Here is a 56,331-nt window from a genome sequence, read left to right as displayed (position 1 = left end):
GACGCCGTCGTGCGGCGGTCTCCGGCTCCAACACGGTAACCCGGAAGATTCATCCCATCAAACGACGAGGTCACACGCGGTCGGCGTCGCGCAGCGCGGCCTCGAGGCCCACGCGCGACCGCTTGCGGGAGTACCCGAAGTAGATCCCGAAGCCGATCACGAGCCACACGAGGAACCGCAGCCACGTCTCCACGGGCAGGTTGAGCATGAGGTACAGGCACACGGCCGCGGACACGGCGGGCAGCCACGGCACCCACGGCACCCGGAAGGATCGCGGCAGGTCCGGACGCGTCCGTCGCAGGACGATCACCCCGACGCTGACCAGCACGAACGCCGAGAGCGTCCCGATGTTGACCATCTCCTCGAGCACGCCCACCGGCGTGAACCCGGCGACGAGCGCGCACACGCCGGTGACGACGGCCGTGATGACCCACGGCGTGCGGTAGCGCGAGTGCACCTTGGCGAGCCGCGGCGGCAGGAGGTGGTCCCGGCTCATCGCGAACATCACGCGCGACGCGCCGATCATGAGCGTGAGCACCACGGTCGTGAGGCCGGCGACCGCTCCGGCCGAGATCACCGTGGCCATCCAGTCCTGGCCGTGCACCTCGAACGCGTTGGCCAGCGCGGCGGCCGGGTCGAGCTCGTCGTAGCTGACCATCCCGGTCACGACGAGCGCGACCGCGCAGTACAGGACGGTGCAGATGATGAGCGAGCCGATGATCCCGATCGGCAGGTCGCGCTTCGGGTTCTTGGTCTCCTCGGCGGTGGTCGCGACCACGTCGAACCCGATGTAGGCGAAGAACACCAGCGACGCCCCGGCGAAGATGCCCGTCACCCCGAACGCCGACGGCTCGATCCCGGCGAGCGCCTGCAGCAGAGGCTGCGTCATGCCCGACTTCGCCTCCGTGACCTGCTGCGCCGGGATGAAGGGGTCGTAGTTCGCGGCGGAGATGAACTGGATGCCCGCGACGATCACGAACAGGACGATGAACAGCTTGATCCCGACGAGCACCAGGTTGACGCGCATCGACTCCTTGATGCCCAACGAGATCAGCACACCGAGGAACACGATCAGCAGGACGGCCGGCAGGTCGATGACACCGCCGTACGCGATCGACTCCGGCAGGACCCAGCCGATGTTCTCCAGGAACGTCCCGAGGTACGCGCTCCACCCCTGGGCGACGACGCTCGCGCCGAGGAACATCTCGAGCAGCAGGTCCCACCCGACGATCCACGCGATCAGCTCGCCCATGCTCGCGTAGCTGAACGTGTACGCGGACCCCGAGACAGGCACGGTCGAGGCGAACTCCGCGTAGCACATGGCCGCGAGCGCGCAGCAGAACGCCGCGACGACGAAGGACAGGACGATCGCGGGTCCGGCGACCTCGTGCGCCGCGCGCCCGGTCAGCGTGAAGATCCCCGCGCCGATCACGACGCCGACCCCGAAGACCACGAGGTCGAGCGCCGACAGCGACTTCTTGAGCTGGTACTCCGGCTCGTCGGCGTCGGCCAGGGACTGCTCGATCGTCTTGGTCCGCAGCACGCTCATGCCTGGTCCTCCCGCCGCCACACCCGAATGGTGCGAGTGTTCCGGAACTCGCCTGGTCACGCGCGTCGCAGCCGGGCGGGCGTATCAACGGGCGAGACGGTTCGTGTCGGTCTACAGGCAGCCGACGAGGCCGGCACGGGCCGTTCGTCGCAGAAGAGGCCCGACGAGGGCGCGCGGGCGAGGCTCAGCGGGTCGAGCGATCCTCCGCGATGTAGGCGAGGCGCCGCAGGGTCTCGACGTTGCGCGGGACGAGTGCCGCCGAGCGCAGCGGTCGGGGCACGAGCGTGCCGACCCCCCGGACCGCGTCCTCGACCATGCGCACCCACGTGCCGCCGTCCGGGTGCGGACGCACCTCGAGCAGGATCTGCGCCTCCCCCGCGGGCCAGGCCCGTGCGCGCAGCTCGAGGCGTCCCGCCGGGTCCCAGGACACGACGCTCGTCGTGTCGTCGAGCAGGGCGGGCCACAGGCCCACGGAGTGCGCGATGCGCGAACCGGGCGCGGGCCACTCGTCGTCGACCGAGCGGATCCGGGCGGTGCCGACCACCCACGCGGCGTAGCTCCAGCCGTCGGCGAGCACCTCGAGCACGTCGTGCGGCTCGCAGCGCATCCGACGCGTGACGGTCGCCATCGCCCACCTCCCCGGGGCCGCCGCGCGGCGGCTTGGCAAGCATCGTGCGCCCTGCGCCACGACGACGCGAGCGGGCCGCGCGACCCCTCGGCCGCCTACCCGCTCGCCGCGCGCGATGCCCGCGCGCCGGGTAGGAAGGATCGCCATGACCACGATCGGGTTCCACCACTCGCACGAGCAGGTCCACCCTGCGGGCCTCCTCGCGGCGGCGCAGCGCGCGGCCGAGGTCGGTTTCGACGCGGGCATGTGCTCCGACCACTTCGCGCCGTGGAGTGCCGCGCAGGGGCACTCCGGGTTCGCGTGGTCGTGGCTGGGTGCGGCGCTCGCGACGACGAGCCTGCCGTTCGGCGTGGTCAACGCGCCGGGCCAGCGGTACCACCCGGCGATCGTCGCTCAGGCGGCCGCGACGCTCGCCGCGATGTTCCCGGGCAGGTTCTGGGTCGCGCTGGGCTCGGGCGAGAACGTCAACGAGCACATCACGGGCGACGGCTGGCCACCCAAGCACGTGCGCGACGCGCGCCTGCGCGAGTCCGTCGCGATCATCCGCGCGCTGCTCGCGGGCGAGGAGGTCACGCACGACGGCCTCGTGCGGGTCGACCGCGCCAAGCTGTGGACGTTGCCCGACGCGCCGCCCGCCCTGATCGGGCCCGCGGTGACCCCCGCGACCGCGGCCGCGCACGCCGACTGGGCCGACGGACTGGTCACCGTCAACCAGCATCCCGACCGCCTGCGCGACGTGCTCGCCGCGTACCGCGACGCCGGCGGCCGCGGCACCGCCGCGCTCCAGGTCCACGTCGCGTGGGCACCCGATCCCGACGAGGCGATGGCGGTGGCCCGCGAGCAGTGGGGCGTGCAGGTGTTCGGCCCGCCCGTGGCGTGGGACCTGGACCTGCCCGAGTCGTTCGACTCGCTCGCCCCACATGTGTCCGACGAGGCCGTGCGTCGGGCGGTGCTCGTCGAGCACGACCCGTCGCGCCTGCGTGACCGGCTCGCGGCGCTCGTCGGCCTGGGCTTCGACGCGGTGTACGTCCACCAGGTGGCGACCGACCCCCGCGCGTCGGACGACAAGCACCCCAGCGCGGACCCGACGGCGACGCCGCGGTCCGCGACGCTCGACCGGTTCCTCGACATGGCGGGCGAGCACCTGCTGCCCGGGCTGCGGGAGGTGGCGGCATGAGGCTGCGCGAGACGAGCGACCTGTGGTGGAAGACGGCGGTCGTCTACTGCCTGGACGTGGAGACGTTCATGGACTGGGACGACGACGGCGTCGGGGACCTGCAGGGCCTCACGCAGCGCATCGACCACCTCGCGGACCTCGGCGTCACGTGCCTGTGGCTCATGCCCTTCTACCCGACGGCCGACCGCGACGACGGCTACGACATCACCGACTTCCTCGGCGTCGACCCTCGGCTGGGCGACGTCGGCGACCTGGTGCGACTGATCCGCACCGCCCGGGACCGCGGGATCCGGGTCATCGCGGACCTCGTCGTGAACCACACGAGCGACCGGCACCCGTGGTTCCGCTCTGCCCGGCGCAGCAAGGACTCGCCCTACCGCGACTACTACGTGTGGAGCGCGACGAAGCCGCCGGACACGAGCGACCAGGTGGTGTTCCCCGATCAGGAGACCGGCATCTGGACGCGCGACGACGCGACGGGCGAGTACTACCGCCACCGCTTCTACCGCCACCAGCCGGACCTGAACACCGCCAACCCGAAGGTGCGGGACGAGATCGCGAAGGTCGTCGGCTACTGGACCGAGCTCGGACTGTCGGGGTTCCGCGTCGACGCCGTGCCGTTCTTCCTCGCGGACACCGCCAAGGGCCCGGACGACGACCTCGAGGACCCCCACGACTACCTGCGCGACCTGCGGTCGTTCCTCACGAGGCGATCGGGTGACGCGGTCCTCATGGGCGAGGTGAACCTGCCGTACGACCAGCAGCGCCAGTTCTTCGGCGACGACGACGGCGACGGCACCTCCGACGGCACGGAGCTCACGCTGCAGTTCGACTTCGTCGGGATGCAACAGCTGTACCTGTCCCTCGCGCGGCACGACGCACGCCCGCTCGCCGCGACCCTCGCCGCGCGTCCGACGATCCCGCGGGATGCGCAGTGGGCGACGTTCGTGCGCAACCACGACGAGCTCACGCTCGACAAGCTGTCCGACGACGAGCGCGCTGAGGTCTTCGCCGCGTTCGGGCCCGACGAGGACATGCAGCTGTACGGGCGCGGTCTGCGCCGTCGCCTGCCGACCATGCTCGACGGCGACCCGCGCCACATCCGGATGGTCTACTCGCTGCTGTTCTCGCTGCCCGGCACCCCCGTGCTGTTCTACGGCGAGGAGATCGGCATGGGCGAGAACCTCGCGGCCGAGGGCCGCATGGCGGTGCGCACCCCGATGCAGTGGACCGCCGAGCGCAACGGCGGCTTCAGCCGGGCCGCACCGTCCCGCCTGCCCGGCCCGGTGGTCGAGGACGGCTACGGTCCCCGGCACGTCAACGTGGCCGAGCAGCGGCTCGACCCGGACTCGCTCCTGGCGTTCATGCGGCTCCTGGCCCGGCGCTACCGCGAGAGCCCCGAGCTGGGCTGGGCGCGCGAGGTCGAGATCCTCGACCAGCCGCATGCCGCCGTGCTCGCGCACCGCTCGACCTGGGACGACGGCTCGATGGTCGCGCTGCACAACCTCGCCCCCGAGCCGGTCAGCGTTCCGCTCGAGCTGAGCGACTGCTCGAGCGAGGGTGCACCGGTCCGGCTCGTCGACCTGCTCCAGCCCGGCGAGGCCGCGCTGGACGCGCGTGGCCGCACCACCCTGGAGCTGCCGGGCTACGGTTACCGCTGGCTACGCGTGGTGCACGCGACGGAACGCCGCCTGATCTGACCACCCTGGCACGGACACAGGCGCGCCCACCGGCCGGACGTTCGTCCGTCTGCGACGATCCCCGCGTGCTCATCGACGCGCAGGAGATCACGCTCCCCGTCCCGCTGCAGCTGCCGTCCGGGCGGCTCAACCCCGACGCCGTCGGCTGGAGCCGCACCCCCCTGCACGACACCGACCGCGTCGGCCGCTGGGCACGACGCTGGGGCCGGGCCAAGCGGTGGGAGTACTGGGCGGTCCTGACCCCCACGCACGTCGTCGGAGTGACGATCTCGTCGCTCGACTACGCGGGCCTGGCGCAGGTGTGGGTCCTGGACCGGGCCACGCGCGACGAGGTCGACGCCGTCGCGATCGCACCGTTCGCCCGCGGGACCTCCCTTCCCGGCACGCTGGGGACCGGACCCGCGAGCGTCACCACGCGCGCCGTCAAGGCCCAGTTCGACGACGACGAGCACGGCACGCGCCTGCGTGCCCGCACCGGCCGGGTCCGGCTCGACGTCACCGCCGCGCTGCCGCCCGGCCACGAGCGCCTCGGCGTCGTGGTGCCGTGGGACTCGCGCACGTTCCAGTACACCGTGAAGGACGTCGCGCGGCCGGTCGTCGGGCGGCTCGAGGTCGACGGCCGGACGTTCGACGTGCCGCTCGGCTCGTTCGCGGTGCTCGACCACGGCCGCGGGTACTGGCCGCGTGAGCTGTCGTGGAACTGGGGCTTCGGCGCGGGCGTCGTCGACGGCCGCACGGTCGGGCTGCAGCTCGGCGGCCGGTGGACCGACGGGACCGGCTCGACCGAGAACGCGGTCGTCGTCGACGGGCGCCTGCACAAGCTCCGCGAGGACCTGACCTGGACCTGGACCGACGGGCGTTGGACCGACCCGTGGACTGTCCGCGGCGCGTGCGCCGACCTCACGTTCACGCCGTTCCACGACCGCGTCTCGCACACCGACCTGCGCGTCGTGCGCTCGTCCACCCATCAGTGCTTCGGCCACTGGTCCGGCTGGGTCACGCTCGACGACGGCACGCGGCTCGAGATCGAGGACCTCCTGGGCTCGGCGGAGGACGTCAACCAGCTCTGGTGAGCGGCACCGGCCGCATGCCCAGCCTGTGACCGGCGAGACACGGGACCGTGGCGCGAGCGGGGATATAGTGAACAGCGTGTCCATGAAATCGGAGGGCGCGCCGCGCGGGCGTCCGCGGTCGGTCGAGCGCCGGCAGGCGGTGCTCGACGCCGCCGCTGAGCTCGCGCTCGGCAGCGAGACCTTGCCGACGATGGACGCGATCGCCACGCGCGCGGGCGTCTCGCGGACGACGCTCTACAAGTGGTGGCCCTCGTCGGCCGCCGTCCTGCTCGAAGGACTGCTCGACCGCTTCCACGCGAGCATCGAGTTCGACGACGACCTCCCGGTGCGCACCGCACTCACCGCCCAGGTCGACGCGCTCGTCCACCTGCTGCGCGACACCCCCGCCGGACGGCTCCTGCGCCAGCTGATGTCCGCGTCGATCACCGACGCGGCGACAGCGACCGCGCTGCTGGACCAGTGGATGGAACCCCGCCGTCACGCAGCGATCGGCCACCTCGAGCGCGGCATCGCCACCGGTGAGGTGCGCGCCGGAACCGACCCCGCGCTCGTCGTCGACGCGCTGTTCGCGCCCGCGTACCACAGGCTGATCTGGGGGCACGCCCCGCTCGACGACGACCTCGCCGAGCACGTGTGCGCCCTCGTCTGGCCCGCGATCACGACCTGACCTCGAGCTCCACCCGCGCGGCACACCCCGCCGCACCACCCCACCCACATCAGGGAGACCACGCATGACCACCGTCGCCAAGAACATGGTCGACACGCTCGTCGCCGCGGGCGTCAAGCGCGTCTACGGCATCCCCGGGGACTCGCTCAACGGGTTCACGGACTCGCTGCGCGGCTCCGGGATCGACTGGGTGCACGTGCGCCACGAGGAAGCAGCGGCGTTCGCCGCGGGCGCCGAGGCCGCACTGACCGGCGAGATCGCGGTCTGCGTGGGCTCGTGCGGACCGGGCAACCTGCACCTCATCAACGGCCTGTTCGACGCGCAGCGCTCGGGCGTGCCGGTGCTCGCGATCGCCGCGCACATCCCCACCTCCGAGATCGGCTCGGGCTACTTCCAGGAGACCCACCCGCAGGAGCTGTTCCGCGAGTGCTCGGTGTACGTCGAGTACGCGGCGTCCCCGGTCCAGATGCCGCGGGTCATGCAGAACGCGATGCGGGCCGCGATCGAGCAGAAGGGGGTCGCCGTCGTCGTGATCCCCGGCGACGTCGCGCTCGCCGAGGCCGACGACGCCACCGTCACGCCCATCCGCGCCACCAAGCCGCGGGTCGTGCCGTCCGACGACGAGCTCGCGGCGGCCGCCGGGCTCCTGAACGACGCGAAGCGCGTGACGATCCTCGCCGGTGCAGGTGTCGAGGGCGCGCACGCCGAGCTGCTCGCACTCGCCGACACCCTCGGCGCGCCGATCGTGCACACGCTGCGGTCGAAGCAGTTCGTCGAGCACGACAACCCGTTCGACGTCGGCATGACCGGCCTGCTGGGGTTCGCGTCCGGGTACAAGGCCATGGAGTCGTGCGACACGCTGCTGATGCTCGGCACCGACTTCCCGTACCGCCCGTTCCTGCCCGAGAAGGCGAAGGTCATCCAGGTCGACATCCGCGGCGAGCGCCTGGGCCGCCGCACGCCGCTCGAGCTCGGGCTCGTCGGCGACGTCCGCGAGACCCTGCTGGGCCTGCTGCCGCGGCTGTCGCGCCAGTCCGACCGCTCGCACCTGGACGACGCGCTGGCGCACTACGCCAAGACCCGCACCAAGCTCGACGACCTCGCGACGCCGCGCAAGGGCTCGCAGCCGCTGCACCCGCAGTACGTCGCGAAGCTGATCGACGAGATCGCGTCCGACGACGCCGTGTTCATCCCGGACGTCGGCTCGCCCGTCATCTGGGCCGCTCGCTACCTGACGATGAACGGGCGTCGCAAGCTCATCGGCTCGTTCATCCACGGCTCGATGGCCAACGCGCTCCCCCAGGCCGCGGGCGCAGCAGCCGCGTTCCCGGGCCGTCAGGTGGTCGCGATGTCCGGCGACGGCGGCGTCGCGATGCTGCTCGGCGAGCTCCTGACGTTCACGCAGAACAAGCTGCCCGTCAAGATCGTCGTCTTCAACAACTCGTCGCTCAACTTCGTCGAGCTCGAGATGAAGGCCGCGGGCTTCGTCACCAGCGCGACCGACCTCGAGAACCCGTCGCTCGCCGCGATCGCCGAGGCCGCCGGGCTCAAGGCGTTCCGGGTCGAGAAGTCCTCGGACCTGCGCGGCGCGCTCGAGCAGGCGTTCGCGTACGACGGTCCGGCGTTCGTCGACGTGGTCACCGAGCGCCAGGAGCTGACCATCCCGCCGTCGGTCAAGCTCGACCAGGCCAAGGGCTTCGCGCTCTACGCGCTGCGCACGCTCCTGTCCGGTCGGGGCGACGAGCTGCTCGACCTGACCCGCGCCAACCTCCGCCAGGTCTTCTGACCTCGGGGCTCCGGCGCCCGTTCGGCGGGCCGCACGCGGCTGCCGAGGGTCGCTCGTCGTCCCGGTCCGCGACGAGCGACCTTCGGCAGCCGGGCGGCGACCGATTCCTCCCGGAAGCGGCCCGTCTGTCGGTGACGAGACCGGTCCCGGCACCCGTCACGCGAGACAGATGCCGCGGTGACCTGCGGCTTCGGTACGCTACGCGCTCGCCCCGACGCTCGTGGCCCGGGGCCCCTCCCGACGAACAGGAGCCCGCGTGTCCTCGGAGTACCCCGGCGCACCGACGCCCGAGAACCAGCCGCAGCAGCCGACGCCGGGCACGCCGCCCGCCTACGGTGCCCCGCAGCCCCCGCAGTACCCCGCCGCACCCGCCTACGGGGCCCCGGCCTATGGCGCTCCCGCCTTCGGTGGACCGGGCGCGACCTACCCGGGCGCTCCCGTCGAGTCCGACAAGTCGTTCATCGCGACGTGGCTGCTGGCGTACTTCCTGGGCATCTTCGGGGTCGACCGCTTCTACCTGGGCAAGGTCGGCACCGGCCTGGCCAAGCTCTTCACGCTCGGCGGCTGCGGGATCTGGGCGCTCATCGACCTGATCCTGGTGCTCGCCGGGCAGCAGAAGGACAAGTACGGCCGACCCCTCGCGGGCTACGACCAGCACAAGAAGCTGGCATGGATCGTGACGGCTGTGCTCGTGGTCGCCTCGTCCATCGGCTCGGCGCTCAACCCGCCGGACTTCAGCCAGTTCTCGAGTGACGCGTCCGCGTCAGTGGTCCAGGTCCGCCACTGACGAGTCCCACCTACGTCCGGCTCGACGCCGGGCGGCACGACCGACGAGAGGGCCGGTTCCGCGACGTGCGGGACCGGCCCTCACGTCGGTGGTGAGGGACACCCGGCGTCGACGACAAGACGACCTGGTGCGGTCAGTGCCCCGAGGCCGTTCCGGGCTCCGCGTCAGGCATGGCGTGGCGACGGCGTCACCAGGTCCTCGAGGTTGTCCACAACCGGGAGCCGCCTCGCCCCCGAGGGTTCCGATTCGGGTAGTTTGCCCGGCATGCGTCATCACGGGGGCACCACACGCGCGCTCGCAGCCGCGGCAGTCGTCGGGATCGGCCTGGCGCTCGCGGCCTGCTCCGGGAGCGGGGGCGCGGGCCCGACCTCCCCGCCAGCCGTCACGGCGTCGTCGACCCCGCAGGTCACGGCCACACCGAGCCCGACCCCCGAGCCGTCGCCCACGCCGACCGCCGCACTGGCCGACGTCACCGTCGCCCCCACCCCGCCCGCCGCTCTCGACGGTCCCGCCACCGAGGAGAACGCGGCCGCCGTGGCCGAGTACTTCATGTCGCTCTTCCCGTACATGTACGCGACCGGAGACACCGCGGAGTGGGAACGCCTGACCGGTGAGAACTGCGGCTACTGCTCCGGGACCCTGGTGGACCTGCAGAAGAAGCTCGCGTCGGGCAGGCACGCGCAAGGAGGTAGCTTCGAGGTCGAGGCCAGCGGCTCGTCCACGTTTGACGGCCACGAGTTCTTCGCGTGGGTCGTGTTCATCCAGCACCCGTCACGCGCCGTGGACGAGGCGGGCACCGTTGTCGAGGACTTCCCGGACACCACCCGGGTCCGGGCACAGGTCACGGTGGTCTGGAGCGGCTCGGGCTGGGCTGTGGACGGGGTTGATCCACGAGAGCTCGAGACACTGTGACGGCCGCCCGGCCGGCGAGGGTGCCGACCGTCCGGCTGATCCTCACGACCGCCTTCGTCGTGGCGGCGACGGTGCTCGGTGCGGTTTCACCGGTCCGAGCCGACGACGTCGTCGTCACCGCCCCCGGTGACGACAGACTCCACGCGCTTGCGTTCAAGGCGTCGCAGGCGGAGAGGGCGTGGCGGGCCGCTGGCGTCTCCGAGGCGGAGAGGCTGGACGAGTACAAGCGTGCGGCGCGGTGCGACGACGACACCGACGTCGAGGAGCCGGGGATCGACCAGCGGTGCTACATCCCGCCCGGGATCGAGATCACAGGCCCGACGTGCGAGGACGGTCCGGCGATCGCTCCGCTGTGGTTCCGGTTCCGGGTCAGCCCTCAGGCGGCGTGGTCGGACTGGGAGATGCTCGTCGGCTGGTCGTGCCCCGAGCACCTGCTGCCACCGGTCAGCATCGAGGACCTCCGCGTGCTGCACATCGCACCGCCCGACGTCGCGGTGCAGCCGGCCGACGAGCTGCTCGTGAACAAGCCGGCGATCCTCCACACCCTCGCCGACGCGCAGGCGTTCGACACCGAGATCGCCGGGTTCGACGTCGAGATCGTCGCGGAACCCTTCGCCTGGGACTGGGCGTTCGACGACGGTGAGCGGTTCTCCACCGACGTCCCCGGTGAGCCCTACCCGTCGTTCGAGGTCACCCACACGTTCGTCACCCCGGACCAGGGCAGCGTCGTCCGGCTGACGACGTCCTGGCGCGGCCGCTACCGAGTCGCGGCCGACCCGCTGCACAAGTGGCGCACGATCGACGGCAGAGCCACCACCGAGTCCAGCAGCGAGCCGTTCGACGTCATCGAGCTCCGGACCCGTCTCACCGACTGAGCGCACCCCGGACCCCGTCGGAGCCGCGCGATCACGGGCGGCGCGCGCACGACCCGATGGCGGCAGCGCGGGGAGCCGACCTACGCTGCGCGCAGACACACGTGAGCGACCGACGAGCGTGAGGGGTGGACGTGACGGAGACGGGCGCACCGGTCGAGGTGGACGATGCTGGGCCGTTCTTCCACGGCACCAAGGCCGACCTGCGGCCCGGCGACCTGCTCGAACCCGGGCGGAGCTCCAACTACGGCTCCCGGCGCACGGCGAGCTTCGTCTACCTCACGGCGACGATGGACGCCGCGATCTGGGGCGCCGAGCTCGCGCAGGGCGAGGGACGCGGACGGATCTACCGTGTCGAGCCCGTCGGTCGGATCGAGAACGACCCCAACCTCACCGACAAGCGGTTCCCCGGGAACCCGACTCGCTCGTACCGCACCCGCGAGCCGCTGCGCGTCGTCGCCGAGGTCACCCCGTGGCAGCCCCACCCGCCGGACGTGCTGCAGGCGATGCTCGACCACCTGCGGGCACTCGAGGACGAGGGCATCGAAGCCATCGACGAGTGACCCGCCGCCACGTCCGCGCCACCTGCGGTCTCACTGCGCGGGAAGCTGGGCGATGGACCTTGCGCTGTCGCACCACGCGCCTAGCATCCGGCCGACGGTCCGACGAGGAGAGGAACCACCGTGGCAGCCGAGACCCTGGACGCCGTGCCGGCCGCGCCCGATCGAGCGGTCCACGTCCTGGACAACCCTGCGTGGCACTCGCTCACGGGCCGGCACGCGGCGTTGTCCGAGGGCAACGAGATCGCGCGGCGCTACCTGCCCGAGGTCTCGCCGTTCGCGGCCGTCCGCTCGTGGGACGACCCGGACGTGTGGGACGCGGTCCTCGACCTCGTCGGGCCGGGCCAGCTCTTCCCGGTCTCCGGCAGCGACCCGGCGCTGCCGGCCGGCTGGGAGGTCGTCGCACGGGGTGCAGGGGTGCAGCTCGTCGAGACGGACGCGCTCCGGCCACGGCCCGACGACGAAGCCGTGCTCCTCGGCGCCGACGACGTGCCCGAGATGCTCGCGCTCGTCGAGCGGACGCAGCCCGGTCCGTTCGCACCGCGCACGCACGAGCTCGGTCGCTATGTCGGCCTGCGACGGGACGGACGACTCGTGGCGATGGCCGGCGAGCGTCTGCAGCCCGGCGGCTGGACCGAGATCTCCGCGGTCTGCACTGACGCCTCTTTCCAGCGCCAGGGCCTGGCCACGCGCCTCGTGCTCGACGTCGCGCACCACATCCACGAACGGGGCGACCGGGCGCTGCTGCACGCGGCCGAGGCGAACACGCGCGCGATCGCGATCTACGAACGGCTCGGCTTCCAGCTCCGGCGCCGCACGGTGTTCGGCACGGTGCGCACACCGTCGCGCTGACCGGGCGTCAGACCGCGCACTCGCAGACGAGGTTGTACTCGACGACCTGCTCGTCGGGCTGCGCCCACGCCTCGGCCTGCTCGCGGGACTCGAACGTCCGACCGGCGAGGCGTCCGTCGGCCATGAGCACGCTGAACTCGATCTGCTCGCGGGGGTCGGTCCACCCGAGCGTCTGCGACATCGTCCCTCCCTCCTCGTCGGGCTCCCTGGTCGAGCCCTCGTGCGCACCACCTGCGCTCACGTCCAGGTCAACCACACCCGGCTCCGATTCATGCCCCCTCACCCCGCAGGAGCAGGTCGTCCGCACACTGGGCGCCGGCCGTACGACGCGCGAGGCCGCCGCCGCGCCGTGCCTCAGCCCCACGACGATCGAGGACCACCTGCGCAACGTCTACGCGAAGCACGGCGTCCGCTCCCGCACGGACGTGGCAGCAGTAGCCCTGGCCGAGCGGGGCTGAGCGCTGGATGATGGCCGTGCAGACCGCGAGCGAGGAGTCCCGATGACCGCACGAGGCAAGGACAGCAAGCGGCAGGCCGGCGTCAAGGACGTCGTGCGAGCGATCGGCGTCGCTCTCGCCGTCGCGGCCGTCGTCAAGGAGCTGCGCAAGCCGAGCGACGAGCGCACGTGGCACGGTGTGGTCGCCGGCTTCGTGCCCTACGAGCTGCGCCCGCCCACCATCGCGCGCTTCCGCGAGCGCCTCTGGGACCCCGACGCCGAGCACGTCCTCGGCCCGCGGGTCTTCGGGGTCGGCTGGACGCTCAACCTCGGCCGCGTCTACGCGCTGGTCCGCCAGGCCGCGTCGTCGTCCGACTGACCCGCGCGTCCGCCCTCATACCTCGCGCGGGACCCGGCCCGTCAGCGTGAAGAGCCGGCACATCACGCGGTGACTGCGGTCCGACGGGCGCCCGAACATGAGCGGGCAACCGCCGTCGATCACGGTCAGACCGTTCTCGCGGCCGAGCCGGGTGGCGTCGTCGTCGACGCTGCCCTTGTCCACCGACCGGTGCATCCACACCTGCGTGATGCCGAGGTCGATCGCCTCCTGCACGGTCGATCCCGCGTGCTGCGGGCTCGTCGCGACCACGACCGCCTCGACACCACCCGGGATCGCCGCGAGGTTCGCGTAGGCGGGGTCGCCCTCGACGGATTCGGCGTGGGGGTTGACCGCGAACACCTCGTAGCCCACGTCCCGCAGGCGGGTGTAGACGACGTTCGCGCCGTGACTCCCTGGCGTGCGCGAGACCCCCGTGACCGCGATCCTGCGCGAGTCGAGGAACGTTGCTGCGGCTTCCTTGGTGCTGGTCATGATCCGCTCCACATCGAGTCGTCATCACGACGCTAGTGACGCGGCCCCGGCGCCGAGAGGGACCAAAGGACCGACCGACGCGGCGGGACGTCAGGGCACGTTCGCGCCCCCGTTGACGTTGATGACCTCGCCGACGACGAAGCTCGACTCGGGCGAGGCGAGGAACACGTACGCCGGCGCCTGCTCGACCGGCTGGCTCGTGCGCCCCAACCAGGACGACTCGCCGAAGCCGTCGAGCTTCTCGCTCGGCTGCCCGTCCGAGACCTGCAGCGGCGTCCAGACCGGGCCGGGCGCGACCGCGTTCACGCGGATGCCGCGCGGAGCCAGGTCGGCCGCGAGCGCCTTGGTGAAGCCGATGATCGCGAACTTGGTCGACGCGTAGTTGATGATCATCGGCGACGGGTTGTACCCCTGCACCGACGTGCTGTTGATGATCGTCGCCCCGGGGCCCAGGTGCGGCAGCGCGTCGCGCGTGATCCAGAACATCGCGTACAGGTTCGTCTGAATGGTGCGGTCGAGATCGGCCTCGTCGAGCTCGTCGAACGTCTGGTGGTACACCTGGTGCGCCGCGTTGTTCACCAGGATGTCCAGCCCGCCGAGCCCCGCGACCGCGTCGGCGACGAGGGTGCGGCAGAACTCGCGGTCGCGGATGTCGCCGGGCAGCAGGACGACCTTGCGGCCGGCCGCGCGCACGTGCTCCGCGATCGCCTCGGCGTCGACCTGCTCCTCGGGCAGGTAGCTCAGCGCGACGTCGGCGCCCTCACGCGCGAACGCGATGGCCACGGCCGCGCCGATCCCCGAGTCGCCGCCGGTGATGAGCGCCTTGCGCCCGGGCAGCCGACCCGTGCCGCGGTACGAGGTCTCGCCGTGGTCGGCCTTCGGGTCGAGCTTCGCGTCGAGGCCCGGCAGCGGCTGCCACGAGGCGTGCGGCTTGATGTGCGAGTGCCGCTCGACCGGGTTGTCGAACGTGAGCTGATCCGACGCCATCGTCATCTCCTTCGCGGAAGCGGGCAGAGGCCCGGTGCACCCGGGCTCCTGCCCGAGACGATAACGACGATCGCGCCGACGTGGCCTCTGTGCCCGCGCCGTGCGGCGTCAGCGAGCAGCGCGTGTGGAGGCCGTCACGGTGAACTTCGGGTCGCGGGCGACCTGCCGGGTGGGCCCGACGACGCGCTCGAGGGTCGACCGGTAGCGCAGGTGCGAGTTCCACACCGCCCACAGCTCCCCGCCCGGGCGCAGCACCCGCGCGGCCTCGGCGAACATGGCGTGCGCGGCTCCGGCGTGCACCGCGGCGCCGACGTGGAACGGCGGGTTCAGCACGACGAGGTCGACGCTGGCATCCGGCACCCCGTCCGCGCCGTCTGCGCGCACGACGGCGATGCGATCCTGCAGACCGTTCGCCGTGACAGTCGCGCGAGCGGAGGCGACCGCGGCGGCCGACTCGTCGGTCGCCGTGACGGTGAGCCCGTCGTTCGCCCTCGCCAGGAGGACAGCCAGTACCCCGGTCCCGCAGCCGAGGTCGAGCGCCGACGTCGCGTCCATGGGCATCGCGTCGACGTGCTGGAGCAGCGCGCGCGTACCGATGTCGATCCCCGACCCGGCGAAGACGCCTCCGTGGGCGCAGACCGTCACGCCCAGGTCCGGGTGATCCTCGCTCCGAGGCCACGTCGACGCCGGCCGCTCGTCGGCGGGACGCGGCCGTGAGGCGACCAGCACCCGTGACTTCTGCCGGGCCAGACTCGCCTGCACGTCGCCGAGGTGCCGCCGCAGGACGTCGTTCATCGCCGTCGTCATGTGCTTGACGCGCCCACCCGCGACGACCAGCACCTCGGGGTCGGCGTGCGCGGCGACCAGCCCGGCGATCTCGTCGAGCGCGTCCAGCGAGCGTGGGAGCTGGAGCAGGACGAGCCGCGCCCCGTCGACGAGCTCAGGCGTCAGCTCCACCTGGGTGAAGCCGCCGACTCCCAACCGTGCGGCGTTCGCGCGCAGCGCCCGCTCGCCCAGGAGCCGGTCCTGGTGCGTGCGGACCCCGGCCAGCCCGTGCCGTGCGATCGCGCCGAGAGTCAGCGCGCCGTGGTGGTCGCCGATCACGACGACGTGCGCCCCGTTCTCGGCGTCCAGCGCCGACGACGCCTCGTCGAGGATCAGCCGGTCGCTCGCATCGACCGCGTGCAGGTTTAGCGCCTCGACATCGGGGTGACGCCGCAGCTGAGCGAGCAGATCGGTCTCGTCGTTCCCAGCGGCCTCATCCACGCCCCGAGGCTAGCTCCTCGGGTGCGCACGGCAGGACGCGAGGCGGTCGTGCGGGCCGGGCCACCTACAGGCCGTGTCGCGTCCGAGCCTCCTGCTCCTGAGCGTGGAACAGCCCGAACCGGGGCAGGAACTTGTCCCAGTCGATGAGGTGCGAGTCGATCTCGGGTCCGTCGATGCACGCGTGCTTGCGGACCAGCTTTCCGTCGATCACCACGGGCACCATGCACGCACCGCACATGCCCGTCGCGTCGACCATGATCGAGTTGAGCGACGCGACCGTGCGCACGCCGAACGGCCGGGTGAGGTCCGAGACGCCTCGCATCATCATCGGCGGGCCGATGGTGACGACCTCGGCGATCTTCCGGCCGGCCTCGAGCATCTCCCCGAGCGGCCTGGTGACGAAGCCCTCGACGCCGTACGAGCCGTCGTTGGTCGCGTAGACCACCTCGAGGCGGTCGCCGAACTCGGCCTGGAGGGCGGCGACCCGCTCGCCGTCCGCCGTCCAGAACATGAGGTCCTTGGTGCGGAAGCCGGCGATGAGCGTGACGTGGTTCCCGAGCCGCAGGTGCTCGCGCATGATCGGGTACACCGGCGGCAGGCCCAGGCCGCCGGCGGTGAACACGACGGTCTCGTCGTCCGGGTACCGGTGCACGTCCGACGGTCGACCGAGTGGGCCGGCGATGCCGGCGAGGACGTCACCGGGCTGCATCGCGTTCATCTCGATCGAGCTGACGCCCATCGCCTGCACGACGAGGCAGACCGTGCCTGCCTCCGCGTCCCAGTCCGCCAGCGTGAGCGGGATGAGCTCGCCACCCAGCCGCGGGAACACGCGGACGAACTGACCCGCCTGCGCCGACCGCGCGATGACCGGCGCCCGGACGACGAGCTCCTCGATGCCGGGCGACAGGTTCCGCTTGGCGAGGATCACGGCGTCCGAGGCCGCCATGTCGGTGTAGCCGTGGGCGGCCTCGACCATGCGCGTGACCTCGGCGAGCGGCACGTCGACGTCGCCGATGATCTCGCGCGCGGCGGCCTGGCCGTCGCCGGCCGCGTTGATCGCGGTGGACCCGCCTCGGGTCGCGTCGCCGCCGGAGTACACGCCCTCGAGCGTGGTCTGCTGCGTGCCGTCCGCGGCCAGGTTGATCGTCCCCCACCGCGAGACGTCGATGCGCGGCTCGGAGTCCTTGATGATCGGGTTCGACGAGTTGCCGAGCGCCATGATCACCAGGTCGGCCTCGACCTGCTCGGTCCTGCCCGTCGACAGCGGGCGTCGACGGCCGGACGCGTCGGGTTCGCCGAGCTCCATGACGTCGAGCGTCGCCGCCTTGACGAACCCGGTGCTGCCGTCGGCGAGGAACTCCGACGGCGACCGCAGCGGCAGCAGCGCGATGCCTTCCTCGAGCGCGTGCTCGAGCTCCTCGACGCGAGCCGGCATCTCGGCGCGGGTACGCCGGTAGACGATCGTCACGTGTCCGCCGAGGCGCCGGGACGTGCGGGCCGCGTCCATCGCGGTGTTGCCGCCGCCGATGACCAGCACGTTCTTGCCCCGCACGAACGGCAGCGGTGTCTCGGTGCTCTCCCAGTCGGCGTGCATGAGGTTGACGCGCGTGAGGAACTCGTTCGCCGACATGACGTTGAGCAGGTGCTCGCCGGGCACGTTCATGAACATCGGCAGGCCCGCGCCGGTGCCGACGAAGATCTTCCAGAAGCCCGCGTCGCGCAGGTCCTGCAGCGAGGCGGTCTTGCCCACGACGAAGTTCGTGACGAAGCGGCCGCCGAGCAGGCGGATCTTGCGCACGACGTCGTCGATCAGCTCGTTCGGCAGGCGGAACTCGGGGATGCCGTAGCGGAGCACGCCACCCAGCTCGTGGAACGCCTCGAACACGGTGACCGGGAAGCCCTCGGCGGCCAGCAGGTACGCGTTGATGAGTCCGGACGGGCCGGACCCGACGATCGCCACGGGCGGCTTGGCCGCCATGGTCCACGGGTTCGGGAACGAGGCGAACCGCGCCGCGTCCGCGCCCGGGTGGGCGAGCTTGTCGCGCTCCGGCAGGAACCACTCGAGCTGGCCGATCTGCATCGACGTCTTGTGCAGGCAGGCCGCCTGGCACTGGAGCTCCTGCGGGCACACGCGCCCCGTGACGTTCGGCAGCGGGTTGCACGAGTGCAGCAGCTCGAGGGCCTCGGTGAACCGCCCCGTGCCGAGGAGCTCCATCATCGTGGGGATGTGGATCTTCACCGGGCAGCCGAACTTCGGCGGCTGGTGCGCCTCGAGGAACACGCCGAGCTCGCACGGAGCGTCGGAGCACTGCTTGTCCCGGATCGCCTCGAGCCAGACGAGCAGCTCGACCTCCCGCCGGGTGTAGCCGAGGTCCATGTAGCCGAGGTAGCCCTTGTTGACCAGGCCGAAGTCCTCGGCGCGGTCGTCAGCGTCGCGGACGTACGGGGGGATCGTGCTGCCGGCCGGCCAGTCGGTCGCGAGGCCCTTGACCATCGGGTAGCGGTCGGACAGGTGCGCGTCGACCGCCTTGATGAACAGACGCTTCTTGCCGAGCGGCAGGTCCCAGACGAACCGCATGAGCAGCGTCGAGACGTCGTCGTCCCGCAGGAGCATGTCCCACAGGCGCAGGACGAAGTCCCGGCCGAGCTCGGGCTGCCGGAACTCCCAGGCCACCGCCGCCATGCCGTCGGCGATGAACAGGTCGCGGAAGGCGCGGGGGTCGGCGACGAGCCGACGCTCGAGCAGGTCGAGCTGGTGGCGGAAGGTCGCGACCCCGGGTGTCGCGTCGAGAGCCTCGACCTCCTCGCGCGTCGCGTCGAGCGCGGTGCGCGCCCCGACCCAGCGCAGGACGTCGTCCTGGCTGGACCGCGGCGGCGTGTCGGTGGCGCTCATCAGTGGATGATCTCCGCGTCGCAGGTGGCCTTGACCCGGGCGATGCGCTTGGCCATGTCAGGGGTGACCTCGAGGCCGTCGAGCGCGCTCTCCTTCAGACGGCCGACGACACGCGCCTCGCCGTCGATGACGACCGTCGCCTTCTCGAACAGCGCCGGGAGCTCCTGGTAGCAGGTGCCGCAGTCGTTGCACAGGTGCTGGTCGGCCGGGTCGAGCCAGACGGGCCGGTCCGCGAGCGCCGTCGCCGCGGCCGCTGGTGGCGCCGCGGCCGGAGCAGCCGCTGCGCTGCCGAACGAGAACGTCGGCGGGCTCGCCGGTGCGGCCGAGGACGACGCGAGCTCGGCCATCGCCGCGGCGATCTCGTCGAGCGAGGTCTCGCGGGCCGTGGACGCCGCCTCGTACTTGGCGGTGAGGTCGGCGAGCTGCGCCCTGTGCTCCGCGGACAGCCGCGCCTCGCCGAAGCCGGCGAGGTACTGCAGCGTCTGCCAGTGGTGCTTGCGGTCCTCGACGAGCGCGACGATGGCCGACGAGCACGCGACCTTGATCAGGTGCTTGCCCGCGTCCGTCGCGTGGACGAACGGCACCTTGCCGGCCCGCTCGTCGTCGGACAGCTCGACGAACTCGGCGATCGGGACCAGGTGCGCGTCGTCGTCGTCCGCGACCTTCGTGAACTGCTTGGCGAAGCGCACCTCGCCGAGCGCGAACTCGGCCGGCGTCAGCGGTGCCTGCAGCAGCTGCAGGTTCCCGCTCTCGTCGACGTACTCGAGGGTCGAGGTGCTCCACAGCGCGTCGACGTCCGGGTTGCCGTCCAGGCTGAACCGCTCCGGCAGCGTGCCACCCCGGCGCGGGTCGTGCACGAACAGCGGGCTGACCCGGCTCTCGACCGCGAGCCGCGAGCGGCGGTTCGACAGGTCCTCGGCGATCCCGTTCTCCGTGCCGCACGGGGCGTAGATCTCCATGACCGCCGCACCCTCGTCGAACTCGAGCATGCTCATCGCCGCGGCGAGGAAGTGCCCGTGCAGCGCCGTGGCGGTGGTGGCGACGAAGACGTTCGGGTGGAACGCCGCGATGACGCCGATCTCCTTGCGCACCTCGCGCTTGCCCGCGTGGGCCTTGCCGTAGCGCGCCAGGTCGGCGTCCTGGCCGGTGAGCGACGCCGTCGAGGCCTGGCCACCGGTGTTGGAGTAGCCGCCGGTGTCCAGCACGAGTGCCTTGATCGGCGTGCCGCTGGTCAGCACGCGCGACATGGCGCCGAAGCCGATGTCGTAGGACGCGCCGTCGCCGCCGATCGTCAGGACGTTCGGCAGCAGCGCGCGCTCCTGCTCCGTGAGCTCGTGCCACGTCAGCGTCGCGCCGGCCTTGCCGTGGACCGCGGGGTCGTAGGCGTCGGCCAGCTCGAGCGCGGCGTCGCGCAGGGCGCGGACCTCCGGGACGAGCTGCGAGGCGAGACCTTCGTAGATGCCGACGGCCAAGGGCTGCGCATCCTGGAACAGGCTGTTGACCCACGGGTCGAGGTACGGCTGGAAGGGCATCGTCGAGGCGTACACCGACGAGCACCCGGTCGAGTTCGCGATCACCGTCGAGGCAGGGCCGGTGCCGGTGGGGCCGCCCTCGTAGAGGTACAGCGCCTTGTCGAGGGCGCCGATGAGCGAGCCGAGGTGCTCGCGACGGTCCGCGTCCTCGACGGTGGCGAGCTTGGCGGCCAGCTGCTCGATCGTGCCTTCGAGCTCGGCGACGTGCGTCCGCTTGCGCTCCTCGCCCAGGGCCCGGGACAACGCGGTCATCAGGCGGATCGCGGTGACCTCGCCGCACCCGCGGCAGCCGCCGTGCCCGCCGACCATGGCGTAGTAGTTCGCGTGGTCGAGCACGATCCGCTTGACGTCGCCGCCCGGCGTCGCGGCGTCGGCGACGAACCGCTTCGGCGTGTTGGGCAGCGCCGCCATGGTCTCGAACCGCTGCTCGAGCAGGTCGACGAGGCTGGCGTCCTGCTCGGCGGCGACCAGTGCGTGCGGGCCGCACACGTCGACGCACTGCAGGCAGCCGGTGCACTTCCACGGGTCGACGACCGCGGAGAACAGCGCACCGGTGCCCGGGGTCTCCTTCTCCATCGAGTCGAAGAACGGACGCGTCCGCGCGACAGGGAAGGCCGCGAGCGCTTCGACGACGGCGGTCGCGTGCCGCGCGAGCGCACGCTGGCCGGTGTCCGGGACCGTGGCGGCGGCCACCGCGGCGAGCGACGTCGCGCCGCCGTCCGCCCGCAGGCCCTCGCGGATCTGCTCGGACCAGACGTAGGCCACCGCGCGCAGGGACTCGCGCTGCGGCTCGGGGGCGTCCAGGCCGTCGATGGCCGCGCGCACGAGGTCGTGGATCTCGTGCAGGGTGTTCGGGATCGCCGCGTCGGGGCAGGCGATGCCGCACTCGAGGCAGCCGGTGCAGGCGGTCGGGTCGAACACCGGCACGGTGCGCCGGAAGATGCCCTTGTCCTTGTGCAGGCCCGTGCCGACCGGCATGAACAGCCCGGCGCCGGGGAGCACGGGCGACTCCCCCACGGTGCCCTCGCGGAACGGGCGCGCGGCGAGGTCCTCGTAGTAGGCGGGGTCGAAGAGCGCGGTCGCGCGCGGCTCCGCCGCGACCGGGCACATCGACGCCGAGAGCGCCACGGACCGGGCACGCACGGCGGCCGGCTCGGCGTCGACCGCCACGAGCTCGTCGGTGTCGTAGTCGATCGGGTGGACCGCCGCGATCGCGTCGGTGATCACCGCCATGTTGGAGCTGACGATCGCGTCGCCCTTGCGACCGAACTTCTTCGTCAGCTCGTGGCGCACCTTCTCGAGGATCTCGTCGCGCGTGGCGCCCTGGGAGACCCGGTCGACCCAGCCGACGACGGCGCCGATGAACGCGATGCCCATCATGCGGGTCTCGAGCTCGGGCGTCGGCGCGTGCTTCTTCGCGACCCTGAAGGCGTCCATCACCAGGAGCGTGATCTTCTTCTCGCGGATCGTCCGCCGCGCGTGCGCGGGCAGGCTGCGCCACACGTCGATCGGCGCCAGGTCGGACTGCATGATGAACGTCCCGCCCACCGCCAGACCCTTGAGCGGGTTGGTGTGGATGAACGCCTTGTGGTCCGGGGAGACGACGACCTCGACGTCCTCGAGCTCGGCATTCGTGAGCAGCACCGGCTCCGGCGACAGGGTGATGTAGAAGTTCGTCGCCGCACCGCTCTTCTCCGAGCCGTACTTGGGCGCCGACTTGGAGTACATGCCCAGCACGCCGGCGAGGATGTCGGTCAGGAGCTTGCCGGTGGCGATCGTGCCGTAGCCGCCGACCGAGTGGAACCGGATGCGCAGCGCCTCGTCGGGCAGGACCTGCGGGTTCGGCTCCGTGACCAGCGCCATGAGCTCGGTCTCCGGGTACGCGGCGCGCAGCTTCTCCTGGATCCCGGCGAGCCCGCCGGACGGGGTGTCGCTGAAGAACTGCGAGCCGATGTAGACCAGCGGCGAGCCGGTCGGCGACACCATGTTCTTGAAGGCGGCCACCAGATGCCGCGGCTGGACGTCGTGCCCGCCGAGGCCGAAGATCGCCGTCGTCAGGCGAGGGGTCGCGGTCAGCGCCGGGATGCCGGGGAACTCGTCCGGGTGGGACGCGTTCGACCGCGCACGGAACAGCGCCTGCGTGACGAGGCGAGTCAGCGCGGTGTCGTCGGACCGTTCGAGGACCGTGACGGACTTCGCGCTTGCGAGCGCGGCAACCAGCTCGGCCTCCGGGAACGGCTGCAGCAGCTTGACCGAGACGACGCCGACCTTGAGCCCCTGCGACCGCAGGTACGGCAGGACGGCGCGCACGTCGTCGGTGATCGAGCCGAGCCCGACCATGACGTAGTCGGCGTCCTCGCAGTCGTACGCCATGACCGGGGAGTACTCACGGCCGGTCAGCTCGCCGTACTCCGCCATCGCCTGACGGGCCAGCGACGGCACCGAGGAGACGAAGTGCGTGCGGTGGTCCACCGCGCCGGCCTGGAAGTCTGGCTGGTTCTGCACCGGGCCCGTGAGCCCCGGGTTGTGCGGGTCGACGAGGGCCGGCACGAGCTGGCGCGTGCCCTGAGGCCACGCGTTCACCCAGGCCCGGCGCCACTGCGCCTGCAGGTCGTCAGGCACCCAGACCGCGGTCTCGCCGACGAGGTCGCCGGCGCCGTCGGCCTCGACCTTGTCCGCGATCGCCGCCAGGTGCGCGCGCAACGCCGACAGGTCGTCGGCCGCGAAGTCCACCACGTGCCGGTCGAGGTACTGGTTCAGCTGGAACACGCGGCCCTTGGCGCCGAACAGGATCTCCTGCGCCACGGTCGGTGCGGGGATCCGCCCGGCGGGGTCGCCCAGGTACTCCCGCAGGAGGTCCGGCTCGGGCAGCAGCACCTCGCTCATGACGTGGCTCGTGGCGAAGCCGTCGAACGTGTTCGCGACGGGGATCAGCGAGAGCGACGACGTCCGGTACGCGATCGCCGCGAGGTCGGCCGCCTCCTGCGGGTTGGACCCGAACAGGACCGTGTAGCCGGCCGGGAGCAGCGCGTAGATGTCGTCGTGCCCGGCCATCACGTTGAGCGAGTGCTTGCTCACCACGCGCGCGGCGACCTGCAGGACGAACCCACCGATCTTCTTGCCCACGGTCACGTAGTGCGACTCGAGCGCGTACAGGATGCCCTGGCTCGACGAGGCGTTGGAGATGAACTTCCCGCCCGTGAGGGCCGCGCCCAACGCACCGCTCTGCGCCGAGTGCTCACCCTCGGCCTCGACGAAGAACGGATGCTTGCCCCAGACGTTGAGCTGGCCCTCGGCCCGGGCCGCCTCGAACGTCTCGGAGATCTCTGTCGAGGGCGTGATCGGGTAGCCGATCACCCCGCCGCACACGTGCTTCATCACGTGGGCAACGGCGCCGTTCCCGTTGATGACGTCCGGGATGCCCGGGTACTTCGGCTGGTCAGCAGTCACTGTGCGCGTCCGGGTGCGAGTCGTGGACTGGACCGTGCGGACGGGCTCCGGGACGGCCACGACCTACGGCGTCGATGACGTCGTCGCAGGTCGGACGGCTGGCGAGGGGCTTCGTTGCTTCCTCACAGGCCCAACTGGGTCACTCGCATCGTAAGTTCGCGGCGCGCGCCGATGAGGGGACTGAAGTCCCCCCGGGCCGGTGCGACCGGACGCGCCGCCCGCCTGTGCGTCAGTCGCTGGGGCAACCCCGGGCCATCAGCGCACGCGCCTCGAAGATCGCCGCCACCGCGTCCGCGGTGACCGTGTCCTCGCAGTCCGTGGTGCAACGCTTCTGCGCCCAGGCCGCGCCCGCAGGCCCGTACGCGAGCGGCGTCGTGAGGGTGTACTCCAGGCTGTCCAGCACCGCGGTCACGAGCACCGGGTCGGGGCGGTCCCCCGACCCCTCGACGAGCCCGACGACCGTGCGCGCGAAGTGCACGCGGTCGAACGACGAGCCCCACTCGTCGCGGGTCCAGAAGGACCGGTCCAGCTCGTCGCACACCGACGCGAGCGCCACGTCGAACGGCGTGCCGAAGCGGCCGAGCGCGGCCGCACGGCGGGCGGCGGCCGCCTGGACGCGGATCTGCCACTGCAGGCGCTGTTCCTCGGCCGCTCCGAGCGGCGCGGGGAACTCGGTGCGAGGCGGGCCGACGTCCGGGGGCGTCGAGCGATCGCGCTCTGACCCTGCCCCATCCATGCTGTCGACCTCCATGCCGTTGCCGGCCGAGACACTGACGCCCCCATGGGTACGTTCGAGCGTAGCCATGGGGGCACCAGCGCGGAAGACGCGCACCAGCGGCCCTCCGCACCAGGACGGGGGCGTGGGGACGGGCGAGCGGCCCGACCTCACCGAGTGCGTCGTCACGGGCCTTCGACGGGGCGGCCTCTCTCGGGATCGCCATGAGCAGGGCCTCGCGAGACCAGGTGTACGTTGCGCACGTGCTCGAGCTGCACGTGCCCGCGCGTTCCGAGTTCGTCGTGCGGCAGCGATGGCTCGCCGATCCCGAGATGATGGCGTTCAACGCCGGCTGGGAGGTGGCGTCCGAAGGCTACGACCGCGCGACGGGCTGCATTCGATGGCCCCAGGAGGAATGGGCGGCGTTCGAGCTCCGACTGCGCCTTCCGTCGACTCAGCAGGGCTACTTCTACGTGCGGGACGTCGGCACCGGCGCCTTCGTCGGGCACGTCCACTACGTCGTCGACGAGCGCTCCTCAGCGAGCATCGGGCTCAACGTCGAGCCCTCGAGCCGAGGCCGCGGGTGGGGAGTCGAGATGCTCCGGCTGCTCGTCGAGTACATCTGGAGCCACACGGACGCCGTCGAGATCGCCAACGAGTTCGAGGACGAGCGACTCTCGGCCGTGCGCACGCACCAACGGTGTGGTTTCGTCCCTGACCCGAGGACCGGAGCGCAGTGGGGACGACCGACGCGCACCTGGAGGCTGACCCGGTGACACGTGCGGCCGAGCACGACGAAGGCCGCCAGTCCCAACCGGGACGGCGACCTTCGCGCAACAGAAGTGGAGGTGGCGGGAATCGAACCCGCGTCCGATGACGTGGAACCAGGACTTCTCCGGGTGCAGTCCGTGATGGGTTTTCTCGGCCCCCACCACTCCCACGGACGGGAAGGTGGACGGGCCCAGTCAGCTAGAAGTCCCGATCCTCACACTGACGATGAGGATCAGCAGTGGCTCTCTAGATGACGCCGGGAACTAAGTCGAGAGCGTACTTAGGCCGACGGACTTCGAAGCTCGCTCAGGCGGCGAGGGCGAAGTCGGTGCTCTTGGAATCGGCACCTGTGATTTGCACGGAGCGTTGACGAGATAACCGTGCGTCCTCGACCCGCTTCTCCTGGCTCGACGATCACCGTCGAAACCGATCACCCCCATGTGGAATTTTCAAGCTGCCCGGTCCGCGACCAGCGCGAGCCGAACGGGACCAGACTACCTGGGCAACGGCCCGGTCGTCGCCGTGATTCCCGGGCGGGCTCGCGGGCGGGTGTCGGAGGCGCGGTCTAGCGTCGGGCGCATGGTCGACTTCACCGACGAGGACCTGCGCGGGTCCCGCTTCACGCACGTGGACCTCACGGGCGCGGTGTTCCGACGAGCGCGCCTGATCAACATCGACGTGCGGGGCGCTGACCTGCGGGGTGCCCGGTTCGACGGCGTCGAGCTCGTGGACGCCACGATCACCGGCGAGGTCGAGAACCTCACGATCAACGGGGTGGAGGTCAGCGCGTACGTCAACGCCGAGCTGGACCGCCGAGACCCCGACCGCGTGAAGATGCGGCCCACGGACCCGACCGGGTTCCGCGAGGCCTGGTACCTGCTCGAGCGCCTCTGGGACGGCACGGTCGAGCGGGCGCGCGCGCTCGATCCCGCGGACCTGCACGTGAGCGTCGACGAGGAGTGGTCGTTCATCGAGACGCTGCGGCACCTGCTGTTCGTGACGGACTCGTGGGTGCGGCGGGCGATCCTGCGGGTCCCGGAGCCGTGGGACCCGCTGGACCTGCCCTGGGACCAGATGTCGGACAAGCCGGGGATCCCCCGTGACCGAGAGGTCAGGCCCAGCCTCGACGAGGTTCTCGCGGTGCGCGCCGACCGCCAGGCGACGGTGCGCACGTTCCTGAGCGGGCTCACCGACGACCGCCTCGACGAGCACACCGTCCCGCTCGAGGGCGACTCCTGGCCACCCGCGAGGCCGTTCCCCGTGCGCGAGTGCCTGAGCGTCTTGCTCAACGAGGAGTGGTACCACCGCCAGTTCGCCGAGCGCGACCTGGCGGTCCTCGAACGACGGCGCGCCGAGCCGTCCGCGGAGACGGACTGAGGCGGTCAGCCCGTGGGGTGCGGCGAGTGCGGCGGGCGCACCTGGGACCACGCCACCGACGCCGCGAGTCGCGTGCCGAAGATCGCGAAGTACCACCCGGTCTCGTGCTCGGACAGGTTCCGGTCCGGGAGTCGGCGCCGGTGCAGCAGCCAGTCGGGTGCACCGCGCTCGAAGAAGGCCTCGATCTCGAGGTAGCCGCGCTCCTCCAGGTCCAGCACGACGGACGGCAGGTCCTCGCGCGTGGGATGGGGGCGCGAGTTGCGCGCGATCATGAAGGCGCCGATCGCGATCACCCCCACGATCGCGAGCACGCCGGCAAGCCCGGGCACGCGGTCGGCCGACTCGACCGACCGCGCGAGCGCGGGTACAGCTCTCATCACCTCGTCCATACGCATCGCCCCCTCGTCAGCAACGTGGCAGGGGGCTATCTAGGCACGCCGACACCGGCTGTGGGAACGATCCCGCCCCGAATCACTCGGGTTTCGGACACAGCATCACGCTGCGGGGTGAGGTGACGCGTCACACCTGGGCTGCCCCAGGCATCAAGCCGACTCCGCCGAGTCGGGGAGACCGTCGCGCAGCGTGGCCAGCCGAACACCGTCGGCGGAGGCGAGCTGCAGGACGGCCACGTCCGCGCGCTCGTCGCGCACCAGCACCGAGGCCGCGGAGCGCAGGCCGGTGCTCGGGTCGGTCACGACGATCGACGTCGCACCCGCCACGACGTGCGAGTGCGTGACGACGATCCCGCCGGCGGCCACGGCGAGCGCGGCACCCCGCACCGGCCCGGACTCCCCCGCCGCCGAGACCTCGAGCACCCCCAAGGACGAGTCCGTCGATGCCAGCCCCGGCCACGACGGCGCCGTCAGTGGACGCCGCTCGTCGGCGGTCGCATCGGCCGTTGCCGAAGCCGCAGGCCCGACGACGGTCGCACCGACCGCGAGGACCGCGCCGATCGCCATGCCCCGCCGCCGCCCGCGCACCGGGGTGTCGCACCGGGTGTCGCGCGCTCGGGAACCGTCGTCGATCGCCATCGTCGTCCCTCCTCCGTGGCGCCGGGGCGGCGCCGCCGAGACCACTCAAGTCGCGGTACCGGGTGAACGGCTGAACCGACGATGAGAGTTCCCTGAAGATCGGGCGACGAACGCGCACGTCACAGGTCCGGCGCGCACACCCCGCGGGCGAGCTGGGACAGGCCGTACAGGTCGCCCGACTGGAACGTCGTGAACTCGCCGCGCGTCTCGGGGTTCATCAGCTGGGTCCGGTCCTCGACGTGGTCGAGCCCGAGCGCGTGCGCCAGCTCGTGCCGCAGCACCCCGACGTGCGCGGGCTCGGCATCGACGGGCTGCCGCTCGAGCAGCGAGGCGTCGAGCCAGACCGTGCCGGAGACGGCGACGAGCAGCCCGTCCTCACGGCGGACCGTGCGCGGCCCGCCCTGCCCGACGACGTCGCCCTCGAGCCCCGACTGGAGCGTCTCGTCGGAGAACTGCACGAGCAGCGGCGCCCACCGTCGGCCGTAGCGCTCGGGCTGGTAGATCGGCCGGTCCGGGCCTGCCGACTCGTCCGTCGGACCGTCGTCGACGAACACGAACCCGGTCGCGTCCGCCAGCTCGGCCACCACCGTGGCGACGTCGTCGGCGAACCCCACGGGCGCTCCCGCGGTGTTGACGACGTAGTGCACGGGCCGGCACGGCGACCACGTCACGGGCACCTCGAGCCCGTCGGGGCGGGCCTGCGTGGAGAGGAACGCGTACGGCGCGCCGTCCCAGTCGACCGGCGCGGGCGCGCCCAGCGGCACGTCCGCCTCCTCGTGGCCGGGCTCGGGACCGCCGAAGCCCCCACCGCCGGGCACAGCCTCGGGCGGGAGCAGCGTCCCGGTCGCCTCGAGGTCGGCGAGCCTGACGGGCTTGCGCGAGAGCTCGGCCATGACCGCGTCCCAGGAGAGCTCGGGCAGCTGCTGCACCCAGACGCCGACCCACGCGGCGCCGAGGAGCCCGCACAGCACCCCCACGGCCCAGCGCGCGCGCCGCACCCGCAACGTCCTCCGGCCGCGCGGAGGTCGCGCTCCCGGGTGGACGTACTGCCAGTCCTGGTCGCCGACGATATTGCGCGGCAGACCGGCCGGGCCGGCATGCCGTCCCGCACGCGACGCCGCCTGCGCGGCGGCCTCGGCCGACGTGTCGTAGGCGTCCGCACGCCAGGGTGTGGGTGTCGCCGCCCTCCCCTGGGCCTCGTCGATCACCCACTGCGGGATGCGTCCCGACGGCGAGCGCGGGAGGTCGTCGAAGGACACGCCCCATCATCGGCACATCACGTCGGCCTCTGGAGCCCTGTCCACCGAACCGGTGCCGATGTCGTACCGGGCGGGCAGGATGGCGACATGCGCCTGCCCGTCATGCCGCCCGTCGCACCCATGCTCGCGAAGTCGGTCAAGGAGATCCCCGACACGGGCCACGTCGAGCCCAAGTGGGACGGGTTCCGCACGATCGTCTTCCGCGACGGCGACGAGGTCGAGCTCGGCAGCCGCAACGAGAAGCCGATGACGCGCTACTTCCCCGAGCTGGTCGAGCAGATCAAGGCGCACACGCCCCCGCGGTGCGTCCTCGACGGGGAGATCGTCATCGTCGAGGGCGATCGCCTCGGCTGGGACTCGCTGACGAACCGGATCCACCCCGCCGCGTCGCGCGTGAAGCTCCTCGCGGAGCAGACCCCCGCGAGCTTCGTCGCGTTCGACGTCCTCGCGCTCGGCGACGACGACCTCATGGGCACACCGCTGCGCGAGCGTCGCGCGCGGCTCGAGGACGCGCTCGCCGGCGCGGCCGGCGACGTGCACCTCACGCCCGCGACCGGCGACCTGGGCGAGGCCCGGCGCTGGTTCACGCAGTTCGAGGGCGCGGGGCTCGACGGCGTGGTCGCCAAGCCGCTGGACGGCACCTACCAGCCGGACAAGCGCACCATGTTCAAGGTCAAGCACGAGCGCACCGCGGACTGCGTGGTCGCGGGCTTCCGCTGGCACAAGACCGGCCCGATCGTCGGGAGCCTGCTGCTGGGCCTGTGGAACCACGAAGGGCACCTGCAGCACGTCGGTGTCGCGGCGTCGTTCCCCATGGCGCGGCGCGCAGCGCTCGTCGACGAGCTCGCCCCGCTGCGCACGGACGTCGAGGACCACCCGTGGGCGTCGTGGGCCGACGCCGAGGCCCACGCGGGCAACCGGCTGCCGGGCGCGGTCAGCCGCTGGAACGCGACGAAGGACCTGAGCTTCGTCCCGCTGCGCCCCGAGCTCGTGGTCGAGGTCGCCTACGACCACATGGAGGGCGACCGGTTCCGGCACACGGCGCAGTTCCGCCGCTGGCGCCCCGACCGTGACCCCGCGACGTGCACGTACGCGCAGCTCGACGAGCCGGTCGGCTTCGACCTCGCGAACATCCTGGGCCGGCGTCCGTAACGGGCACGACGAGCGCGCCCGCCGACCCGCCGAGGGCGCGCGGAGACCGCGGGCTCACCAGCCCCCGCCGCCTCCCCCACCGACACCACCGCCGGAGAAGCCCCCGGAGAACCCGGAGTCGCCCGACGAGCCTGGCGTCGGAGCGGTGAGCGACTCGGTCGCGACCGACTGGAACCTGTCCATCGAGGCGGCGAAGCCCGACGCCCAGAACACACCCGGCAGCGGGTCGTAGTACCCGACGTACCACCCGGGCTGCGCGACGGCGCGGCCCTGCGCGGCGAGCTGGGCGAACACGCGCGCCCACCGCTCGGCGACGCCGAACACGATCGCGTACGGCAGGTAGCGGCTGAAGACGTCCTCACCCTCCTCGAACCGGATCTGGTCCGCCTCGGCGGTCGTGAGGTAGGTGCGGAAGCCGAGCGACTCGGCGAGCACCGCGGTGCCCTCCTCGGTGCGTGCCGGGGCGTGCGACGCGCACACCAGCACGACGACGCCGACGATGCCGAGGGCGATCGGGATGAGTCCGACGCCGTTGAGCAGTCCTGGCACGCCCGACTCGCTGAGCGCGATCGCCAGGACCAGCGTGATGCCGGCGACGACGATGAGCGCGATCCCCGTGGCCAGCCACGATCCGCGCACGGACTTGGGGTTCGCCCGGAACCAGCCGACGCGCGTGACCTGGTCGTACAGCCGGTCCTGCACCTTGGACATGGACGACGCGAACGTCGTCTTGAGGTCGGACAGCTTGACGGTCGGCCGACCGGTGAAGATCTCGTCCATGAGCAGCGCCTCGTACTCGAGCAGCGCCGCGTCGGGCTCGCGCAGCGCGACGAGCGTCCAGTCCTTCGGCTTCTTCTTCGGGTTGGCGCGCGGGACCTCCTCGATGCGCAGGTAGCCGCGCACGGCGAGGTCGATCAGCGTCGCGGTGACGTCGACCGGGTCGGCCTTCTCGTCGACGAGCGTGCCGAGCTCGCCCGGCCGCACGTTGGCCGGCGGCGCGAACTGCACGGCCACGGGCGCGCGCTTGTCGCGGTAGCCCGAGCCGACCTCCTGGCCGCTCACGGGCCGCAGCCCCGGGGTCAGGCCCAGGTAGGCGCGGTCGCGGCCCGTGCGGCGCACACGCCGGATCGCGAGCCAGGCACCCCCGGCGGCGAGCAGCAGCGCCACGCCACCGAGCGGCGAGGCCGGTGCCCAGGCGGCGGCCGGGTCAGGACGCTCCACGACGATCGGCTCGACACCCGGGAAGGTGCCCGCGGGCCAACCGGTCACGGTCGTGAACGGCTCGCCGCGGTCCAGCAGGTCCTGCGTGAACGTCGCCGTCGCGCCCTGCGCATCCGCCGAGGTGCACGGGTCCGCCGACCCTTCGGGACCCGCGAAGCAGACCGCACCCTCGACGTCGGCCGGGCCGGTCACGGTCGCGCTCAGGTCCCCCAGCGGGATCTCCCAGCCCGTGCCGATGACGTTCCAGTACAGCTCGTCGCCCGAGTGCTGCTCGTTCGCGGGGTTGACCAGGCCGTCGACCGTGTAGGTCAGCTGGTAGGTCTGCACCCCCGAGACGTCGTCGACGTCCGGGTCACCGATCCGCAGGATGAGCGCGTCGCCGTCGTCCTCCTGGTTGAGCTGCGCGGGCGCGCCGGTGCTGCTCGAGGAGGACAGCCCGCTGTAGCGGAACTCGCGATCGTGCGTCTCGTCGTACCCCTGGCGGGTGGGGAGCGTGAGGTAGGGCCCGTGGCCCGGGTCGTCGCCGAAGTCGAAGTCGAAGTCGATCGACACCTGCGCGACGCCGTCGGCGCTCAGGACGGCCGTCACGTCGTACCGCGTGATCTCCCGTCCGCTCGTCTGGTCCGGCGCGGCGGAGGCCACCAGCCCGTTCGCGACGAGCGCGGCTCCGGCCAGCCCGAGCGTCAGCCCGGCGCGTCGCAGCGCTCGACCTGGTCGGGGACGTCGGCGCAGGGCATCGAGAGCGGTCACGGCCGCAACCTATCGCGGCCCGAGCGACCAGCCGAGCACTCAGCGGTCGCGCAGGTCCCGCATCGCGCGCTGCGCCTCGAGGTTGTCCTGCCGCTCGCGCAGCGCCTGGCGCTTGTCCCAGTCCTTCTTACCGCGCGCGAGCGCGATCTCGACCTTCGCGCGGCCGTCCAGGAAGTACAGCGCGAGCGGGACGATCGTGTGGCCCTTCTCGCGCGTGCGCGACTCGAGCCGCTCGATCTCCTCGCGGTGCAGCAGCAGCTTGCGCTTGCGGCGCGGCGCGTGGTTGGTCCACGTGCCCTGCGCGTACTCGGGGATGTGCACCCCGTGCAGCCACGCCTCGCCGCCGTCGATCTCGCACCAGCCGTCGACCAGCGACGCACGGCCGGCGCGCAGCGCCTTGACCTCGGTCCCGGTCAGCACGACGCCGGCCTCGAGGACGTCCTCGATCGTGTAGTCGTGGCGGGCCTTGCGGTTGGCGGCCACGAGCTTGCGCCCGGGTTCCTTGGCCACCGCGCACCCCTTCTCGTCAGGTCTCTCGCTCGTCGGGCTGCCAGCGGCCGGCGCGGTCCCGATGGACCGCCCGTGGCGCGCACGAGCCCTCACGCACGCTCGTCGTGCGCCGGACGAGCCTACCTGTCTGCCGCCAGGAACCCCTCGCGCTTATCCGCGACAGGGCCCGCGTGACCGGTCAGAGCGGCAGGTACGGGCGCGGGTTGACGGTCGCGCTGTTCATGTAGACCTCGAAGTGCAGGTGGCACGCGCCCGACGTCCCGGTGTTGCCCGCACGCGCGATCAGCTGACCCGCCTTGACGGACGCGCCCGGCCGCACGACGAACTGCGACAGGTGGTTGTAGCTCGTCGCGAGCGTCTTGCCGCCGACGGTGCCGTGGCCGATCATCACCTGGTTGCCGTACCCGTAGCGGTACTGCGTCCACAGCACCGTGCCGGACCTCGCCGCGTAGACGTCGTTGCCGCAGTAGTCGCGCAGGTCGATCCCGGCGTGCAGGCGCCAGTAGTGCAGCACCGGGTGGAAGCGCATGCCGTACTCGGACGTCACATGGATCGGCCGGGTCTGCGTGGGGTTGACGAACAGCGTGCCGGAGGCCGCCGGCGGGTCGGCCGGGTCGGGCTTCTTGGCGGCGTCGCGCTTGCGCTGCTCCTCGATCGCCTTGGCCAGGTCCTGCTCGATCTGCTTCGCCTCGGCGTCGATCGCCTTGAGCTTCTCGGCGATCTCGTCCTTCTTCGCCAGCAGCGCGTCCTGCTTCTCCTGCTGCTCGACGAGCAGCGCGTCCAGCTTGGCCTTCGCGGCCTCGGCGGCCTTCTTCGCCTTCTGGGACTCGGCGACCTTGGCGTCGGCCTCGTCCTTCAGCTCGCCGATGCGCGCCTCGACTGCCTCGAGCCGCTGCGCGGAGTTACGGTTGCCCGACTCGGTCGCCTGCAGGTCGTCGAGCACCTGCGCCCGGGTGCGCAGCGCCTGGCTCATGAGGTCGGCACGCTCGATGAAGTCCTCGGAGGAGTCCGCGTCGAGGATCATGCTCACGCTCGACACGTCGCCGCCGCCGCGGTAGGCCTCACGCGCCATCTGACCGATGGCCTCGCGCATCCGCGTCGCCTCGTCGGAGTCGGCCTCGATGGTCGCGGACAGGTCCTTGGCCTGGTCGCGCGCGTCCTCGAGCCGGGCCGCGACGATCGCCGCCTCACGCTTCGCCTTCGCGAACTCCGCCTCGGCCTCCTGCAGCGCGAGCCGCGCCGCGGGCAGCTGGGTCTGGATCTCGAGCAGGCGGTCCGAGACCGCGCCGAGCTCGCCCTCGAGGCCCTCGAGCACCTCCTCGGCGTCCGCACGCCGCTGCTCGTTGGTCTTCTTCTCCTTCTCGGCCGCCGCGCGCCGGTCGTCGATCGCGTCACCCATCGCGGGCGCCGCGACCGCGCCGAGCACGATCGTCGCGACGAGCCCGACGATCGCCGCGAGCGCGGCGGGCCGCGAGGCCTGCCGGGCCGGGCTCGTCGACTGACGGGTGGGGCGCGTGGTTCGACGCATGCTCACACCTTCGTGTAGCGGCTCAGGGTCACGAGCGAGGAGATGGCGGCCAACAGGATCCCCGACGCGACCAGCAGCGGAGCCACCGTGAGCACGTCGGAGGTCGTCACGTACGGGATCCAGGAGACGGTACCGCCCAGCCAGTCCGTGACCAGGTACTGCACACCCAACCAGAGCCCGCCGACAGCCATGAGCGAGCCGATCGTCGCGGCGATCGCCCCCTCGAGCATGAACGGGAGCTGGATGAACATCGTGGACGCGCCGACGAGCCGCATGATGCCCGTCTCACGCTTGCGCGAGAGCGCCGAGAGCCGGATGGTCGTCGTGATGAGCAGGACCGCCGCGATCAGCATCACCGCGGCGAGGCCACCCGTGAGCAGCGTCGCGCGGTCGATCACCAGGAACAGCCGATCGAACAGGCGCCGCTGGTCCTGCACGGACTCCACGCCCTGCCGCCCGGACACGACGTCCGCGACCACCTGGTACTGCGACGGGTCGGTGAGCTTGATCCGGAACGAGGAGTTCATGTCCTCGACGGTCGCGACCGAGGCCCACGACTGGTCGCCGAACTGCTTCTTGAAGGAGGCGAACGCCTCCTCCTTGGTCTCGAAGAAGATCGGCTGGACGATCAACGGCGCGACCTCGGGCTCGTCGAGCGCGTCGCGGATCGCCTGCTTCTGGTCCTCGGTGACCTCGCCGCCGGCACACGTGGGCTCGGGCGACGTCGCCGGGCAGAGGAAGACCGAGACCTCGACCTTGTCGTACCAGTCGTCCTTCATCTTGTCGATCTGCAGCTGCAGCAGGGCAGCGCTCCCGACGAACGTGAGCGAGACGAACGTGACGAGGATGACCGAGATGGTCATCGACAGGTTCCGACGAAGACCGATGCCGATCTCGGAGAGGATGAATCGCAGTCGCACGGCCGGTCCCCTCAGCGGTCCGAGCCGTAGACGCCGCGCGACTGGTCGCGCACGAGCTCGCCCGTCGACAGCTCGACCACGCGCTTGCGCATCTGGTCGACGATCTCGTCGTCGTGCGTGGCCATGACCACGGTGGTGCCGGTGCGGTTGATCCGGTCGAGCAGGCGCATGATCCCCAGCGAGGTGGTCGGGTCGAGGTTGCCGGTCGGCTCGTCGCACAGCAGGATCTGCGGCCGGTTGACGAACGCGCGCGCGATGGCCACGCGCTGCTGCTCGCCACCGGACAGCTCGTGCGGGCGGCGCTTCTCCTTGCCGGCCAGCCCGACCATCTCGAGCGTGTCCGGGACGGTCGCCAGGATCTGGTGCCGCGGCTTGCCGATCACCTGCAGCGCGAACGCGACGTTCTCGAAGACGCTCTTGTTCGGCAGCAGCCGGAAGTCCTGGAACACCGCGCCGATCTGTCGGCGCAGCTGCGGGACCTTCCACGACGACAGCGAGCCGAGCTCCTTGCCCGCGACGAACACCTTGCCCGCGGACGCCCGCTCCTCGCGCAGCACGAGCCGCAGGAACGTCGACTTCCCCGACCCGGACGCCCCGACGAGGAACACGAACTCGCCGCGCTCGACGTCCAGCGACACGCCGTCCAGCGCGGGCCTGGCGCCGCGCGCATAGACCTTGGTGACGTTCTCGAACTTGATCACGCTGCTCGCTCTGGCTGTCCGGCGGCGGGTCCGCACGACGTGACCGGGGCACGCCCCGGCCGCCGAGCGGTGCCCGGCTCGTCGAGACTAGGCACCGGGCCCATGAGCCCGGCGGGCCGACACGCCGTGCAGACGCGGAGGTCGCGTGAAGGTCGTTCCGGACGCGCGAGGACGAACGCGCCGAAGTGCGGACGAACCGGTCAGCGCAGCGCGTGCAGGCGCGGCGAGCGACGCACCGTGGCGCCGGTGATCGCCGCGAGCACCTCTTCGTGGCTCGTCGTCGCGGCGTCGAACGTGCCGTTGTTGCGGCCGTGACGCAGCACCACGATGCGGTCGGACACCGCTCGCACGTCCGTCATGTTGTGGCTGATGAGGATGACCGCCAGCCCCAGCTCGCGCAGGCGCTCGATGTGCGTGAGGACCTCGGCCGTCTGGGCCACCGAGAGCGCGGCCGTCGGCTCGTCGAGCACGACGATGCGCGGGTCACCGATGAGCGTGCGCGCGATCGCGACCGACTGCCGCTGACCCGCCGACAACGTCGACAACGGGGTGCGGGCCGACGGGATGCGGCTGTTCAGCGCCTCCAGCACGCGGCGGGCCGTGGCCTCCATGTAGCCGTCGTCGCGCAGCCCGCCCCGGCGGACCTCACGGCCCAGGAACAGGTTCCCCGTCACGTCGAGGTTGTCGCACAGCGCGAGGTCCTGGAAGACCGTCGCGACGCCGAGCGTCCGGGCGGCTGCGGGAGTCGGGATCGACGTGGGCTCGCCGGCGATCTCGATGAGCCCCGAGTCGGGCGTGTACGCGCCCGCGACGACCTTGGCGAGCGTCGACTTCCCGGCGCCGTTGTCACCGACGAGCGCGACGACCTCGTGCGCGAACACGTCCAGGTCCACACCGGCGAGAGCTTCGACCGCGCCGAAGTTCTTGCTGATCCCCCGCATGGACAGCAGGGGGACGGGCGATGGGCTCATCGTGATCACCTGCTCCACGTCGTCGTGCTGCTGGTCAGTGAAGTCTCCCACTCGTCGGCCGTCAACGGTCGTCATCCGAGCCCCTCCACGTCGACCGTCTCCTCGACGCGCAGCGGCACGTCCGTGGACTGCACCGCCAGCGCCAGGGCGCCCACCATCTCCGCGCGGGTGCCGAGGCTCGCGCGCACCACCTCGAGCGGCGCGATGCGGTTGGGCAACGCGTGCCGCAGCAGGGCCGCGCGCAAGGGCGCCACCAAGGTCTCCCCCGTCTCCGAGAGCTCGCCGCCCACCACCACGACCTGCGGGTTCACCGCCAGCACGAGCCCGGCGAGCGCGGCGCCGATCGCTGCCCCGGCCTCCGCGACGACGTCGCCGCAGCGCTCGTCGCCCTGGTTCGCGCGCTGCACGATGTCCCGCAGGCTCGCGATGCCGGGCACCGGTCCGACGGCCTCGAGCAGCGCGCCCGCGCCGACGACCGTGTCGAGACAGCCGCGGCGCCCGCACCGGCACAGCTCGCCGTCGGGCCGGACCGTCAGGTGCCCGATCTCACCCGCGGTGCCCGCGAAGCCGCGCAGCACCTGGCCGCCGAGCACGATCCCCGCGCCCACGCCGTACGACGCGCGCAGGAACAGGCAGTCGGCGCGGTCGCGCGCCGCACCGGCGCTGAACTCGGCGAACGCGGCCAGGTTCGCGTCGTTGTCGACGTACACCGGCAGGCCCAGACGCTTGGAGAGCACCTGGCCCAGGTGGACGTCGTCCCAGCCGGGCATGATGCCCTCGACCGAGATCATGCCCGTGGCCGAGTCGACGGGCGCGGGCACCCCGACGCCCATCCCCACGATGTCCTCGAGCGAGGCGCCGACCCGCTCGAGCAGGTCGACGACGAGCAGTGCGACGCGGTCGAGCGTCGTGTCGACCCGGTGCTCGACCGGGAGCGGCAGGGTCTGCTCCGCGAGGATCTCGTGCGAGAAGTCGCCGAGCGCGACACGCAGGTTCCGGTGCCCGATCTGGATCCCGGCCGCCAGACCGACGCGGCGGGCGAGCGTGACCATCTGGGCACGCCGCCCGCTGCGCGTCGTGGCGACGGTGTCGACGACCCCCGCGGCGTAGAGCTCGCGGACGATCGTCGACACCGTCGCCTGGGACAGACCGGTGGCCTCGGCGAGCTCGACCTGCGTGAGACCGCCGTACCGCTTGACCGTCTCGGCGACGAGCTGGCGGTTGGCCTCACGAAGGGACGACTGGGAGCCGGCCGTGCCTGCTCGCCTGCTCACGCTCGCACCTTAGTGTTCGTCGACGGTTCTCCTGGTCAGCTGACGAGTGTCAGCTGGTGCCGGCGCGTCGCTTGTTGATGAGGTCGAACGCCACCGCGGCCAGGAGCACGAGGCCCTTGATCGCCTGCTGCCACGACGGGTCGACCGACATGATCGACAGGCCCATGTTGAGCACGCCCATGATGAGCGCACCGACGATGGCACCCGAGATCCGGCCGATGCCGCCCGTGACCGCCGCACCACCGATGAAGCACGCGGCGATCGCGTCGAGCTCGAAGTTCTGCCCGGCGGCGGCGACGGCGGCACCACCACGGGCCGTCGTGATGATCGCCGCGATACCGGCGAGGGCGCCGATGTTCACGAAGATCATGAAGTCGACGCGCTTGGTGCGCACGCCCGACAGGCTCGCGGCGGGCCGGTTGCCACCGACCGCGTAGATGTGCCGGCCGAAGACCGTGCGGCCCATGAGGAACGTGTAGACGACGATCAGCACGCCGACGATGACCAGGATGATCGGCATGCCGCCGGCCGACAGCGACAGCAGGACGGCCAGGAAGCCGACCGCCACCGCGACGGCGACGAGCTTGCCGATGAACAGGCCGAGCGCCTCGACGTGCAGGTCGTGCTTGCGCAGCTGCATGCGGGCGCGGAGCTGCGCGACGGCGAACGCCGCGATCGTCAGGGCACCGATGACGAGCGTCACGACGTCCATGTCCGAGGTGAAGCCCAGGAAGTTCGGCAGCGAGCCGGACACGATCGAGTTGAACGAGTCGTTGTTGACGCGGATCGTCTGGCCGACGACGACGAGCGCGAGCCCGCGGAAGATCAGCATGCCCGCCAAGGTGACGATGAACGCTGGGATCCCGACGTACGCGATCCAGAAGCCCTGCCAGGCCCCGATCGCGGCACCGATCACGACGCCGAGGATGACGGCCAGCCACCACGGCAGGCCCCAGTCGGAGATCGAGACCGCGATGATCCCGCCGACCACGGCGACGACCGACCCGACGGACAGGTCGATGTGCCCGGCGACGATCACCATCACCATGCCGATGGCCAGGACCATGACGTAGGCGTTCTGCTGGAACAGGGCGACGACGTTGTCCGGCTTCAGCAGACGGCCGTCGGTCAGACCCTGGAACAGCAGGATGATGACGATGAGCGCCGCGAAGATGCCGTACTGCCGCGCGTTGCCGCCCAGGCCCGACAGGCGCTGGCTCAGCGGGATGCGCGCCTGCTCGCCGGGAGGCATCGCAGGGGCAAGGTTGGTGTCGGTGCTCATCGGGGAGTCACGTCCTTCTCCATGGTCATGTAGTGCATGAGTCGCTCCTGGGTCGCGTCCTGCCGGGCGACCTCGCCCGTGATGCGGCCCTGGGACAGGGTGTAGATGCGGTCGCAGATGCCGAGCAGCTCGGGCAGCTCCGACGAGATCACGATGACGCCCTTGCCGGCGTCAGCCAGCCTGTTGATGATCGTGTAGATCTCGTACTTCGCGCCGACGTCGATACCGCGCGTCGGCTCGTCGAGGATGAGCACGTCCGGGTCGGAGAAGATCCACTTGCTCAGCACGACCTTCTGCTGGTTGCCGCCGGACAGCTTGCCGACGAGCGCCTCGACGCTGGGCGTGCGGATGTTGAGGTCCTTGCGGAACCGCTCGGCGACCTTGAGCTCTTCGTTGCGGTCGATCACGCCTCGCTCGGAGACCTTGGAGATCGCCGCACCCGAGACGTTGTCGCGGATCGTCGAGATCAGGTTCAGCCCGTAGTGCTTGCGGTCCTCGGTCGCGTACGCGATGCCGGCCTTGATCGCCGCGCCCACGGTGTGCAGGGTGACCTGCTGACCGTCCTTGAACACGCGACCGGAGATGTGCGACCCGTAGGACCGCCCGAACACCGACATGGCCAGCTCGGTGCGCCCGGCACCCATCAGGCCCGCGATCCCGACGATCTCGCCGCGCCGCACGTTGAGCGAGGCACCGTCGACGACCTTGCGGGACTGGTCCAGCGGGTGGTGCACGGTCCAGTCCTCGATGCGCAGGACCTCGTCGCCGATCGTCGGCGTGTGCTCCGGGAACCGGTGGTCGAGCGAACGACCGACCATCCCGCGGATGATCCGCTCCTCGCTGACGTCCTCGCCGTGCATGTCGATCGTCTCGATCGTCTGGCCGTCACGGATGACCGTGGTCGTGTCCGCGATCGCCTCGATCTCGTTCAGCTTGTGGCTGATGATGATCGAGGTGATGCCGAGGTCACGCAGACCGCTGATCAGGCCGAGCAGGTGCGCGCTGTCCTCGTCGTTCAGCGCCGCGGTCGGCTCGTCGAGGATCAGCAGCTTGACCTCCTTCGAGAGCGCCTTGGCGATCTCGACCAGCTGCTGCTTGCCCACACCGATGTCGATGATGCGCGTGTCGGGCCGCTCGTCGAGCCCCACGCGGGCGAGGAGCTTGGCGGCCTCGGAGTTCGTGTGGTTCCAGTCGATGACGCCGCGGGCGGACCGCTCGTTGCCGAGGAAGATGTTCTCGGCGATCGACAGGAACGGCGACAGCGCGAGCTCCTGGTGGATGATCACGATCCCGACGTGCTCGGAGTCCCGCGTGCTCTTGAACTCCGCGGTCCGGCCTTCGAAGACGATGTCTCCGTCGTAGCTCCCGTGGGGGTACACCCCCGAGAGCACCTTCATCAGGGTCGACTTGCCGGCCCCGTTCTCACCGCAGATCGCGTGGATCTCGCCCCGCCGCACGGAGAGGTTCACGTCGGAGAGTGCGAGCACGCCGGGGAAGCGCTTGGTGATGCCCCGCATCTCGAGGATGTGCTCCGGTGCCGCGGCGCCCGTTCCCGGAGCGTCCTGCGGTCCTGCTGTGTTGCCCGGTGCTGCCGTGGCGCCCGGTCCTGCTGTGGTGTCCATCTCGTCCTCGGTCCTTGCCCGGTCACGACCGGTCCGCCCTGGCGGACCCTGACGGTGCCGCCTGAGGGCGGCGCCCCGACGGGCCGCCGCCGCACGATCGTGCGTGTGCGGCGGCGGCCTGCGTCAGGTTCGGGTCACAGACCCAGGTCAGAGGCCTTGTAGAAGCCCGAGTCGACCAGGTCCTTCTCGACGGTGTCCGGCGTGACGACCAGCGGGTCGAGCAGGAGGGTCGGGACGACCTTGACGTTGTTGTTGTACGTCTCGTTGTCGTTCGTCGTGACCTCCTTGCCGCTGGTGATCTCCTCGACCATGTTCGCGACGGCGTCGCCGAGGGCGCGCGTGTCCTTCCAGACGGTCATGGACTGCTTGCCCGCGAGCATGTTGAGCACGTTGGCCTGGTCAGCGTCCTGACCGGTCAGGACCGGCCAGCCCTCGCCCGCCTTGTAGCCGGCGCCGGTGAGCGCCTGCGCGATGCCGAGAGCGAGCGAGTCGTTCGGGGAGAGGACGACCTCGACCTTGGTGTCGCCGCCGTAGAACGAGTTGAGGCGGTTCTCCATCTCGGACTGCGCGTCGTCCGAGCCCCAGCCGAGGATGCCGATGTTCTTCCACGCGTCGTCGGTGGCCGGCGCCTTGCCCGAGGGCACGACGAGCTTGCCGCTGTCGACGTACTGCTTGAGGATGTCCCAGGCGCCCTGGAAGAAGAACTTCGCGTTGTTGTCGTCCGGCGAACCGGCGAACGGCTCGAAGTTGAACGGGCCCTTGCCGTCCTTCAGGCCGAGGGCGTCCTCGATGAACTGGCCCTGGAGCTGGCCGACCTTGTAGTTGTCGAACGTCGCGTAGTAGTCGACGTTCGGCGTCTCGTTGATGAGGCGGTCGTACGCGATGACCTTGACGTCCTTCGCCGCGGCCTGCTCGAGCACCGGGCCGAGGGTCGTGCCGTCGATCGAGGCGATGACGAGCACCTTGGCGCCGTCGTTGATCATGTTCTCGATCTGGCTGATCTGCTGGTCGGTCTTGTTGTCCGCGTACTGCAGGCTCGTCTCGAAGCCAGCGGCCTCGAGCAGCTCCACGAGGTGCGAACCGTCACGGTTCCACCGCTCGAGCGCCTTCGTCGGCATCGCGATGCCGATGAGGCCGCCGCCCCCGTTCGCCGCGTCAGTCGCGGCGTCAGTCGCGCCGCCCGTCGCGGCCGGCGGCGTGTCGCGCTCGCTGCTGCACGCCGCGAGCGAGGTGGCGAAAAGGCCGGCGGTCGCGATCGCGACCGCCACCTTCTTCCAGGTCTGGGACATCGTCGTCTACTCCTCTGGTACATCCTCTGGGGAGCGTCGGGCCGACGACGATGCCGGTCCCGCATGGGTGAGCCGCCGATGGTTCACCACCCCGAGGTGACGGTTGAATTCAAGACTCAAAGCCATGACAGCGCAAGTGGCGTTATCAAAGTGTGTCCTTCCGCGTGTTGGGCGTGATCTGCGCGTGACCAGATACGTTCGCTTCACGATGCGAAGTCATCCGATGTGTCCTGCGTCACACTCCCGGGTTACGCCCGTTCGAACCTGCCCCGATCCGCGCCGCAACCGGGACAATCGGCGCTGTGCCAGTCACCATCCGCGACGTCGCGCAGCGGGCCGGGGTCTCCAAGACCACCGTCTCGCGCGTCCTCAACGGCCGCGACGAGCTCGACGAGCGCACCGCCGAGCGGGTCCGCGCGGTGATCGCGGAGCTCGGCTACGTCCCGAGCGCGCGGGCTGTCGCATTCGCCCGCGGCTCGACGCACATCGTCGCGATGCTCCTGCCCTCGCTCACGTGGCCGTGGATCGGCGAGGTCGTGCAGGCCGCCATCGAGGCCGTCGAGGACGAGGGCTACGGGATGCTCGTCTTCACCACCACGCAGGGCGACGAGTCAATGCGACGGTTCGCCGAGCACGTCTCCGCGCGCGCGTTCGACGGGCTGCTCGTCGTCGAGCCCGGGGGCACGCTCGACTACATCACGCGCCTGCACGAGGACGGCCTGCCCGTCGTGCTCGTCGACGACCGCGGGCACGAGCCGATGTTCGGGTCCGTCGCGACGACCAACCGGCTCGGCGCTCTCGCCGCCGCCCACCACCTGCTCGAGATCGGCCGGCGCGAGCCCCTGGTCGTCAGCGGCGACCCCCGGTTCGGGTGCGTGCAGGAGCGCCTCGCGGGCTTCGCCGAGGGCTTCGGCGCCGCCGGGCTCACGCTCGACCCGCTGCGGGCGGTCGAGGGCGACTTCACGTTCGAGTCAGGGCAGGCCGCGGTCGCCCGCGCGCTCGAGGCGGGGCTGCACTTCGACTCGCTGTTCGCGCACAACGACACGATGGCGACGGGTGCCATGGCCGAGCTGCGCCGTGCGGGACTGCGGATCCCCGACGACGTCGCCGTCGTCGGCTTCGACGACCTGCCGTCCGCCGCCCAGACCGACCCGCCGCTGACCTCGGTGCACCAGCCCATCCGCGAGATGGGTCAGGCCGCCGCGCGTGCCCTGCTCGCGAGCTTCCGCGGCACCCCGGTCCCGCGCGAGCCGATCGTCCTGCCCACGTCGTTCACGGTCCGCGCCTCGACCGTCGGCTGACCGGTCCCCACCCCGACCCCACCCCGACCCCACCCCGACCGCGACACCGACCCCGAGCACGCGCTCCGTGCTCTCCGCGCACCCAGCACCCGACTGCTCCGCGACCCAGCGCCTGCTCCGGCCAAGGCCGCCCACACCCGGAGCAACCGCAGCCTCAGCCCCCACCACCGACGCGACCCAGCACCTACTCCGGCCAAGGCCGCCCACACCCGGAGCAACCCCAGCCTCAGCCCCCACCACCGACGCGAGCCAGCACCTGCTCCGGCCAAGGCGCCCCACACCCGGAGCAACCGCAGCCTCGGGCGAACCGTGCGCGGTCCCCGCAGGCTTCGCCGGGGTGCTCCGCGGACTGGCCGGGCACCTGCTGGCCCGGCGGAGGCCCGTGGGGTCAGGCGGAGATCTCCTGGGCGCGGCGCCAGCGGACGCCCGCCTCGATGAAGTCGTCGATGTCGCCGTCGAACACCGCGGCCGGGTTGCCGACCTCGTGCTCGGTACGCAGGTCCTTGACCATCTGGTACGGCTGAAGCACGTACGAGCGCATCTGGTCGCCCCAGCTCGCCTTGATGTCGCCCGCGAGCTCCTTCTTGGCCGCGCGCTCCTCCTCCTGGCGGACCAGGAGCAGGCGGGACTGCAGGACGCGGAGCGCCGCGGCTCGGTTCTGGATCTGGGACTTCTCGTTCTGCATCGACACGACGATGCCCGTGGGGATGTGCGTCATCCGCACCGCGGAGTCGGTCGTGTTGACCGACTGCCCACCGGGGCCAGACGAGCGGAACACGTCGACCTTGATCTCGGACTCGGGGATCTCGATGGAGTCCGTCTGCTCGATGAGCGGGATGACCTCGACGGCCGCGAACGACGTCTGACGCCGTCCCTGGTTGTCGAACGGCGAGATGCGCACGAGGCGGTGCGTGCCGGCCTCGACGGACAGGTGCCCGTAGGCGTACGGCGCCTTGACCTCGAACGTCGCCGACTTCAGCCCGGCCTCCTCCGCGTAGGAGGTGTCGAGCACGGTCGTCGGGTAGTTGTGCCGTTCGGCCCAGCGCAGGTACATGCGCAGCAGCATCTCGGCGAAGTCGGCCGCGTCGACGCCGCCCGCACCCGAGCGGATCGTGACCACGGCCTCGCGCTGGTCGTACTTGCCCGCGAGCAGCGTGCGGATCTCGAGTGCGTCGAGGTCCTTGCGGATGGCGACGAGCTCGGCCTCGGCCTCGGCCATCGTGTCCTCGTCGCCCATCTCCTGCCCGAGCTCGACAAGCGTCTCGAGGTCGTTGATCCGGCCGGCGAGCCGGTCGACGCGCTCCAGCTCGGCCTGCGTGGCGGACAGCGCGCTCGTGACTTTCTGCGCGGAGTCCGGGTCGTCCCACAGGTCGGGGGCGGAGGCCGCCTCGGAGAGCTGCGCGATCTTCGCCCGGAGCGCGGTCGGGTCGCTCACCGCCTGGATGGACGCCAGGGTGGTGCGCAGATCACGGATCTCAGCGGGAAAGTCGGTGGTGGCCACAACGAGTCAGGTTACCGGCACCCGGGGCGTCTGCCGACGAGCCGCTGTTCGGCGCTCAGTCCGCGGTCGCGCTGGACGTGGCCTCGATGACCACTCCGTCGGACCACGCCGCGAGCACCCACGCGGTGGCCGCGGGACGCACCCGCGCGACGATGGACACCCGGGCGGTACGAGCTCCCGTCGCCGTCGCCTCCTGGACCGCGACCTGGCGCCACCCGCGCGTCTGCCCCGGGTGCTCCGCGAGGTAGGACTCGACCGCGTCGCGCACGGATGCGTCCGTGACCCGGATCCGCGCGTCGCCCTCCTCGCCGTAGTACACCTCGTCGCGGATCGAGTCGGCCGCCTCGAGCGCCAGGAGGTCCGCGAACGCGACGAGCCTCTTGTGCTCCAGGTGCACCTGGGCAGCGGACGCGACCACGAGGATGAGCAGCACCGCGAAGACGACGACACCGATCGTCAGCACCAGCACCTGCCCACGCTCGGCCGCACCTGTCCGCCCGTCTGCACCGGTCCGCCCGGCGCCCTCGCCACCACACTCGTCGTCGAGACGAGCTCGCAGCGCGCCGCCGCGACGAGCGACCCACGCACGCACCCCGCCCGTCACCGGACGCTCCGGAACTCGTCGACCACCGCGACGTGCCGCGCGCTGACGGGCACCTCGAGCGGGACGACGTCGCGCACGAACCCGGGCACGAAGGGCAGCGGGACCACGACCTCGACGCGCGCCTCGACGTGCGCGTCGGGGCGCAGGCAGGGGTCCTGCTCGCACACGATCGCGAGCGCCTCCGACGGGTCGTCGTCGAACCCCTGGTCGGCGAGGGCGACGCCGGTGACCGCGACCGCGCGCGCGGCGGCGGACTCGGCGTCGTCGGCCGCGACGTACGCGCGTGCCGCCTCGCGCGCCGCGCCCTCGACCGCGTAGCTCGCGGCCTCGATCCGGGCGAGGACCAGGACCAGGTACACCAGCGGGACGAGCAGCACGAGCGACAGCCCGAGGAACTCGACGACGGCGTTCCCGGCGTCCTCGCCACGGCCCGCAGACCCGGCCGTCCAGCGAGCGCGCAACCGTGCGCACACCCGACACCCTCGCACTCCCGCGCGACCGCTCACGGCAGCGAGTCCTCGGCGATCGCATGACCCGTGACCGTCAGCCCGCCCGCCGGACCGAGCAGCCCGATGACCGGCAGCGGTGCGCGGACGCGCACCTCGACCAGCTCGACGCCGTCGCGCGAGACGGCCGTCGCGTCGACCTCGCCCGCGTAACGGTCGGCGAGCGACCCCCGCACGAGCTCGCGCGTGCGCTGGGCGCCGTCCGACGGCGAGCGTCCGACGAGCGCCCCGTACCTGGCCCCCTCGGACGCGCTGTCGATCAGGGTGTTGCGCACATGCAGCGCGAGGGTGAGCTGCACGATGCCGAGCACCAGCAGCAGGACGAGCCCGCCGACCAGCACGAAGTCCACGACAGCACTCCCGTGTTCGCTCCCGTCACCGCACCGCGAGACGCGCCCGTGCCGCGGTGTCAGCCGTGCACGCCCTCGACCGCGTCCTGGAACAGGTTCTCGAGCAGGGGCTTGGCGAGCACCCACAGCGCGGTCACGATCCCGGCGGTCATCAAGGTCACGAGCACCCACCCGGGCACGTCGCCGCGGTCCGGCCGGCCAGCGGCGAGCACCCGCTGCCCCAGCCACGCGTGCGAACGCGCCGTCCACCTCAGAGGCACGTCCCGCAGCGTCGTGCGGTACCGACGCGCCCTCGCGCGGCCTGTCCTGATCATGTGCTCCTCCTTGTCTGCGCGCCCCACCGCTCGGCGGGGCGGGCTCGAGCTGCGGCCCCGAGGGCCGGGTCTCGTCGGTCTTGTCGGTCTCGTCGGTCTTGGAGGTCTCGTCGGCCGTCACAGGCCCACCCGCAGCAGCACCGCGCTCGGGAAGACCGCGAACGCGACCGTCACCGGGAGGATGAGGAACACCACCGGGATCATCATCAGCACCTCCTTGCGGCCGCCGGTCTCCATGAGCACGCGTCTGCCCTCCTCGCGGACGTCCTGCGCCTGGGCACGCAGCACGTCCGCGAGTGGCGCGCCCCGCTCGACCGCGACCGCCACCCCCTCGGCGAACCGCGCCAGCGCCGGGATACCCGTCCGGTCCGCGAGCCCGTCGAGCGCCTGGGTGATGGGCAGGCCCGCACGCGCGTCGGCGAGCGTGCGCTCGAGCTCGACGCTGAGCTCGCCGTGCGTGCTGCGCGTGACGCGCTCGAGCGCGCCCAACGCCCCTTCACCCGCACCGACGGCGAGAGCGAGCAGCTCGGCGATGGTGGGCAGCTCGGCCACGATGCGGCCCTCACGTGCGCGGACCTGGCGACCGAGCAACCAGTCCGGGACGAGGACGCCCGCGAACCCGCACACGCCGACCAGCACGAGCAGGGCGATCGTCGCCGAGCCGCGCGTGGCTGCCAGGACCAGCGCGAGTGCGAGGCCCGCGGCGAGCCCGAGCGCCCCGGAGACCACTTGGCCGGCGCGGAACTGCTCGACGGTCTCGAGCCGGCCGGCCCGTACCAGCCGCCGAGCGAGCTCCGCGGTGGGCGAGCCGACCCGCGCCACGAGCCGGACCCCGTCGGTGAGCACGGGAGCGACGAGTCGCTCGAGGACCGGCACGGGCCCGCGCACGACGGGCGAACCGAGCAGCCGCGAGCCGATGCGTCGCGGCCGCAGGTAGGGCGCGAGCCGTTGGTCGAGCGTGATCCGGCGTGCGCGCACACGCGCGATCACGACGAGCACGCCACACGCCGCGAGCAGCCCCGCGAACGCGCCCTGCACGACGGGGCTCATCGCAGCACCCGCGGATCCTCGGGCAGCCGCGCGACGCGCAGCATGGCCGCGTACGCGATCACGGTGCACGTGGCGCCCGTGAGCAGCACGACGAACCCTGCGGGGGTGTCGTAGGCGGCCGCCGCCTCCGTGCGCGTCGAGAGCACCGCGAGCACGATCCAGGGTGCGGCGGCAGCCAACCGGGCCGCGTACACGGTCCAGCTCTGCCGCGCCTCGAGCTCGCCACGGGTCCGCACGTCGTCGCGCAGGAAGCCCGACAGCGTGCGCAGCAGCCGCCCGAGGTCCGTCCCGCCGACGTCGCGGGTGATCCGCAACGCCTCGACGATGCGGTCCGCGACCGGGTCGGCGAGGCGCGCCTTGAGCAGGTCGAGGCTCTCGGTGAACCGGCCCGTCGCGCGGTAGTCCTCGCCGAACGCCCGGAATTGCGCGCGCAGCTCGACCGGCCCGCGCTCGCCGACCTGCGCGACGGCCTCGGGCAACGACAGCCCGGCACGGATCCCCGAGGCCAGGTGGTCGACGACCTCCGGCCACAGCTGCCGCAGGCGGGACCGGCGCCGCCGTGCCCGGCCGCGCACGATCGCCAGCGGCCCCGCGGCCGAGAACGCCGAGAAGAACAGCGCCACGGTCGGTGCCCGCGTCAGCGCGACGGCGAGGACGAGGGTGACCACCGCGAGCAGCACGCTCGCCACGACGAGCCCGCCCGGCGTCACGCCGTGGACACCCGCCTGGACGAGCTCGTCCTGCACCCGGGCGCTCCACCTCCCGGCACGCGCGTCGGACGACGCGGCCCGCGGCCAGAACGACCACCACACGCACCCCACGCCCGCGCCCAGCACGAGTCCCACGACGACGTCCACGTCACCCCCTCGACCGCAGGAGCGCCGCGAGGTCGACCCCGATGCGCGCGAAGCGCTCGGGGTGAGGCGGGAAGCCGTCGGCACGCACGAGCCTGTCGTCGCGCCACGCGAAGATCTCCGCGGTCTCGACCACGCCCTGCTCGGTGCGCCCCGGGATCGCGAGGACCTCACGGACGCGGCGCCGGCCACGCGCGTCGTGCCCCAGGTGCACGACGAGGTCCACGCACGAGGCCACCGTCGGGACGACGAACCGGTCGGAGACGTTCTCGCCGGCGAGCAGCGGCAGGGTGCACAGCTTGGTGACCGCCTCGCGCGCCGAGTTGGCGTGGATGGTGCACATCGCGGGGACGCCCGCGTTGAGGGCGATGAGCAGGTCGAGGGCCTCGGCCTCGCGCACCTCGCCGACCAGCAGGCGGTCCGGGCGCATCCGCAACGCCTCCTTGACCAGGCGCCGCAGCGGGATCTCGCCGGCGCCCTCGAGGTTCGGCTGCCTGCACTGCATCGCGACCCAGTCGCGCGCGGCCAGCCGCAGCTCGAAGACCTCCTCGCAGGAGATGACGCGCTCGCGCACGGGCATCGCCCCCGCCAACGCGTTGAGCATCGTCGTCTTGCCGGCCTGCGTCGCGCCCGAGACGAGGACGTTGAGGCCCGCGCGGACCGCGGCAGTGAGGAACGTTGCGGCGTCGGGCGGCAGCGAGCCGAGCGCGACGAGGTCGTCGAGGTGGTCCGCGCGCACCACGTACTTGCGGATGTTGACGACCCAGTGGGTGCGCGTGACGTCCGTTAGCCGTGACCGGCGACAGTCGTCAGAACAGCGGCACGACCAGGGCGGTCCGGGCGGCGCAATCGACCTCGACGCGGTCGACGAGCGCGCGCAGCGCGGCGCGCTGCCCTTCGACGTCGAGGTCAGCCCAATCGTCGAGGAGCCGCTGCGCAGACGCGGCCGGGTTCGCAGGGCGTCGCACGGCGACGTCCTTCACGGCGTCGAGCTGGGTGGCGATCCGTGCACGCCGGGCGAGGATCTGGTCGCGGGCGGCGGTGTAGGCGGCGACGGGGACGACGTCGGCGGCGAGCTGCTCGGTGAGGTTCACGAGCTGCCGGTCGAGGGTGGTGATGTCGCGGGCGAGGCGCTGCAGCTCGAGGTCGGCGTCGACGGACGCGGCCGCGGCACGCTCGGCACGCTGCGCGGCGCCGTCGACGTCGTCGGCGACGCGACGCAGCCAGTCCATGACGGCCGTCTCGACGACGGGCAGGGCGAGCGACCACTGGCCCTTGCCGGTGTGGTTGCCCTTGCCGAGCGACGTGCACCGGTAGGAGAACCAGGGCCGCGGGGACCGGGTCTGCTTCGTGATCGAGAACCCCGTCATCGGCTCCCCGCACGCGGCGCAGCGTGCGATCCCGGACAGAAGGTAGGTCCGCTGCCCGGTGCGTTCCGCGGCGCGACGGGCACGCTCACGCCGGTACGCCTCCCACGTCTCGACGGGCACGACCCCGTCGTGCGCGCCCGGGTGCACCTGCCCGCGGTAGGTGATGAGCCCGGCGTGCACGGGCGACTCGAGCAGCTGCAGCACCGTCTGGTCGTTCCAGGTGTCGCGGTGCATCGGCTTGTGCCCGCCGGCGTTGAGCCACGCGGCCAGGGTGCGCCCACCGGCGCCGGCGAGGTACCGGCGGTACAGCTCGACGATCACGTCGCCCTTGTCGCCGTCGAGCTCGGCCGGTCCCGCGGCCGACCAGCGCCACCCCCACGGGAGCTTGCCGCCGGGTGGGAGGCCTCGTGCGACGCGGGACGCCTGGACTTCCTTCCAGACGGCGCCGATGTTCTCGGCCTCGAACGCTGCGAGCTCGGCGAGCATGCCGCGCGCGAACCGGCCGGCGGGTGTGCGCTCGTTCGGCTCCGTGGCGGACTCGAGACGCCCGCCGGCGGCTTCGAGGCGGTCGATCGCGACGGCCCAACGGCGTCGGTTGCGGGCCGCGCGGGAGAACTTCCACACGACGACGACATCGACGTCGCCACCCTCGATGCGGTCGATCGCGGCGTCGAGGCGCGGCCACCAGGCGGAACGGGCACGGGACCCTGACTCGTCGGTCGCTTCGACCCACCCGACGATCGTGTACCCGGCGCGTGCGGCGTGGTCGGCGATCGCGGTGCGCTGGATGTCAGGTGAGAGCAGGGCGTCGCCGCGGCCTCGCTCGTCGGACACGCGGATCATCCCGAGCGCGCGCGGCGGCGTCTCGGGAACTGCCGCGAGGTGACGGGTCACGGTCAGCCTTGCGTCGGCGGGGCGGGAGGTTCCCACGGCTCGCGCCCGGGCGCCGGCTCTGACTGGCCCGGGCCAGGCGCCGATCCCTGCGTGGCCGAGTCTCTAGCCACCGCTGCGAGCCTGTCCGCCGCGACACGGCGCGCCTTCTGCGCTCGCCGATACTCCTTCTCTGCGGCGCGGGCGTCCGCGATCTCGAGTTCGGCGAGGTGGCGGGCGGCGACGAGCCCGGCGAGGTCGACGTTGACGGCCATCTGCCACACCCCCCAGCACAGCGTGACGAGACCGCCGAGCACGGTGACGCCGCCGATCAAGACCACGCCCTTGCCCGTGTCGTCGTCGGAGTATCCCGACTCCAGAAGGCCCCGCACGGCTGACTGCTGGCCGAGCTGGAACACGAACTGGCCGACGACGAGCAGCACGATGCCCGTCACGACGGTCCCCGCTGACCTCTTCCACTCCTTGGATCTCACGCTGTCCTCCTGGGTGCCGGAACGTAGTTGAGCAGAGCATCGCGTGCGGCCTCGACGACGTACAGGGCGACGCCGAGCTCGCGCGCGATCGCGCCGGGGTGCGGGCCGACGAGCCGCTCGGCGGTCGCGTACTCGACGGGGTCGATGAGGAGCCTGGCGGCGTGCAGGTTGGCGCGGCGCTCCTGGGCGGCGTGCTCGCGGGGGTCGTCAGTCCAGGTGTCGCCGTGGTGGTGGTGCCCGAGTTCGTGCGCGAGCGTCGAGCGCTGCAGGACGGTCGACATGCGCGGGTTGAGGGTGATCAGCCGCGGCCCGGCACGGTACTCGCCGCGCCGCCGGCCTAGGTCGCGCCACGTCACGCGGGCGCCTTCACGCTCGGCCAGCTCGAGCAGTTCGTCCACCTGTCATCTCCCCCCTGACGACCTGTCATCGTCATCGTCGACGTCCGATCAAACCTTGAGGGTCCGACACGGGTCGGCGCGATCCGTCATGAACGTTCCTGCTGGTCACGGATTCGCACCGCGGTCAGCGATGACACATGACAGGTTCCTTCCGGTTGACCCGCCTTACGTGCGCGAGCACGCGAGGGCGAGAGCGGAGAACCGCTCCGCGAGGGGCGATCCGTCATGGGTGGCGCTCAAGGGCCTCGTCTTCGCCCTCGTGGTCCGCGCCTTCGTCGGCGACCGCCGGCAGCGCTTCGAGCTCGACGTCAAGGTCGGGCCGCCCGAACGCGACGTCGATGACCGGGGCGAACCGCTGCGGTGCGGCGGGCGGCAGGCCGGCCTCCTGGCGGTCCGCGGCGTCGGTCTCCTCGCGCTCGAGTGCGCGCCCGAGGAGCTCCTCGAGCAGGACCCGCTCCGGGACGGTGTCGAGCGCGTCGACCGCGGCGACGCGGCGCACGTCGTGCTGCTCGAGCATGCCGAGCTCGAGGAGCGCCTCGGTGGGTGAGGCGCCGACGTGGCGTGCCGCGCGGATGACCTCGTCGGCGTCCAGGCCCTCGCGTAGCCGGCGGGTGAGCGTCGCGATGGACACGCCGGCGGCGACGGCAACCTCCTCGCGGGTCATCCCCGGTCGGTAGCGGCGCAGGTAGGAGATCAGGTCGGTGGTCACGCACCGATTCTAGGATCAATTCTGATCATCTGCATAGAGGCGCGGGCGTCTGACCTGCGCTCTAGAGGGTGAAGTGCACGCCTCTGTGATCAGATTCGAGCCGCGACGCTTGCATTCTTGATCATCCATGATCATGCTTGAGCCCATGAAGCCCATCCGCCCCGCAACGCTGCGCCTCAGGGCTGAGGTGATCCGCACCGCCATGGCGTCGCACGGGATCAGCAGCCAGGAGCAGCTCGCGGAGGAGATCGGCGTCGGCCGAGCAACCGTCGTTCGCGCATTCGCCGGCGACGCCCCGGGCAGCGCGCTCATCGCCGGCATCCGCCTGCGACTCGGCCTCGACCTCGACGACTTCCTCGAGGTGATCCCGGCCCGCAAGGCCGCACGCAAGTCCGCCTGAACACGACGAAGGCCGGCCCCGCGCCAACGAGAACCGGCCCACGTCGATCGAACCATCGATCGAAAGGAAGCGTACCGATGCCCACCAGCAACGGCACCCGACGGATCACCGCCATCCCGGCGGGCCGCGACCGCGACGGGAAGCCCCTCCGGCCCCGCGAGTTCACGATCGACCGCGGCCCCGAGGACTGGGGAGACGGCCGGTCCCGCATCTTCGCCGAGAACGCCAGCCACCAGCACCCGAACGGCGCGAACGTCTTCACGCCCATCGTGGTTCTCACCGCCAGTATCGAAGCGAAGCAGGACCGCAAGGAGTGCGTCCAGCGCGCCGGCGAGGCGATCGCCGCGGCTCGCGCCCGACAGGCCGCGCGCAGCGTCCAGGACGCGGCGCGCGCCGCACACCGGCCCGGCGGGCCGTCGATCGCCGAGCTCGAGCAGCGCATCGCGGCCCGCCGCGCAGCGCAGAGCGCAGAGGTGGCGTGATGCTGCGCCTGTTCCGCCGCCACCCCGCCCCCGCGCGTCCCCGCACCGTGCGCACCCACACCACCACCCCGGCGTTCCGCGCCGTCGCGGCCGAGCGCGGGTTCGTCCCGGACGCACCGCCGTTCGACCAGGACGCCCAGGCGACCGCGGTTGCTGAGCTCGCCGCCCTCGCCCGCCCGATCCAGCGCGGCGACACCGACCTCGAGGCCGGACTCCGCGTTGCCGGGATCCCCGTGCACGACACGCACCCGGCCGCGTCGTCGGTCGCCGGCCTCGCCTCGTTGCGGGCGGGCGCTGCCGCGCAGGGCACGCTGCGCGTCGTCGACGACCAACGGCTCGCCCCGGTCGTGCTGCTCGAGAACCGTCGCGCCGAGGTCGAGCGCCGAGGCGGTGCCCGATGAGCACCACCCGCGCGCAGGCGAGCGCGACCTCGGTCGTCACGGTCACGTTCGACCGCATCGGACGCAGCAGCGACGTCCCGCCGCTGCCCGTCGAGCTCAACGTCCAGGCGCCGAACGCGGCGGACCTGCTCGCTGAGGCGGTCTGGAGGTACGCGGGCAAGTTCCTCGTCAGCCGGGACTACGCCGTCGACCTCGACCTCACGACCGGGCGCGGCAACATCGGCTGGGGCCGGTTCGGCTCGTTCACCTTCCCGGCGGTGACTCGATGAGCACCCGCCTGCTGTCCTCCACCCTGCAGGACGCCGCCGACCGGCTCCTCGACATCGACGCATCCACCGTCCCGCTCGGTCTCGACGAGCTCGTGGCCGCGCTCGAGCACGCCGCCGTCCTGGCCGCCGAGCACGAGCACGCCGCCGCCCACGGCGTCGTGCGCTCCGACTTCGGGCACCACGGCGAGCCCGCGTACCCGCCGCTCGTCGACCTGCTCGGGAAGGCCGCAGCCGCCTACGAGCCGCCCGTCGTCATCCCGGCGCTCGCCCCCGACGAGACCCCCGGAGGTGCGCGATGAGCGCGCGCACCCGACGCGTCGCGGACGGCGACCTCCTGCACAAGCTCGACGCCGCCGAGCGACACCAGTACGACCTCCCCCGGGGCGGTCGCCCGCGTGCCGGCACGACCGTCACCCTCTACCGGCTCGGCGGCACCTGGTCGGTGTGGTCCGAGGGCCCCGACGTCGGCACGTGGTGGCTGCGCCCGACCGACGCGATGGCACGTGAGCTCGTCGAGCTGCTCACCGACAAGCCGACCCGCGGGATGCCCACCGTCACACGCGTCGCGTCCGGGTCGATCGCGGTCCTCTCGAAGGAGATCCGCCCGGCAGGTGCCCGATGAGGACCTTGCCGATGAGTCGCATCGACGTCGCCGCCAAGGACGTCCGAGCCGGTGACATGGCTGAGCACCGCGGCGGCCACCTGGACCCGCGCCTGGTCGCCAAGGTCGATCACGAGGCAGGGAGCGTCTGCCTCTGGCTGGGACCCCACGCGAGCGCCCCCCTGCCCATGCGGAACTACCGGTTCACCCGCTCGCACCCGATCGTCGCGCACCCCCGCATCCCCGTGAGCACGCTGCCCGACGGTCGTCACGAGGCGACCTGCCAGCACTGCCCGTGGACGAAGGCCACGAACGCCACCACGAAGGCAGAGATCGAACTCGACGTGAAGCACCACCGGTGGCAGCACCGGCAGGGCCTGATCGAGGTGACGCCCCGTGGCTGAGCTCCGCTCCCGCACCCTCACCCGCCAGACCGGCGCCGTCGCCGGCCGCTACAGCGAGCCGTGGCAGGCGCGCGCCGCCTGCGCGTCGCCGGACGTCGACGGCGAGCTCTTCTTCATCCCTTCCGAGGAGCGGCCGGGAGCCGACCGACGGGACCGCATCGAGACCGCCAAGTCCATCTGCCGCACGTGCCCCGTCCGCGCCGAGTGCCTCGCCTACGCGCAGACCACCCGGCAGAACGCGGGGATCTGGGGCGGTCTCGACGAGGACGAGCGCGCCGAGCTGCGTCGCCAGCGCCCGGGAGGTCTGCCGTGACCCTGCCGATGATCCCGATCGAGCGGATCCACCAGAACACCGCGAACATCCGCGGCGACCTCGGCGACCTGACCGAACTCGCCGCCTCTATCCGTGAGGTCGGGCTCCTGCAGCCGCTCGTCGTCACACCCTCCGGTGACGGGTGGCTCATCCTCGACGGGCACCGCCGGCACGCCGCGGCGAAGCTCGCCGGCGCGCGTGCCCTGCCGTGCCTGGCGTCCAAGCGCGGCGACGTCGACGGGCAGATCTCAACGATGCTCGCCGCGGCGATGCACAAGCAGCTCGAGCCGATCGACCAGGCGCGCGCATTCGCCCGCCTGCGGGCCCGGCGTATGACCGTCGCGAACATCGCCCGCCGCACCGGGTACGCCACCTCGACCGTCCAGCAGCGGCTCCTGCTCATCGACCTGCCCGACGAGGTCCAGCAGATGGTCGCCACCGGGAAGGTCGGGCTCGGTGAGGCGACACGGCTCGCCCGGGAGGTCCGTGACCGCGGCTCCGGCAGCACCCGGCACCGGGTCGCACGCGGCGCGGCCTGGTTCGGTCGCACGCACCGTCTCGCCGCGACCGTGCGCGCGGCGTGCGACCACGACGAGCGCACGAAGGTCGGCGGCGTCGGGTGCGGGCAGTGCTGGGAAGCGGGGATCCGCGCGGACGAGCGCGACCGGCTCGTCGAGGCGGTGACGCCGTCGTGACGACGACGCTACAGCCCGGGCGGCCGCGCATGACCACGACCGCGGGACAGTCCCGCACCGAGGCGGTCGTCGAG

The 56,331-nt window shown here is 71.9% G+C and carries 58 protein-coding genes, 1 other RNA gene and 1 pseudogene; 25 read left to right on the top strand and 35 right to left on the bottom strand.

The features are described from left to right. Positions 1-70 precede the first annotated feature (70 nt). Positions 71-1,549 (bottom strand): amino acid permease, encoded by a 1,479-nt coding sequence (locus CWIS_RS13990; RefSeq protein ID WP_048343908.1) that lies wholly within the window; start codon positions 1,547-1,549, stop codon positions 71-73. A 184-nt stretch (positions 1,550-1,733) separates the two neighbouring features. Next, entirely contained in the window at positions 1,734-2,177 is a 444-nt protein-coding gene (locus CWIS_RS13985) for an SRPBCC family protein (RefSeq protein WP_048343907.1), read from the bottom strand. A gap of 145 nt (positions 2,178-2,322) precedes the next feature. On the opposite strand from CWIS_RS13985, the gene CWIS_RS13980 reads away from it, so the two are divergent. From CWIS_RS13980 to CWIS_RS13930, 10 genes are all read left to right on the top strand, one after another. Further along, positions 2,323-3,354 (top strand): TIGR03885 family FMN-dependent LLM class oxidoreductase, encoded by a 1,032-nt coding sequence (locus CWIS_RS13980; RefSeq protein ID WP_048343906.1) that lies wholly within the window; start codon positions 2,323-2,325, stop codon positions 3,352-3,354. Continuing rightward, positions 3,351-5,054 (top strand): alpha-amylase family protein, encoded by a 1,704-nt coding sequence (locus tag CWIS_RS13975; protein WP_048343905.1) that lies wholly within the window; start codon positions 3,351-3,353, stop codon positions 5,052-5,054. Before CWIS_RS13980 ends, CWIS_RS13975 begins: the two co-directional genes overlap by 4 nt. Before the next feature lie 65 nt (positions 5,055-5,119). After that, positions 5,120-6,127: a DUF2804 domain-containing protein gene (locus tag CWIS_RS13970; protein ID WP_048343904.1), complete on the top strand. Its 1,008-nt coding sequence runs from the start codon at positions 5,120-5,122 to the stop codon at positions 6,125-6,127. 82 nt (positions 6,128-6,209) lie between these two features. Beyond that, positions 6,210-6,794 carry a TetR/AcrR family transcriptional regulator gene (locus CWIS_RS13965; protein WP_048343903.1) on the top strand — a complete coding sequence of 195 codons (585 nt, stop codon included), beginning with the start codon at positions 6,210-6,212 and terminating at the stop codon, positions 6,792-6,794. Between the two features lie 64 nt (positions 6,795-6,858). Continuing rightward, positions 6,859-8,580 carry a ubiquinone-dependent pyruvate dehydrogenase gene (gene poxB / locus CWIS_RS13960; RefSeq protein WP_048343902.1) on the top strand — a complete coding sequence of 574 codons (1,722 nt, stop codon included), beginning with the start codon at positions 6,859-6,861 and terminating at the stop codon, positions 8,578-8,580. Between the two features lie 460 nt (positions 8,581-9,040). Beyond that, complete coding sequence (locus CWIS_RS19865; RefSeq protein WP_218022590.1) at positions 9,041-9,367, top strand: TM2 domain-containing protein; 327 nt, start codon at positions 9,041-9,043, stop codon at positions 9,365-9,367. A gap of 264 nt (positions 9,368-9,631) precedes the next feature. Then, complete coding sequence (locus CWIS_RS18465) at positions 9,632-10,279, top strand: DUF6318 family protein (protein ID WP_156186669.1); 648 nt, start codon at positions 9,632-9,634, stop codon at positions 10,277-10,279. A gap of 20 nt (positions 10,280-10,299) precedes the next feature. Beyond that, positions 10,300-11,154, top strand: a complete 855-nt coding sequence (locus tag CWIS_RS13940; RefSeq protein WP_156186668.1) for a hypothetical protein — start codon at positions 10,300-10,302, stop codon at positions 11,152-11,154. A gap of 131 nt (positions 11,155-11,285) precedes the next feature. Beyond that, the gene (gene arr / locus CWIS_RS13935; RefSeq protein WP_048343949.1) at positions 11,286-11,714 is read left to right on the top strand and encodes an NAD(+)--rifampin ADP-ribosyltransferase; all 429 of its coding nucleotides are present in this window, start codon (positions 11,286-11,288) and stop codon (positions 11,712-11,714) included. 120 nt (positions 11,715-11,834) lie between these two features. Continuing rightward, positions 11,835-12,563, top strand: a complete 729-nt coding sequence (locus CWIS_RS13930; RefSeq protein ID WP_048343899.1) for a GNAT family N-acetyltransferase — start codon at positions 11,835-11,837, stop codon at positions 12,561-12,563. Between the two features lie 7 nt (positions 12,564-12,570). On the opposite strand, the gene CWIS_RS19035 is transcribed toward CWIS_RS13930, so the two are convergent. Continuing rightward, positions 12,571-12,744 carry a hypothetical protein gene (locus CWIS_RS19035; RefSeq protein WP_170210861.1) on the bottom strand — a complete coding sequence of 58 codons (174 nt, stop codon included), beginning with the start codon at positions 12,742-12,744 and terminating at the stop codon, positions 12,571-12,573. On the opposite strand from CWIS_RS19035, the gene CWIS_RS18130 reads away from it, so the two are divergent. Both CWIS_RS18130 and CWIS_RS13920 read left to right on the top strand, forming a co-directional pair. Continuing rightward, positions 12,686-13,021 carry a response regulator transcription factor gene (locus tag CWIS_RS18130; RefSeq protein ID WP_082156474.1) on the top strand — a complete coding sequence of 112 codons (336 nt, stop codon included), beginning with the start codon at positions 12,686-12,688 and terminating at the stop codon, positions 13,019-13,021. The genes CWIS_RS19035 and CWIS_RS18130 overlap by 59 nt on opposite strands. A gap of 42 nt (positions 13,022-13,063) precedes the next feature. Next, the gene (locus CWIS_RS13920) at positions 13,064-13,378 is read left to right on the top strand and encodes a DUF5808 domain-containing protein (RefSeq protein ID WP_048343897.1); all 315 of its coding nucleotides are present in this window, start codon (positions 13,064-13,066) and stop codon (positions 13,376-13,378) included. Positions 13,379-13,393: 15 nt separating this feature from the next. On the opposite strand, the gene CWIS_RS13915 is transcribed toward CWIS_RS13920, so the two are convergent. The 6 genes from CWIS_RS13915 to CWIS_RS13890 form a co-directional block, all read right to left on the bottom strand. Then, the gene (locus CWIS_RS13915; protein WP_048343948.1) at positions 13,394-13,870 is read right to left on the bottom strand and encodes a CoA-binding protein; all 477 of its coding nucleotides are present in this window, start codon (positions 13,868-13,870) and stop codon (positions 13,394-13,396) included. 90 nt (positions 13,871-13,960) lie between these two features. After that, positions 13,961-14,857 carry an SDR family oxidoreductase gene (locus tag CWIS_RS13910; RefSeq protein WP_048343896.1) on the bottom strand — a complete coding sequence of 299 codons (897 nt, stop codon included), beginning with the start codon at positions 14,855-14,857 and terminating at the stop codon, positions 13,961-13,963. A 108-nt stretch (positions 14,858-14,965) separates the two neighbouring features. Beyond that, entirely contained in the window at positions 14,966-16,123 is a 1,158-nt protein-coding gene (locus tag CWIS_RS13905) for a methyltransferase (protein ID WP_048343895.1), read from the bottom strand. 64 nt (positions 16,124-16,187) lie between these two features. Next, positions 16,188-19,016 carry a sulfide/dihydroorotate dehydrogenase-like FAD/NAD-binding protein gene (locus tag CWIS_RS13900; protein WP_048343894.1) on the bottom strand — a complete coding sequence of 943 codons (2,829 nt, stop codon included), beginning with the start codon at positions 19,014-19,016 and terminating at the stop codon, positions 16,188-16,190. Then, positions 19,016-23,998, bottom strand: coding sequence for a 2-oxoacid:acceptor oxidoreductase family protein (locus tag CWIS_RS13895; protein ID WP_048343947.1), 4,983 nt, complete (start codon positions 23,996-23,998; stop codon positions 19,016-19,018). Before CWIS_RS13895 ends, CWIS_RS13900 begins: the two co-directional genes overlap by 1 nt. Positions 23,999-24,227: 229 nt before the next feature. Then, positions 24,228-24,734 (bottom strand): hypothetical protein, encoded by a 507-nt coding sequence (locus CWIS_RS13890; protein WP_156186667.1) that lies wholly within the window; start codon positions 24,732-24,734, stop codon positions 24,228-24,230. Between the two features lie 242 nt (positions 24,735-24,976). Here CWIS_RS13890 and CWIS_RS13885 point away from each other — a divergent pair, with 242 nt between their 5' ends. After that, positions 24,977-25,489, top strand: a complete 513-nt coding sequence (locus CWIS_RS13885) for a GNAT family N-acetyltransferase (RefSeq protein WP_048343892.1) — start codon at positions 24,977-24,979, stop codon at positions 25,487-25,489. 64 nt (positions 25,490-25,553) lie between these two features. Here CWIS_RS13885 and ssrA read toward each other — a convergent pair. Next, positions 25,554-25,922, bottom strand: a transfer-messenger RNA (tmRNA) gene (ssrA, locus tag CWIS_RS18125). Positions 25,923-26,063: 141 nt separating this feature from the next. Here ssrA and CWIS_RS13880 point away from each other — a divergent pair. Further along, complete coding sequence (locus CWIS_RS13880) at positions 26,064-26,861, top strand: DinB family protein (protein ID WP_048343891.1); 798 nt, start codon at positions 26,064-26,066, stop codon at positions 26,859-26,861. 5 nt (positions 26,862-26,866) lie between these two features. Here the strand turns inward: CWIS_RS13880 and CWIS_RS13875 are convergent, their stop codons facing one another. The 3 genes from CWIS_RS13875 to CWIS_RS17790 all read right to left on the bottom strand — a co-directional run bounded on the left by CWIS_RS13875 (position 26,867) and on the right by CWIS_RS17790 (position 29,151). Continuing rightward, a complete protein-coding gene (locus CWIS_RS13875; RefSeq protein ID WP_141368640.1) occupies positions 26,867-27,256 on the bottom strand; it encodes a hypothetical protein in 390 nt (129 codons plus the stop codon). A gap of 147 nt (positions 27,257-27,403) precedes the next feature. Then, a complete protein-coding gene (locus tag CWIS_RS13870) occupies positions 27,404-27,892 on the bottom strand; it encodes a hypothetical protein (RefSeq protein WP_048343889.1) in 489 nt (162 codons plus the stop codon). 119 nt (positions 27,893-28,011) lie between these two features. Next, positions 28,012-29,151 carry a matrixin family metalloprotease gene (locus CWIS_RS17790; protein ID WP_053071751.1) on the bottom strand — a complete coding sequence of 380 codons (1,140 nt, stop codon included), beginning with the start codon at positions 29,149-29,151 and terminating at the stop codon, positions 28,012-28,014. A gap of 87 nt (positions 29,152-29,238) precedes the next feature. On the opposite strand from CWIS_RS17790, the gene CWIS_RS13860 reads away from it, so the two are divergent. After that, the gene (locus CWIS_RS13860; RefSeq protein WP_048343888.1) at positions 29,239-30,303 is read left to right on the top strand and encodes an ATP-dependent DNA ligase; all 1,065 of its coding nucleotides are present in this window, start codon (positions 29,239-29,241) and stop codon (positions 30,301-30,303) included. A gap of 54 nt (positions 30,304-30,357) precedes the next feature. Here CWIS_RS13860 and CWIS_RS13855 read toward each other — a convergent pair whose 3' ends face one another. From CWIS_RS13855 to chvE, 10 genes are all read right to left on the bottom strand, one after another. Continuing rightward, positions 30,358-32,274, bottom strand: coding sequence for a DUF2207 domain-containing protein (locus CWIS_RS13855; RefSeq protein WP_048343887.1), 1,917 nt, complete (start codon positions 32,272-32,274; stop codon positions 30,358-30,360). A gap of 39 nt (positions 32,275-32,313) precedes the next feature. Next, positions 32,314-32,784 (bottom strand): SsrA-binding protein SmpB, encoded by a 471-nt coding sequence (gene smpB, locus CWIS_RS13850; RefSeq protein WP_048343886.1) that lies wholly within the window; start codon positions 32,782-32,784, stop codon positions 32,314-32,316. 178 nt (positions 32,785-32,962) lie between these two features. Next, positions 32,963-34,312: a M23 family metallopeptidase gene (locus tag CWIS_RS13845; RefSeq protein ID WP_048343885.1), complete on the bottom strand. Its 1,350-nt coding sequence runs from the start codon at positions 34,310-34,312 to the stop codon at positions 32,963-32,965. 2 nt (positions 34,313-34,314) lie between these two features. Beyond that, a complete protein-coding gene (ftsX, locus tag CWIS_RS13840; RefSeq protein ID WP_048343884.1) occupies positions 34,315-35,232 on the bottom strand; it encodes a permease-like cell division protein FtsX in 918 nt (305 codons plus the stop codon). A gap of 11 nt (positions 35,233-35,243) precedes the next feature. Further along, positions 35,244-35,933 (bottom strand): cell division ATP-binding protein FtsE, encoded by a 690-nt coding sequence (ftsE, locus tag CWIS_RS13835; RefSeq protein WP_048343883.1) that lies wholly within the window; start codon positions 35,931-35,933, stop codon positions 35,244-35,246. A gap of 200 nt (positions 35,934-36,133) precedes the next feature. Then, positions 36,134-36,904: an ATP-binding cassette domain-containing protein gene (locus CWIS_RS13830; RefSeq protein WP_048343945.1), complete on the bottom strand. Its 771-nt coding sequence runs from the start codon at positions 36,902-36,904 to the stop codon at positions 36,134-36,136. 71 nt (positions 36,905-36,975) lie between these two features. Continuing rightward, a complete protein-coding gene (locus tag CWIS_RS13825; RefSeq protein ID WP_048343882.1) occupies positions 36,976-38,178 on the bottom strand; it encodes an ROK family transcriptional regulator in 1,203 nt (400 codons plus the stop codon). Between the two features lie 49 nt (positions 38,179-38,227). Then, a complete protein-coding gene (gene mmsB, locus CWIS_RS13820; protein WP_048343881.1) occupies positions 38,228-39,460 on the bottom strand; it encodes a multiple monosaccharide ABC transporter permease in 1,233 nt (410 codons plus the stop codon). After that, positions 39,457-40,977 carry a multiple monosaccharide ABC transporter ATP-binding protein gene (gene mmsA / locus CWIS_RS13815; protein ID WP_048343944.1) on the bottom strand — a complete coding sequence of 507 codons (1,521 nt, stop codon included), beginning with the start codon at positions 40,975-40,977 and terminating at the stop codon, positions 39,457-39,459. Before mmsA ends, mmsB begins: the two co-directional genes overlap by 4 nt. A 239-nt stretch (positions 40,978-41,216) precedes the next feature. Further along, positions 41,217-42,371: a multiple monosaccharide ABC transporter substrate-binding protein gene (chvE, locus tag CWIS_RS13810; protein ID WP_048343880.1), complete on the bottom strand. Its 1,155-nt coding sequence runs from the start codon at positions 42,369-42,371 to the stop codon at positions 41,217-41,219. A 302-nt stretch (positions 42,372-42,673) separates the two neighbouring features. Here chvE and CWIS_RS13805 point away from each other — a divergent pair, with 302 nt between their 5' ends. Further along, positions 42,674-43,672, top strand: a complete 999-nt coding sequence (locus CWIS_RS13805) for a LacI family DNA-binding transcriptional regulator (RefSeq protein WP_048343879.1) — start codon at positions 42,674-42,676, stop codon at positions 43,670-43,672. Positions 43,673-44,060: 388 nt separating this feature from the next. Here CWIS_RS13805 and prfB read toward each other — a convergent pair whose 3' ends face one another. From prfB to CWIS_RS13745, 12 genes and pseudogenes are all read right to left on the bottom strand, one after another. Continuing rightward, complete coding sequence (prfB, locus tag CWIS_RS13800) at positions 44,061-45,173, bottom strand: peptide chain release factor 2 (RefSeq protein WP_048343878.1); 1,113 nt, start codon at positions 45,171-45,173, stop codon at positions 44,061-44,063. 55 nt (positions 45,174-45,228) lie between these two features. Continuing rightward, positions 45,229-45,642, bottom strand: coding sequence for a hypothetical protein (locus tag CWIS_RS13795; protein ID WP_082156481.1), 414 nt, complete (start codon positions 45,640-45,642; stop codon positions 45,229-45,231). A 131-nt stretch (positions 45,643-45,773) separates the two neighbouring features. Then, complete coding sequence (locus CWIS_RS13790) at positions 45,774-46,250, bottom strand: hypothetical protein (RefSeq protein WP_048343877.1); 477 nt, start codon at positions 46,248-46,250, stop codon at positions 45,774-45,776. Between the two features lie 29 nt (positions 46,251-46,279). Further along, positions 46,280-46,633, bottom strand: coding sequence for a TadE/TadG family type IV pilus assembly protein (locus CWIS_RS13785; RefSeq protein WP_255318464.1), 354 nt, complete (start codon positions 46,631-46,633; stop codon positions 46,280-46,282). Positions 46,634-46,692: 59 nt separating this feature from the next. Beyond that, on the bottom strand, positions 46,693-46,947 hold the full coding sequence (locus CWIS_RS13780; protein WP_141368618.1) for a hypothetical protein: 255 nt from the start codon (positions 46,945-46,947) through the stop codon (positions 46,693-46,695). Positions 46,948-47,064: 117 nt separating this feature from the next. Then, positions 47,065-47,997, bottom strand: coding sequence for a type II secretion system F family protein (locus tag CWIS_RS13775; RefSeq protein WP_048343876.1), 933 nt, complete (start codon positions 47,995-47,997; stop codon positions 47,065-47,067). Next, on the bottom strand, positions 47,994-48,854 hold the full coding sequence (locus CWIS_RS13770; protein WP_048343875.1) for a type II secretion system F family protein: 861 nt from the start codon (positions 48,852-48,854) through the stop codon (positions 47,994-47,996). Before CWIS_RS13770 ends, CWIS_RS13775 begins: the two co-directional genes overlap by 4 nt. A gap of 1 nt (position 48,855) precedes the next feature. Further along, positions 48,856-49,641: pseudogene (locus CWIS_RS13765) on the bottom strand (CpaF family protein); the annotation flags it as partial. A gap of 19 nt (positions 49,642-49,660) precedes the next feature. Then, a complete protein-coding gene (locus CWIS_RS13760) occupies positions 49,661-51,115 on the bottom strand; it encodes a recombinase family protein (RefSeq protein ID WP_048343874.1) in 1,455 nt (484 codons plus the stop codon). Between the two features lie 2 nt (positions 51,116-51,117). Beyond that, positions 51,118-51,585 carry a hypothetical protein gene (locus tag CWIS_RS13755; protein WP_048343873.1) on the bottom strand — a complete coding sequence of 156 codons (468 nt, stop codon included), beginning with the start codon at positions 51,583-51,585 and terminating at the stop codon, positions 51,118-51,120. After that, the gene (locus tag CWIS_RS13750) at positions 51,582-51,983 is read right to left on the bottom strand and encodes an ImmA/IrrE family metallo-endopeptidase (RefSeq protein ID WP_048343872.1); all 402 of its coding nucleotides are present in this window, start codon (positions 51,981-51,983) and stop codon (positions 51,582-51,584) included. Before CWIS_RS13750 ends, CWIS_RS13755 begins: the two co-directional genes overlap by 4 nt. 223 nt (positions 51,984-52,206) lie before the next feature. After that, the gene (locus tag CWIS_RS13745; RefSeq protein ID WP_048343871.1) at positions 52,207-52,692 is read right to left on the bottom strand and encodes a hypothetical protein; all 486 of its coding nucleotides are present in this window, start codon (positions 52,690-52,692) and stop codon (positions 52,207-52,209) included. 145 nt (positions 52,693-52,837) lie between these two features. On the opposite strand from CWIS_RS13745, the gene CWIS_RS13740 reads away from it, so the two are divergent. The 9 genes from CWIS_RS13740 to CWIS_RS17785 all read left to right on the top strand — a co-directional run bounded on the left by CWIS_RS13740 (position 52,838) and on the right by CWIS_RS17785 (position 56,257). Next, complete coding sequence (locus CWIS_RS13740) at positions 52,838-53,092, top strand: helix-turn-helix domain-containing protein (RefSeq protein ID WP_156186666.1); 255 nt, start codon at positions 52,838-52,840, stop codon at positions 53,090-53,092. A gap of 77 nt (positions 53,093-53,169) precedes the next feature. After that, on the top strand, positions 53,170-53,574 hold the full coding sequence (locus tag CWIS_RS13735; protein WP_048343869.1) for a hypothetical protein: 405 nt from the start codon (positions 53,170-53,172) through the stop codon (positions 53,572-53,574). Then, positions 53,574-53,975, top strand: coding sequence for a hypothetical protein (locus tag CWIS_RS13730; RefSeq protein WP_048343868.1), 402 nt, complete (start codon positions 53,574-53,576; stop codon positions 53,973-53,975). The genes CWIS_RS13735 and CWIS_RS13730 overlap by 1 nt, the downstream gene beginning before the upstream one ends. Further along, a complete protein-coding gene (locus tag CWIS_RS13725; protein WP_048343867.1) occupies positions 53,972-54,244 on the top strand; it encodes a hypothetical protein in 273 nt (90 codons plus the stop codon). Before CWIS_RS13730 ends, CWIS_RS13725 begins: the two co-directional genes overlap by 4 nt. Then, positions 54,241-54,543 (top strand): hypothetical protein, encoded by a 303-nt coding sequence (locus CWIS_RS13720; protein ID WP_048343866.1) that lies wholly within the window; start codon positions 54,241-54,243, stop codon positions 54,541-54,543. The genes CWIS_RS13725 and CWIS_RS13720 overlap by 4 nt, the downstream gene beginning before the upstream one ends. After that, positions 54,540-54,866: a hypothetical protein gene (locus tag CWIS_RS13715; RefSeq protein ID WP_048343865.1), complete on the top strand. Its 327-nt coding sequence runs from the start codon at positions 54,540-54,542 to the stop codon at positions 54,864-54,866. Before CWIS_RS13720 ends, CWIS_RS13715 begins: the two co-directional genes overlap by 4 nt. Before the next feature lie 11 nt (positions 54,867-54,877). After that, positions 54,878-55,249: a hypothetical protein gene (locus CWIS_RS13710; RefSeq protein ID WP_048343864.1), complete on the top strand. Its 372-nt coding sequence runs from the start codon at positions 54,878-54,880 to the stop codon at positions 55,247-55,249. Further along, the gene (locus CWIS_RS18120) at positions 55,242-55,562 is read left to right on the top strand and encodes a WhiB family transcriptional regulator (RefSeq protein WP_082156472.1); all 321 of its coding nucleotides are present in this window, start codon (positions 55,242-55,244) and stop codon (positions 55,560-55,562) included. Before CWIS_RS13710 ends, CWIS_RS18120 begins: the two co-directional genes overlap by 8 nt. After that, a complete protein-coding gene (locus CWIS_RS17785; protein ID WP_053071747.1) occupies positions 55,559-56,257 on the top strand; it encodes a ParB/RepB/Spo0J family partition protein in 699 nt (232 codons plus the stop codon). Before CWIS_RS18120 ends, CWIS_RS17785 begins: the two co-directional genes overlap by 4 nt. Positions 56,258-56,331 lie beyond the last annotated feature (74 nt).

Source organism: Cellulomonas sp. A375-1 (assembly GCF_001040865.1).
GTDB lineage: Bacteria > Actinomycetota > Actinomycetes > Actinomycetales > Cellulomonadaceae > Cellulomonas > Cellulomonas gelida.
Note: the sequence above shows the minus strand (reverse complement) of the source record. Positions and strands in the feature narration are given on the sequence as shown.

What these genes read in the sequence shown, in the direction of transcription:
- CWIS_RS13830 (WP_048343945.1), bottom strand. Translation starts at nt 36,904, where the DNA reads ATGAGCCCATCGCCCGTCCCCCTGCTGTCCATGCGGGGGATCAGCAAG.
- CWIS_RS18465 (WP_156186669.1), top strand. Translation starts at nt 9,632, where the DNA reads ATGCGTCATCACGGGGGCACCACACGCGCGCTCGCAGCCGCGGCAGTC.
- CWIS_RS13965 (WP_048343903.1), top strand. Translation starts at nt 6,210, where the DNA reads ATGAAATCGGAGGGCGCGCCGCGCGGGCGTCCGCGGTCGGTCGAGCGC.
- CWIS_RS13900 (WP_048343894.1), bottom strand. Translation starts at nt 19,016, where the DNA reads ATGAGCGCCACCGACACGCCGCCGCGGTCCAGCCAGGACGACGTCCTG.
- CWIS_RS13890 (WP_156186667.1), bottom strand. Translation starts at nt 24,734, where the DNA reads ATGGATGGGGCAGGGTCAGAGCGCGATCGCTCGACGCCCCCGGACGTC.
- CWIS_RS18130 (WP_082156474.1), top strand. Translation starts at nt 12,686, where the DNA reads ATGAGCACGCTGAACTCGATCTGCTCGCGGGGGTCGGTCCACCCGAGC.
- CWIS_RS13710 (WP_048343864.1), top strand. Translation starts at nt 54,878, where the DNA reads ATGAGTCGCATCGACGTCGCCGCCAAGGACGTCCGAGCCGGTGACATG.
- poxB (WP_048343902.1), top strand. Translation starts at nt 6,859, where the DNA reads ATGACCACCGTCGCCAAGAACATGGTCGACACGCTCGTCGCCGCGGGC.
- CWIS_RS13875 (WP_141368640.1), bottom strand. Translation starts at nt 27,256, where the DNA reads ATGCGTATGGACGAGGTGATGAGAGCTGTACCCGCGCTCGCGCGGTCG.
- CWIS_RS13880 (WP_048343891.1), top strand. Translation starts at nt 26,064, where the DNA reads ATGGTCGACTTCACCGACGAGGACCTGCGCGGGTCCCGCTTCACGCAC.
- chvE (WP_048343880.1), bottom strand. Translation starts at nt 42,371, where the DNA reads ATGTCCCAGACCTGGAAGAAGGTGGCGGTCGCGATCGCGACCGCCGGC.
- CWIS_RS13980 (WP_048343906.1), top strand. Translation starts at nt 2,323, where the DNA reads ATGACCACGATCGGGTTCCACCACTCGCACGAGCAGGTCCACCCTGCG.
- CWIS_RS13775 (WP_048343876.1), bottom strand. Translation starts at nt 47,997, where the DNA reads ATGAGCCCCGTCGTGCAGGGCGCGTTCGCGGGGCTGCTCGCGGCGTGT.
- CWIS_RS13845 (WP_048343885.1), bottom strand. Translation starts at nt 34,312, where the DNA reads ATGCGTCGAACCACGCGCCCCACCCGTCAGTCGACGAGCCCGGCCCGG.
- CWIS_RS13720 (WP_048343866.1), top strand. Translation starts at nt 54,241, where the DNA reads ATGAGCACCCGCCTGCTGTCCTCCACCCTGCAGGACGCCGCCGACCGG.
- CWIS_RS13725 (WP_048343867.1), top strand. Translation starts at nt 53,972, where the DNA reads ATGAGCACCACCCGCGCGCAGGCGAGCGCGACCTCGGTCGTCACGGTC.
- CWIS_RS13915 (WP_048343948.1), bottom strand. Translation starts at nt 13,870, where the DNA reads ATGACCAGCACCAAGGAAGCCGCAGCAACGTTCCTCGACTCGCGCAGG.
- CWIS_RS13860 (WP_048343888.1), top strand. Translation starts at nt 29,239, where the DNA reads ATGCGCCTGCCCGTCATGCCGCCCGTCGCACCCATGCTCGCGAAGTCG.
- CWIS_RS13910 (WP_048343896.1), bottom strand. Translation starts at nt 14,857, where the DNA reads ATGGCGTCGGATCAGCTCACGTTCGACAACCCGGTCGAGCGGCACTCG.
- CWIS_RS13715 (WP_048343865.1), top strand. Translation starts at nt 54,540, where the DNA reads ATGAGCGCGCGCACCCGACGCGTCGCGGACGGCGACCTCCTGCACAAG.
- mmsB (WP_048343881.1), bottom strand. Translation starts at nt 39,460, where the DNA reads ATGAGCACCGACACCAACCTTGCCCCTGCGATGCCTCCCGGCGAGCAG.
- CWIS_RS13735 (WP_048343869.1), top strand. Translation starts at nt 53,170, where the DNA reads ATGCCCACCAGCAACGGCACCCGACGGATCACCGCCATCCCGGCGGGC.
- CWIS_RS13740 (WP_156186666.1), top strand. Translation starts at nt 52,838, where the DNA reads ATGAAGCCCATCCGCCCCGCAACGCTGCGCCTCAGGGCTGAGGTGATC.
- CWIS_RS13985 (WP_048343907.1), bottom strand. Translation starts at nt 2,177, where the DNA reads ATGGCGACCGTCACGCGTCGGATGCGCTGCGAGCCGCACGACGTGCTC.
- CWIS_RS13780 (WP_141368618.1), bottom strand. Translation starts at nt 46,947, where the DNA reads ATGATCAGGACAGGCCGCGCGAGGGCGCGTCGGTACCGCACGACGCTG.
- mmsA (WP_048343944.1), bottom strand. Translation starts at nt 40,977, where the DNA reads ATGCGGGGCATCACCAAGCGCTTCCCCGGCGTGCTCGCACTCTCCGAC.
- CWIS_RS13975 (WP_048343905.1), top strand. Translation starts at nt 3,351, where the DNA reads ATGAGGCTGCGCGAGACGAGCGACCTGTGGTGGAAGACGGCGGTCGTC.
- CWIS_RS13870 (WP_048343889.1), bottom strand. Translation starts at nt 27,892, where the DNA reads ATGGCGATCGACGACGGTTCCCGAGCGCGCGACACCCGGTGCGACACC.
- CWIS_RS13920 (WP_048343897.1), top strand. Translation starts at nt 13,064, where the DNA reads ATGACCGCACGAGGCAAGGACAGCAAGCGGCAGGCCGGCGTCAAGGAC.
- CWIS_RS13990 (WP_048343908.1), bottom strand. Translation starts at nt 1,549, where the DNA reads ATGAGCGTGCTGCGGACCAAGACGATCGAGCAGTCCCTGGCCGACGCC.
- CWIS_RS19035 (WP_170210861.1), bottom strand. Translation starts at nt 12,744, where the DNA reads ATGTCGCAGACGCTCGGGTGGACCGACCCCCGCGAGCAGATCGAGTTC.
- CWIS_RS13730 (WP_048343868.1), top strand. Translation starts at nt 53,574, where the DNA reads ATGCTGCGCCTGTTCCGCCGCCACCCCGCCCCCGCGCGTCCCCGCACC.